The organism is Varibaculum timonense (assembly GCF_027694345.1).
In the GTDB taxonomy this organism is placed as follows: domain Bacteria; phylum Actinomycetota; class Actinomycetes; order Actinomycetales; family Actinomycetaceae; genus Varibaculum; species Varibaculum timonense_A.
Window position 1 is genome coordinate 1 of record NZ_JAQEVU010000006.1, and the last position, 57,671, is coordinate 57,671.

35 protein-coding genes and 2 tRNA genes (1 of these 37 running past the window's edge) are annotated in these 57,671 nt (G+C 50.5%); 25 read left to right on the forward strand and 12 right to left on the reverse strand.

Annotated features, from left to right (window positions below):
- Positions 1–152: 152 nt before the first annotated feature.
- From PG728_RS06000 to PG728_RS06010, 3 genes are all read right to left on the reverse strand, one after another.
- Positions 153–536, reverse strand: coding sequence for a hypothetical protein (locus tag PG728_RS06000; RefSeq protein ID WP_072510422.1), 384 nt, complete (start codon positions 534–536; stop codon positions 153–155).
- Entirely contained in the window at positions 533–730 is a 198-nt protein-coding gene (locus tag PG728_RS06005; protein ID WP_072510802.1) for a hypothetical protein, read from the reverse strand. The genes PG728_RS06000 and PG728_RS06005 overlap by 4 nt, the downstream gene beginning before the upstream one ends.
- A 353-nt stretch (positions 731–1,083) precedes the next feature.
- Complete coding sequence (locus PG728_RS06010) at positions 1,084–5,247, reverse strand: alpha-L-fucosidase (RefSeq protein ID WP_270626373.1); 4,164 nt, start codon at positions 5,245–5,247, stop codon at positions 1,084–1,086.
- Between the two features lie 390 nt (positions 5,248–5,637).
- On the opposite strand from PG728_RS06010, the gene PG728_RS06015 reads away from it, so the two are divergent.
- The 22 genes from PG728_RS06015 (at position 5,638) to PG728_RS06120 (ending at position 38,738) form a co-directional block, all read left to right on the forward strand.
- The gene (locus PG728_RS06015; protein WP_270626394.1) at positions 5,638–7,140 is read left to right on the forward strand and encodes an ABC transporter substrate-binding protein; all 1,503 of its coding nucleotides are present in this window, start codon (positions 5,638–5,640) and stop codon (positions 7,138–7,140) included.
- A 1-nt stretch (position 7,141) separates the two neighbouring features.
- Entirely contained in the window at positions 7,142–8,101 is a 960-nt protein-coding gene (locus tag PG728_RS06020) for an ABC transporter permease (RefSeq protein WP_270626395.1), read from the forward strand.
- Entirely contained in the window at positions 8,101–8,934 is an 834-nt protein-coding gene (locus PG728_RS06025) for an ABC transporter permease (RefSeq protein WP_270626397.1), read from the forward strand. The genes PG728_RS06020 and PG728_RS06025 overlap by 1 nt, the downstream gene beginning before the upstream one ends.
- Positions 8,931–9,761: an ABC transporter ATP-binding protein gene (locus PG728_RS06030; RefSeq protein WP_270626399.1), complete on the forward strand. Its 831-nt coding sequence runs from the start codon at positions 8,931–8,933 to the stop codon at positions 9,759–9,761. The genes PG728_RS06025 and PG728_RS06030 overlap by 4 nt, the downstream gene beginning before the upstream one ends.
- A 7-nt stretch (positions 9,762–9,768) precedes the next feature.
- Positions 9,769–10,563: an ABC transporter ATP-binding protein gene (locus tag PG728_RS06035; protein WP_270626401.1), complete on the forward strand. Its 795-nt coding sequence runs from the start codon at positions 9,769–9,771 to the stop codon at positions 10,561–10,563.
- A gap of 215 nt (positions 10,564–10,778) precedes the next feature.
- Entirely contained in the window at positions 10,779–11,912 is a 1,134-nt protein-coding gene (gene dnaN, locus PG728_RS06040) for a DNA polymerase III subunit beta (protein WP_270626403.1), read from the forward strand.
- A 25-nt stretch (positions 11,913–11,937) separates the two neighbouring features.
- Entirely contained in the window at positions 11,938–13,251 is a 1,314-nt protein-coding gene (gene recF, locus PG728_RS06045; RefSeq protein ID WP_270626405.1) for a DNA replication/repair protein RecF, read from the forward strand.
- The gene (locus PG728_RS06050; RefSeq protein WP_079985936.1) at positions 13,251–13,922 is read left to right on the forward strand and encodes a DUF721 domain-containing protein; all 672 of its coding nucleotides are present in this window, start codon (positions 13,251–13,253) and stop codon (positions 13,920–13,922) included. The genes recF and PG728_RS06050 overlap by 1 nt, the downstream gene beginning before the upstream one ends.
- A complete protein-coding gene (locus PG728_RS06055; RefSeq protein ID WP_270626408.1) occupies positions 13,915–14,703 on the forward strand; it encodes a class I SAM-dependent methyltransferase in 789 nt (262 codons plus the stop codon). Before PG728_RS06050 ends, PG728_RS06055 begins: the two co-directional genes overlap by 8 nt.
- 190 nt (positions 14,704–14,893) lie before the next feature.
- Entirely contained in the window at positions 14,894–18,559 is a 3,666-nt protein-coding gene (locus tag PG728_RS06060; RefSeq protein WP_270626409.1) for a beta-N-acetylglucosaminidase domain-containing protein, read from the forward strand.
- A gap of 227 nt (positions 18,560–18,786) precedes the next feature.
- Positions 18,787–26,280 carry a glycosyl hydrolase family 95 catalytic domain-containing protein gene (locus PG728_RS06065; protein ID WP_270626410.1) on the forward strand — a complete coding sequence of 2,498 codons (7,494 nt, stop codon included), beginning with the start codon at positions 18,787–18,789 and terminating at the stop codon, positions 26,278–26,280.
- A 223-nt stretch (positions 26,281–26,503) separates the two neighbouring features.
- Positions 26,504–27,604 carry a phosphate ABC transporter substrate-binding protein PstS gene (gene pstS, locus PG728_RS06070; protein ID WP_270626412.1) on the forward strand — a complete coding sequence of 367 codons (1,101 nt, stop codon included), beginning with the start codon at positions 26,504–26,506 and terminating at the stop codon, positions 27,602–27,604.
- Between the two features lie 77 nt (positions 27,605–27,681).
- A complete protein-coding gene (pstC, locus tag PG728_RS06075) occupies positions 27,682–28,653 on the forward strand; it encodes a phosphate ABC transporter permease subunit PstC (RefSeq protein ID WP_270626413.1) in 972 nt (323 codons plus the stop codon).
- Positions 28,654–29,793 carry a phosphate ABC transporter permease PstA gene (gene pstA, locus PG728_RS06080; RefSeq protein ID WP_270626415.1) on the forward strand — a complete coding sequence of 380 codons (1,140 nt, stop codon included), beginning with the start codon at positions 28,654–28,656 and terminating at the stop codon, positions 29,791–29,793.
- Between the two features lie 58 nt (positions 29,794–29,851).
- A complete protein-coding gene (pstB, locus tag PG728_RS06085; protein ID WP_270626416.1) occupies positions 29,852–30,631 on the forward strand; it encodes a phosphate ABC transporter ATP-binding protein PstB in 780 nt (259 codons plus the stop codon).
- A gap of 135 nt (positions 30,632–30,766) precedes the next feature.
- The gene (locus tag PG728_RS06090) at positions 30,767–31,852 is read left to right on the forward strand and encodes a sensor histidine kinase (protein WP_270626417.1); all 1,086 of its coding nucleotides are present in this window, start codon (positions 30,767–30,769) and stop codon (positions 31,850–31,852) included.
- A complete protein-coding gene (locus PG728_RS06095; protein ID WP_270626418.1) occupies positions 31,852–32,538 on the forward strand; it encodes a response regulator transcription factor in 687 nt (228 codons plus the stop codon). The genes PG728_RS06090 and PG728_RS06095 overlap by 1 nt, the downstream gene beginning before the upstream one ends.
- A 264-nt stretch (positions 32,539–32,802) precedes the next feature.
- Positions 32,803–34,827, forward strand: coding sequence for a DNA topoisomerase (ATP-hydrolyzing) subunit B (gene gyrB, locus PG728_RS06100; RefSeq protein ID WP_072510412.1), 2,025 nt, complete (start codon positions 32,803–32,805; stop codon positions 34,825–34,827).
- Between the two features lie 15 nt (positions 34,828–34,842).
- Positions 34,843–37,509 carry a DNA gyrase subunit A gene (gene gyrA / locus PG728_RS06105; RefSeq protein WP_270626419.1) on the forward strand — a complete coding sequence of 889 codons (2,667 nt, stop codon included), beginning with the start codon at positions 34,843–34,845 and terminating at the stop codon, positions 37,507–37,509.
- A 14-nt stretch (positions 37,510–37,523) separates the two neighbouring features.
- The gene (locus PG728_RS09320) at positions 37,524–38,285 is read left to right on the forward strand and encodes a DUF3566 domain-containing protein (RefSeq protein WP_333558167.1); all 762 of its coding nucleotides are present in this window, start codon (positions 37,524–37,526) and stop codon (positions 38,283–38,285) included.
- Positions 38,286–38,420: 135 nt separating this feature from the next.
- Positions 38,421–38,494, forward strand: a tRNA-Ile gene (locus PG728_RS06115).
- 171 nt (positions 38,495–38,665) lie between these two features.
- Positions 38,666–38,738, forward strand: a tRNA-Ala gene (locus tag PG728_RS06120).
- Between the two features lie 190 nt (positions 38,739–38,928).
- Here PG728_RS06120 and PG728_RS06125 read toward each other — a convergent pair.
- The 6 genes from PG728_RS06125 to PG728_RS06150 all read right to left on the reverse strand — a co-directional run bounded on the left by PG728_RS06125 (position 38,929) and on the right by PG728_RS06150 (position 49,838).
- Complete coding sequence (locus PG728_RS06125) at positions 38,929–42,423, reverse strand: bifunctional proline dehydrogenase/L-glutamate gamma-semialdehyde dehydrogenase (RefSeq protein ID WP_270626420.1); 3,495 nt, start codon at positions 42,421–42,423, stop codon at positions 38,929–38,931.
- Positions 42,424–42,597: 174 nt separating this feature from the next.
- Entirely contained in the window at positions 42,598–44,289 is a 1,692-nt protein-coding gene (gene putP / locus PG728_RS06130; RefSeq protein WP_270626422.1) for a sodium/proline symporter PutP, read from the reverse strand.
- A 336-nt stretch (positions 44,290–44,625) separates the two neighbouring features.
- Positions 44,626–45,249 carry a 2-C-methyl-D-erythritol 2,4-cyclodiphosphate synthase gene (gene ispF, locus PG728_RS06135; protein ID WP_270626424.1) on the reverse strand — a complete coding sequence of 208 codons (624 nt, stop codon included), beginning with the start codon at positions 45,247–45,249 and terminating at the stop codon, positions 44,626–44,628.
- Positions 45,250–45,301: 52 nt separating this feature from the next.
- Positions 45,302–46,330 (reverse strand): NUDIX hydrolase, encoded by a 1,029-nt coding sequence (locus tag PG728_RS06140; RefSeq protein WP_270626426.1) that lies wholly within the window; start codon positions 46,328–46,330, stop codon positions 45,302–45,304.
- 121 nt (positions 46,331–46,451) lie between these two features.
- Positions 46,452–49,157 carry an RNA degradosome polyphosphate kinase gene (locus PG728_RS06145; RefSeq protein WP_408648210.1) on the reverse strand — a complete coding sequence of 902 codons (2,706 nt, stop codon included), beginning with the start codon at positions 49,155–49,157 and terminating at the stop codon, positions 46,452–46,454.
- 57 nt (positions 49,158–49,214) lie between these two features.
- Positions 49,215–49,838, reverse strand: coding sequence for a hypothetical protein (locus PG728_RS06150; protein WP_072510402.1), 624 nt, complete (start codon positions 49,836–49,838; stop codon positions 49,215–49,217).
- Between the two features lie 279 nt (positions 49,839–50,117).
- Between PG728_RS06150 and PG728_RS06155 the strand changes: the two genes are divergently transcribed.
- The 3 genes from PG728_RS06155 to PG728_RS06165 all read left to right on the forward strand — a co-directional run bounded on the left by PG728_RS06155 (position 50,118) and on the right by PG728_RS06165 (position 53,535).
- On the forward strand, positions 50,118–51,554 hold the full coding sequence (locus PG728_RS06155) for an FAD-dependent oxidoreductase (RefSeq protein WP_072510401.1): 1,437 nt from the start codon (positions 50,118–50,120) through the stop codon (positions 51,552–51,554).
- 109 nt (positions 51,555–51,663) lie between these two features.
- A complete protein-coding gene (gene htpX, locus PG728_RS06160) occupies positions 51,664–52,548 on the forward strand; it encodes a zinc metalloprotease HtpX (protein ID WP_072510400.1) in 885 nt (294 codons plus the stop codon).
- Between the two features lie 45 nt (positions 52,549–52,593).
- A complete protein-coding gene (locus PG728_RS06165; protein ID WP_270626431.1) occupies positions 52,594–53,535 on the forward strand; it encodes a D-hexose-6-phosphate mutarotase in 942 nt (313 codons plus the stop codon).
- A gap of 142 nt (positions 53,536–53,677) precedes the next feature.
- Here the strand turns inward: PG728_RS06165 and PG728_RS06170 are convergent, their stop codons facing one another.
- The 3 genes from PG728_RS06170 to PG728_RS06180 form a co-directional block, all read right to left on the reverse strand.
- The gene (locus tag PG728_RS06170) at positions 53,678–56,494 is read right to left on the reverse strand and encodes an ABC transporter permease (RefSeq protein ID WP_270626432.1); all 2,817 of its coding nucleotides are present in this window, start codon (positions 56,492–56,494) and stop codon (positions 53,678–53,680) included.
- Entirely contained in the window at positions 56,495–57,244 is a 750-nt protein-coding gene (locus tag PG728_RS06175; RefSeq protein ID WP_270626623.1) for an ABC transporter ATP-binding protein, read from the reverse strand. It abuts the gene before it with no gap.
- Positions 57,245–57,310: 66 nt separating this feature from the next.
- Positions 57,311–57,671, reverse strand: the end of a protein-coding gene (locus PG728_RS06180) for a hypothetical protein (RefSeq protein WP_270626433.1). It continues 1,073 nt past the right edge of the window; 361 of the gene's 1,434 nt are visible here — the last part of the coding sequence; its start codon lies off the right edge, out of view; the stop codon is at positions 57,311–57,313.

Sequence of the window (57,671 nt, forward strand, 5' to 3'; positions counted from 1 at the left end):
CAACCCCAAGAAAAACGGACACATCTCCTGAAACCACACACTGTCACCCCGACGAACGAGCACAAGAGGGAGAGAAACGAAAGTTTTTCTCCCTCTTAGTGTGAGTGAGGATGGGGTCGTAGGCGAGTGGCCGAATACCCCAAAGTTAGTCACTACTGTTTGGCGATTTGGCTAACCCTGCCTTTACTGATTCCAAGTAGCTGGGCAATATCAACCATTTTGATACCTTGAGCCCTCATGGTATCTACCAAACTCTTTTGAGCTTGCTTTAGTTTTTTCTGAATCTTATCTACTTCTGAACGCTGGCTTTGATACTGCTCGACTTGGGCAGCATATTCGATTTGAGGGCAGATATTGGCGCTAAGGGAGATTGGCGTGGGTAAATCTTGATCTTCGGCGCACATCTTTAGAATATCTTCCGCCATAAAACGGGCTTCCTTAAGGTCGCGGCCTTGAGTATAAAAGGTTCGATCACCTACAGGGACTTCTACTGCCCACCATTTTCCAGAGCGCGTAGCCTTGCAGTCAATGTTCATTGTCTTTGTCCTTTCTGCGCGTCTTTAAGGATACCTTTTGCCGTGTTTTCGTTTATTTCACGGTGACGCGGGACGATTAGGGTGTGGTCGGCGATTTTTACTTTGGTGTGATTCCCACCCTCTTTTATTTGCAGAGCCGCGTTTTGCGCTTTCGCAATTTTTCGGAGCTCTTTGATTAGTTTATCCCGCCTCACGCTATAAGTATAGTTCACTAAACTAGATAAAAAAAGAGACTAAACAAAAACCTGTTCCTAAGTAGCTTTCCCGCAGCTAGCAAGGAAGGTAGTTTAACGCAAACAGCGTATTTTGGGGATTAATCTATTGTGTTGAGTGAGGATGGGGGTCGTAAAAGCGGGGTTAATATCCCAAAGTTAGTTACTACTGTTTGGCGATTTGGCTAACCCTGCCTTTACTGATTCCAAGTAGCTGGGCAATATCAACCATGCCCCGTGGGTCATTCCGATAAAGCTTTGCCCCGCCCCTCAGGCTAGAGCCAGAGGGGCGGGGCGCACTTACTTAGATTGCGTGGGAAATGAACTTCCTAGCGCTATCCTTTTCGGCGCTTGGTTAAAACTAGAACTCCTCCCGCGCTAATCAGTCCTAATGAGGTTAGGAAGATTATGGTGACGCCTGCACCGGTCTTTTCTAGCTGGTTATTACGGCTTTGTTTACGCGGCTTAGCTTTATTGTTTTGCGTTGTGCCGGGATTTGCCACCTGGTTTCCAGTTCCAGGTTTGCTAGAAGTGCCCGGCTTTTCGGAAGTTCCCGGATTTTGAGGTTTATCAGAATCTCCCGGTTTTTCCGGATTGCTTGGTTGCTCCGGCTCAGTCGGGTCGGTGGGATCTGTAGGCTCGGTCGGGTCAATCACAGTGTCGGGAACTTTCGGTGCAACCGCTTCTCGTTCAACATTGAGTTCAGATGCCGAACCGAAACCTTGACCAGAATAATCCGAATCAATCTGGAACTTAATAAAGCGACCAGAAGCCCTCTGAGATTCGCCCTCTCCCTGCTCGGAAGAATTAACCAAAGAAATCCGTTGAGTGTAGGGCAGATTCTTTAAAGTACCAGTCAAAGGAGGATTACTGAAATCATCGGCGGAATCAGAAACCCACACCTTGTATTCCTTCGCAACCCCATTAGTGCCTTTTTGACGGGGAAGATAATCCAAATACTTCAAGTCGTCGTATTTCTTACCCAAATCAAGCACCACCCAATGAGGTCCTTTCGCGGTAGTGGGACTCCATTGTGAATGCCAAATCGTGTCAAAGCTGCCATCAAGCAGATTAGAAACTTCCCCGTCTCCGCTGTTTTGGGAAGACTGCTTAACTACCCGCATCTCTTCTTGCGGTACATAGCTGCGTAAAGACGGAACTTTATCGACCGTAGGCTGGAAAACCCAACCGGCTTTATCTTTTCCAAGTTCCGTAAGCGCTCCTGCCAGCGTAGTGGCTTTTACGTCCTTAAAAGCAACGCTAGGAGCAGAACCTTTACCGTAAGTAGTAACCGTAATCGGATTATCTACATTTCCGTATCCAAAGACGGCAAAATCACCGGTCAATTTAGTTCCATTTTTCACCAAAATTACTGAACCGGGAACCAGGGATACATCATGCAGCTGCTCAATTGAGGTCATAGGCGAATCAGCGCTTAATCCGTCACCAGCTTTAGGGGCGCTAGGATCAATAAAATAGGCGCGTGCATCAGGCTGAATCTCTGATTCCACATGATAAACCTCAAGGCGGGTCAGGCGTACCGGACCACGAGAGCGGTCTACTACTACCCGAATCTCGCTAACGGTAGTCTCGGCAAACCGCAGATTACGCTGCTGTCCAATCGTGGTACCGGAGGTGAGATCTCGCCACGCGCCCTCACCGCTACGTCCCTGCACCTTAAAGTGCTCAACCTGTTGACCTGCCGAACGTGCGTCCTCGCCCAAAACCACGGCATCAACCTTGGTGTCTTTCCCTAGATTAACCGTGTAGATAGGGGTATTACCGGCGTTTTCGTCCGAAGAAATCTTTGATCCGTCCGTCAGTAGAGGAGCAGGTTTAGCGGCAGAGCTGCTAGAGGAAGCTACGGTAGCTGCCTTACCTAAAGCAAGGTCGTTGCCGTAACGCCTTAACAGTTCCTCACGGTATCCACGCATAATTTCTACATCAGCCTGTGGCATTTTCCCATCGGTGAAAGGAGGCATATTCAGTAGGAACTGCGAGTTACGCCCAGTGGACTGCTCATAGAACTTTACAAGCTCACTGACCGGTTTCGGGGTATTAGGACCTTTCTTACCCGAGTTGTTGAACCATTCCCGTCCGTTCCGGGCATCAACTTCGCCTGGATACCAATGAAGCTGGGTAGCTGAACCTTTACGAATACCCTCAATCACCGAGTCTGTTGAACCCAGTACCCCATCGCGGGCAGTTTGTGCCGGATAGAGAGTAATTCTTCCATGCTGATCGAAGCCGACGGCCTGGGGGTTCCATTCAGTGGTGCGGGCCCAACCATCTTCGTTGCCAATCCAACGAGCATCTGGAGCTGCGTTAGCTTGAATCGCATTCGGCTGTAGCTTTCCAATCAGGTCATAGAATGCGTTGTAGTCATAGAATTCGGTAGAAGAAGTGTTTCCTTGAGCTCCGTCAAACCAGACTTCATCAATAGTTCCATAGTCAGTTAGCAGCTCATATAGTTGGTTAAGCATATATTCGCCGTATTGGGTAGCTTCATACTTGTAAGTTGGAAGTTTTCCGGAAGCAACCCGTTCAGCACGGTCATCATTGGCAACCAGAGTCGGAATAGTGCGTTCGGTTTTAGCGGAACCATTACCCCACACGCCTTTCTTTTCCATATAGGAATCGGCAGGAGAATAGTAAACGCCAACCTTGAGTCCATGTTTACGCGCTGACTTAACAATCTCAGCGAATAAATCTTTAGGGCCCCCATTTTTAGCGGTAGTGGTACTTGGCCAGTCATGTTCGCTGTTATAGCGAGAATCGAATAGCTCGAAACCATCATGATGTTTGACGGTAACCATTATCATTTTGAAACCGGCATCGGCAAAGGTTTTTGCCCACTGGTCAGTGTCTATGTTCTTGGCGTTGATGAGCGCTGGAGCTTCATCCCCATGTCCCCAGCTGTTACCGGTAAAGGTGTTAATGCCGAAGTGAACAAAACCAATCTGCCCCCAGTCTAAATAGTCTGCCTGCTTTTCTGTGGGGCGCAGGGCAGAAAGCTTTGCCTTTATTGAATCTGCACATTCGTTAGCGGCAACATCTAGGCTGTTAGCTGGTTTTATGTTTGAGGTATCGCAGTGCTCTGCCACATAGGTGAGCCGGAAATCTTTCGGGGTAAAACTGGTATCTGCCTTTGCAAACCGGATTTCATCGAAAGAGCCTTTATAACCACGATTAGTTGCTTTCGGGTGTACATCCCCGGCGAAACCAACCTTATTTGCGATTGAATTCTCTAGCGCGGCTAATCCGTTAACCGTTACTTTTTCTAAATCTTGACCATCTAGGCGCATATAGAGGGCGGATTTGTTGCCTTGAGGAATATAGGCGACCGAGACCACGTGGGTTTGTCCCTTAGGGGCGCTAACGGTGATTTTCTTGTCCGTCCAGTTACCATTTTCTTGATAAGAGACCCCAAACTCTAGCTGACCAGCTTCGTTGTATCGTAAAAAGATGTTTCCACCAGCGCTAAACAAAGTTTGCATTCCTCCAGTTTCGCTGGGGTTGAAACGAACCTCTGCCACTAAACCGGTGGTCACCTTGTCAGAGCCTAAGGAAAAATCGGTTGGCATGAAATCCAGTCCCGAAGTGTTACCACTGAATGTGGCGTTGGAATCTTTGATTTGAGGAGCTGGGGTACGAGCTGACAATGTTCCTTGCAAATCTTCGCCGTTGGCAGCCCCATAGTTAGCTCCATTTAGACTGCCCAGAAAATCAAGATGCAATAACTGGGACAGGTTCAAGAACTTCCAGGGTGCGGATGGTTGCGCGATCCGGGCACGATAGAAATTCCCGACAAAACTGCGGGTAGTTTGGGCACCTGGATTGATTTCATAACCGATACCGAAAGATTTTTCTTTCCCGGTCGAAACTGCTGCCTTTTCCCCATTGGCTGCCCGGGCTACAGGACCTTTTACCCCATCAACCCAGATACTCAAAGTAGCTGCCGGTTCTGCCTCGTATTTAAGTTGAACAATATGTTTGCTGTTAGTCTTGGGCAGATTAACGCTCTGCTTATAGTCTTTCCAGGTTCCATTAGCGGTTTTAACTGATAAACCATAGACTAGCTTGCCTTTTTCAACCCGAACCGAAATGTTTCCCATAGCTGAGAAAAGGGTGTCGAGTTCTTTAGGGGCAGCGTTATTGAGATATTCGAGCTCGGCAAGGAAACCTTTATCGACACTGGTAGTTCCAAAACTATCTTTCGCCCTGTAAGTAATGCCCGAGCCGTTGCCGTTAAGCTTTACCCCGCCGCCCTCGATTTTGCTGGGTTCATTATCGCCCTGCCAGGTAATACTACCTCCACTGACGATTTCCTCCCCGCCGGTGGTGTAGCCCTTTTGAGGGGTGAACGTACCTCCAAAAGAAACATTTAAGTATTCGTTATCGGCAGCCATTGCGGGCTGCGGGATAGCCAGCAGGGAAATAAAAGCGAGACTAAAAGTTAAAATAGAACAAATCCAGCGTGAGCGTATCAGCTTTGTCACAGTGTCCGTCCTTGATAGGTAGCGTTATTCAGTCCAATAACGGGTTTCGCGAGCATTAATCAGTTGTATTTGTCTAGATTTCCAACCGGCGGTATTTTGCGAGTCGTTATCTATTTTTACTGTCTTGTCCCGCTGGTCTTACGCGTCCTTACGCCAGACCCTCAGGGGAGAAAACAGCGGTTAGACCAGACTAGCATAAGCGCTGGGCGTAAAACTAGCAGCTATCGAAAAAGAAAGCGCTCAATCCGGCCCTGCTGGTATGCCAAAGCTAAGACTCAAGGCGAGTTTAGGAGTCAAATTGATGGAGAGATATGAATACCGGATTAGTCACTGGCAGCTAAGCGACTATGATTGAAGCGATTATGACCATGACCGACAAAGGGGAGATCCTTGCGTAAGCGTCTTTTGGCTTGTCTAGCGGCGGCCGGTCTGGTGCTAACCGGATGTGCTGGCACCAATTCTGCAACCAATAATTCAGAGCGGGTACTAACTATCGGGGTTCATGCCACGCCCTCTACCCTAGATCCTTCCCATAATGATGCGGCGGCGATTACCTATGCGCTGCTCTATAACGTATATGAAACGTTGCTGCGGGTGGATGGTAAGGGCGAGCTGGTGCCGCTGTTAGCGAAGAGCTACGAGGTTTCACCGGACCGAAAGACCTATACGTTTACTTTGAAGGACGCCAAGTTTGCTTCCGGTGCTCCCGTCAATGGGGCAGCGGTCGCGAAAACTTTCAATTATCTCCTTAACGATAAAACTGTCAGCCCCACCCGCAAGCAAGAGATGGAAGCCCTGAAAGCGGTTAAAGATTTGGGGGGAAATAAAGTCCAGTTTGAGCTTTCCCACCCCTCGAATGCCTGGCTGTACTATTTAAGTTCGACTGCCGGGATTATTTATGACCCGCAGGCTCTTGATAAGGGAGAGTTGGCAACTAAACCGGCTGGATCTGGTCCTTACACCCTGAAAGAATGGCGACAGGGGGAAGAAATCCAATTAGCCACTAACCAAAAGTATTGGGGAGAAAAACCCAAGGTTAAAGGCGCTACTTTCCGCTATTATTCTGACCCTAACGCTATGAATACCGCGATGTTGTCTGGTTCGCTCGATATTATTTCTAACTTGGCTGCCCCCCAGGCTCTCGATAAATTCACTGGTGACTCGCGGTTTAAAGTGCTAGAGGGAAACACTAACGGTGAAGTAGTGATGGGCATGAACCAACAGCGGGCTGCCCTCAAAGATAAACGGGTACGCCAAGCCATAAACTACGCGCTTGACCGCAAAGCGGTACGGGACGCGGTATGGGCAGGAAAAGGTCTACTGATTGGCTCAATGGTTCCCCCCACCGACCCTTGGTACGAAGACCTTTCCGCTGCATATGCCCTCGATTTAGAAAAAGCGAAGAAACTGCTGGCAGAGGCGGGGTATGGCCAGGGGCTAACCCTAAAAATGCGGATTCCTACCTTGCCTTATGCTTCGGGTGCTGCCACTCATATCAAGAGTCAGCTGTCCAAAGTGGGGATTACCCTAGAGATTGAGCAGCTAGAGTTCCCGGCGCGTTGGATTGATGAAGTGATGGTCAAATCTAACTATGACCTGACCATTGTTTCTCACCTGGAACCGCGCGATATTTCCCGCTTTACCAACACCGAATATTACTGGCATTACGATTCCGCCGCTTTCCGCGAGCTTTATCAAAAGGCCGATCAAGGATCCTCCGAAGAACAGGTCAAATATATGAAACAGGCAGCGAAGATGCTTTCTGATGACGCTGCCGCTTCATTCTTGTGGCTGCTGCCAAACCTGATTGTGACCAAGGCAGATATTTCCGGTTTGGCTGCGAACGTTACGGGGTTGTCTTTCGATTTATCCTCCATCAGCTACCAGAGCTGAGATGAACGCAACAGCAAGAAATATCCTCAGAAAGCTAGCGACCTTATTAGTTAGTCTAATAGTCGCTTCTTTAGTGGTGTTCTTGCTGATAAATCTGCTGCCCGGCGACGTTACCGGCGTGATTTTAGGGGCAAATGCTGACCCCGGTTCGGTAGCGCAACTGCGGGCAGCTATGGGCTTAGATCAGCCACTAATTATGCGTTATTTCAGCTGGTTATCCGGGATGATACATCTAGATTTCGGTACCTCTATTTTTACTGGGCAAGCAATTTCTGAGCAACTTCCCCACCGCCTAGAAGCCACCTTTTCTTTAGTGTTCACCGGGATGATTCTCGCCCTCTTGCTCGCTATTCCCCTGGGAATGATTGGAGCCCTACGCAGAGGACGTAAATCAGGAATTATGGTTTCGGTGTTAAGCCAGCTGGGAATGGCAGTCCCCGCTTTTCTGGCAGGAATGGTGCTAACCATTGTGTTTGCGGTCAAACTTCAGGTTTTTCCGGCGAACGGTTATGTTCCTTTTCGCGATAATCCCGTGCAATGGGCTCACTACCTGGTCTTACCGGTACTATCGATAGCGATTGTGCAGGGAGCGGTACTAACCCGCTACACCCGTTCGGCTTTTATCGAAGTATTAAAGCAGGACTATTTCCGCACGGCGAGGGCGATTGGTTGGCGTTACTGGGCGGCGCTGATGCGTCATGGGCTGCGAAATGCATCGTTACAGGTAATCACGGTTCTGGGATTACAACTATCCACCCTACTGGTAGGGGCGATAGTGGTGGAGCAGGTGTTCGCGATTCCCGGTTTAGGTACCTACCTGATTTCGGCAGTTTCCCAGAGGGATTTAACCGTCGTACAAGCGGTAGTGATGATACTGGTATCTGCGGTACTGGTGATTAATGCGCTGGTAGATGTGATTTATCGTCTGCTTGACCCGAGAATCCGACAGGGGGTGGAGTAGTGAGTAAATCTAAAATGCTTCTTCGTCACCCCAGCTTATTGATAGGGATAGTTTTAGTAACCCTGATAGTGCTGATGGGGATAGTCTCGTTCCTTTACCTGCCCTTCGATCCTACGGAAGTTAGTGAGCAGCGTTTAAGTGCGCCCTCGTCCTCCCATATTTTCGGAACCGACGACTTTGGTCGGGACGTGTTTTCGAGAATCCTCTCCGGGGCTGGAATCTGCCTACTGGTGGGGATAGTTTCCGTCAGTATAGGAGCCTTTATCGGGGTTCCTTTGGGGATTTATGCTGCTCAACGCGGAGGATGGCCAGAGAAAATAATCGGGCGCGCCCTCGATATTCTTTACGCTTTCCCCGCCCTGCTGCTGGCGATTTTACTGGCGGCGGCGCGCGGATCCGGGTCTACCTGGACCGCAATGGTGGCGATTGGGATTGCCTCAATTCCCGCTTTTGCCCGTAACGTGCGGGCAGCTACCTTGGCGGTAATGTCGCAGGACTATATAGTGGCGGCTAGGGCATCGGGTACCCCCCGGTATCGCTCGACCTTCACCCATGTGCTTCCCAATATCATGCCGACGATAATAGTGCAGGCATCGGTGAGTTTCGCGCTCGCGATTTTGGCAGAGGCCGCCCTATCCTATCTGGGATTAGGAACCCGCCCAGATACTCCCACCTGGGGCTTAATGCTGTTTGAGGCGCAAAAATCACTGTTGGTTACCCCGCAGTTAGCGCTATTTCCAGCGCTTTGTATCGCCCTGACGGTTTTAGGATTCAACCTTTTAGGTGATGGGCTGCGTGAAGTGCTAGATCCGCGGCTAAGGGAGCGACAATGACGGGACAAAAAAGGGGATTAAAAGTAGACAACCTGCAGGTTTCTTTTCGCAACCGCCAGGTAGTTAAAGGAATCAGTTTTGAAATCCTCCCTGGGGCGCGGGTGGGGCTGATTGGAGAATCCGGTTCGGGCAAATCGGTGACCGCACTAGCACTAATGGGTTTACTCGGTGAGGACGCGAAAGTTACCGGTTCTATTTCCCTGGCTGGACAAGAGCTATTATCGCTGACAGATAGGGAAATGTCACAGTTGAGAGGGTCGGAAATCGGGATGGTTTTCCAAGAGCCGATGAGCGCCCTTGACCCCACGATGCGAGTCGGTAAACAGGTAGCAGAGGTTTTGACCCTGCATCAACGCGACCAGCAGGGAAAACGTGAAAAAGTGATAAAAATGCTGGAGCGGGTAGGTTTACCAGAGCCAGCTAACAGTGCCAACGCTTTCCCTCACCAGCTGTCTGGAGGGCAGCGCCAACGCGTAATGCTAGCAATGTCGCTAATAAATGCCCCTCAACTGCTGATTTGTGATGAACCCACTACCGCTCTAGATGTGACTGTACAGGCGAAAGTGCTGCGACTATTAGATAAAGAACTGTCTCGTACCGGCTCTGCCTGTCTGTTTATCAGCCATGACCTGGCGGTAGTTAGCCAAATTTGTGAGCAGCTATTGGTCATGTATCAAGGGGAAATTGTTGAACGCGGCTCCCGGCGTGAGGTGCTAGAACACCCTAAACACCCCTATACTCGCGGTCTAATGGCTACCGCCAATATCGGCTCGGTTCGCCCCGGGCAACCGCTACCGGTATTAACTGATTTTTTTGAGGGGGAGTAGGGGCTAAATGAGTGAAGAACCGATTTACCGCGCTCGGGATTTAGTGAAAATTTATCCGCGCTCTGGCGCTCAGGTGCGTGCAGTCGATGGCGTAAATCTAGAGATTAACGCGGGAGAACGCCTGGGAATCGTGGGGGAATCTGGGAGTGGGAAATCTACTTTAATCAGGATGCTGTGCGCCCTATCTCGTCCTAGTAGTGGTCAAATCTGGTTCGGTGGGCAAAAGATTACGGGATTAAAGGAAAAGCAGCTAGGTAACTTGCGTTCCCGGGTACAAATCGTGTTCCAAGATCCGCTCAGCTCTTTAGACCCCAGGATGCAGGTGGGCAAAATTATTACCGAACCGCTGCGTTCTCCCTGGGTGCGCGGGCGGGAAGGAGTACCCAGCGATATTCACTCTCGTTTAGAGGAAGTGCTCGCGGAAGTAGGTTTAAGTAGCGAGGACGCGCGTAAATATCCCCATCAGTTTTCGGGAGGACAGCGCCAACGGATAGCTTTAGCGCGCGCCCTATCTGCCCGTCCGGAAGTGTTAATGGCGGATGAAGCGGTTTCGGCCTTAGATGTGTCGGTTCGTGCCCAAATTTTGAACCTGATTATGCAGGTGGCAGCGCGAGATAACCTCACTTTGCTGTTTGTCAGTCATGACCTGGCGGTAGTGAGACATATTTGCCAGCGGGTAATAGTGATGCGTCAGGGCAAAATCATTGAAGAGGGCGCAGTCGAGCAGGTTCTTTCCGCTCCCCGTCATGATTACACCCGCGAACTGATTGCTTCCACCCCCAGGTTGAAACTAGGAGGCTAAACCTTGCCGATAAGCCGGTAACTAGAGTTATAAAAAGCCCGGTCCGAGGGGAAAATCGGCGAGTTATCCCCAGTTTTAAGTACTTTAGTGCTAATCGAGTAGCAAAACCCTATAATGGGAGACTGAAACAAAATGATTCAGCTCGGTTATCACCGGCTGGGTTGTGCAGATTTTGCGCCATAAACCATGGTAAAGAGGATAAAAGGGGCAGCGCAGTGAAGTTCGTAGCCGAGCGTGATGTTTTCGAGGACGCTATCAGTTGGACCGCGCGTACTTTGCCGGCACGTCCGGCAGTGGCAGTACTCGGCGGGGTGTGGATGAGCGCCAAGGCCGGTATCGTAACTCTTTCCAGTTTCGACTATGAGGTTTCTTCCCGTAACCAGTTTGAAGCCGATGTGGAGTCCGAGGGCGAAGTCCTGGTTTCCGGCAAAATGGTGGCTAACATTTGTAAACAGTTACCGAAGAAGCCGGTAACCGTAGAGATGGAGGGGGGCAAAGTCAATATTTCCTGTGGAGCTTCCAGCTTCCAACTGGCAGTAATGCCCCTCGATGATTATCCGGCACTGCCACAAATTCCCGAGGCGATTGGCGAAATTGATTCCATAGAGTTTGCCCGAGCGGTGGGTCAGGTTTCTCGCGCCGCCTCCTCTGATGAATCCCTGCCGTTGCTGGCAACCGTGCGGATGGAGCTTTCTAAAACTCAGCTAACTTTGATGGCCACTGACCGTTACCGCCTGGCCGTGCGGGTCATGGATTGGCAGCCAAATCAGACTGATTTCTCTTCAGATGCGCTGGTCAAGTCGCGGATTCTTTCCGAAATGGCCAAGGCGCTTTCCGGCGCGGGAAATATCCATTTAGGTTTAGAGAACTCTGCCGAGGGCGGGGCTATCGTGGCTTTAGAGGCGGGAGGACGCAAAATTACTTCCCAGCTTACCGAGGGTGATTACCCGCCGGTTGCCAGTCTTTTCCCCGAAGAAGCTCCAATTAAAGCAGTTATTCGCCGTTATGAACTTGAACAGGCGATTAAGCGCGTGTCCTTGGTCACTGATCGCAGCGCCCAGATTCGTATGAATTTTGCGGACGGTACTCTCACTTTAGAGGCTGGTCAGGGCAATGATGCGCAGGCTCATGAAGAAATGACCTGCACTTTTATTGCTGATGAGCCGATGATGATTGTGTTTGACTCCCAGTATTTACTGGACGGCTTAGGGGCTTTGGGAACGGAATATGTGCGTATGTCATTTACCCACCCCACTAAACCAGCGGTTATTACTGGGCAAGAAGAACTTGATGGGGACGATTCTTCGGACTTCCGTTACCTGTTAATGCCGATTCGCTATTCTGCCTAAATCGCTCGCTCGGCATTGCACGGTCATGTATATTACCGATATTGCCTTAGATGATTACCGTAGTTTTCATCATTGTGTAGCCCGGTTATCGCCGGGGGTAAATATACTGCTTGGTCCTAACGGTCAAGGTAAAACGAATTTCGTGGAGGCCGTGGGGTATTTGACCAACTTCCATTCCCACCGCATTAGTGCCGATAGTGCCTTAGTGCGCTTTGCGCCGCAATCAGCGGCGTTACTGAGTCGAGAAAACGGGCAATCCCAACCTAGCCCGGAGGAAACCAGTGCGCCCTCTAGCGCAGTTATTCGCGTGAAAGCCCATTTAGGGGAGCGGGAAACCCAAGTAGATTTAGAGATTGTTTCCGGAAGAGCTAATCGGGGGCGTTTGGCGCGAACTCCAGTGCCGTTAAAAGATATTCGCGGTTTGATTGCTACTACCCTGTTTTCTCCCGAAGATTTAGATATTTTACAAGGTGACCCCGCAGTTCGCCGTCGATTTCTAGATGATTTACTGGTGCAAATGTGGCCGGTAGAAGCCGGTACTATCGCTCAGCATCAAAAGATTTTACGGCAGAGGGGAGCCCTCTTAAAACAGGCGGCTAAAAAGAAGCGGCGCGGCGCAGACCTTTCTCTAGAGCTTTCCACTCTTGAGGTTTGGAATAATCAGTTATCGCAGGTTGCTGGGCGTTTAATTGCTGGTAGGGTGCGGGTTCTCAATGCGTTATCCCCACACGCTGCCCAGGCATATTTGCTGGTTTTGGGAAATACCCATCGCGCACACTCTTCCCAAACTTTGGGGTTATCTTATGTTCCCTCCTTTGAGCCTCCCAGTGATTTGACCAATCCACAGGCAGTTGCGGGCGCGCTGCAAGAGACTTTCGCAGCGCGCCGCGAAGAAGAACTTAGTCGAGGGGTGAATCTGGCGGGTGCGCATCGTGACGATTTGGCGGTGATGTTAGATACTCTGCCGGTGAAAGGGTTTGCTTCTCACGGAGAGACTTGGAGCGCTGCCCTGGCTTTACGTCTGGGACAGTTTGAGCTGCTGCGTCAAGGTGGCAAAACCCCGATTTTGATTCTCGATGATGTGTTTGCAGAACTAGATCCGGCTCGCCGATCTGCGCTGCTGGATTTTATGAACCGCGCTGACCAGGTATTGATTACTGCCACTAACCGTAAGGATTTACCCAGTGAAATTGAGGGGAAATTTTTCCAGGTTTTGCGGGGAGGTCAGGGCAGCGTCATCACTGCGATGGACAACTCTGAGATGAGTCACTCCAATACGGATTCGAGGCTGACCAGGGTTGATTCTACTGACCTGACCGGCACAGTTGAGGATAGCTGATGAGCACAAATCAGCCTGAACCAGCGCTCACCTATACCCAACAGGCTATTCGCGCCGCCCAGGAACATGCTTTTTCTAAAGGGCTAGTGAGAATGTCCAGCGAGGAGCTGCGCCGTTTGCGGGGACGGCGTAACTGGGATGGGATAGCTTCTCAATCTGTGGGCAAGGATGAAGCGTTGCCAGTTTCCGCAGAAATCTCTCTAGGGCAGGTTAAAGGGGTAAACGATAGCTATGCCCGCGATAAAGTCCCCGGTCTAGCCGGTTTACAGCCCTCTCCAGGGCTTGCGGAGGGAGGTCACGGAGGGCGCTGGTCGCGGCGAGATCCGCGCCCTTTGGGAATGGTTTGGAAAAAATATGTGCGCCAGTTCGGGTTAAACGCTCAGCTAGATGCGGGGAAGCTGAAAGCTGATTGGGCGAAAATAGTTGGCGTTCAGGTCGCGCAACACGCACATATTGAATCCATTAAAGACGGGGACGTAGTGTTGCGCTGCGACTCTACCCGCTGGGCATCGGAGCTTAGGAATCTAATTCCGCAGCTGATGGGATTAATTGAGGATTATTCCGGTTCGGTGGTGATTAAACGTTTGATTATCTTAGGACCAAAAGCGCCCTCTTGGAAGCATGGCCCACGTTCGGTGAAAGGGCGCGGTCCGCGCGATACCTATGGTTAAGTTTGGTCCGTCTCCCGGTTCGATTACCGATAAAAATAGGGTGGGTGGCGCTGCTGGGGGAGGAAATCCTTACACCCTGGCTGGTGATGAATATGAACGTTACCGACCTAACTATCCGCTTCCAGCTGTTCAGGCGGCTGTAGCGGGACTAAAAAACCCGCAAGTTCTAGATGTAGGTGCTGGTAGCGGTAAGTTTACGCGGCTACTTTTGGCGCAGGGGGTAGCGGTTAGCGCCCTAGAGCCGGCAGCGGGAATGCGGGAAATGTTTCAGCGCGTCCTCCCGCAAGTTCCCTTATATGCCGGGAAAGCCGAGGACGTGGCCGAATTATTTGCACCCGGAACCTTTGATGCGCTGTGCTTTGCGCAATGTTGGCACTGGGTTGATAAGGAGGCGGCTTGCGCGACAGCAGCTAAAGTACTTAAACCCGGTGGGCGGCTAGTGATTGTATATAACCAAATGAATGTGTCGTTTCCCTGGGTAAAGCGGCTTTCTAGGGTGATGCGTTCAGGAGATGTTCATCACCCCGATAAGCTTCCCCAACTGGGAAAACAGTTTAGCCGACCCGAACTTAGTCTTTTTCAATGGGGAATCTCGCTGCCAGTTTCCGCGCTTTTCGCCCTCGCTAAAACCCGTTCTTCCTATTTGCGAGCTAGTTGGAGCGGCAAAGCCCATATGCAAGCCAATCTGCGCTCTTATTTATTCGATGATTTAGCTTTAAACCCTGAGCAAAGCGTGACTTTGCCTTATTACACCCTGGTGTGGCGGGCAAATCTGCTCTAAAGCCAAATTTAACTGGGGAACCGGACAGCTATCGCCCTGGTTAGGGAAAAAGTTTTAATCGTTTAACGCCTTGGAGATGCTAAACTAATGAGCATACTTTCGGCTGCTTGATTATGTGAGGAAGCATGATTTTAACAGCGCGAACCCCCGCCCATTCTCTGATATGAATGCCGTTTTGAAAGGACATTTAATGAGTTATTTCCGACTTCGAGAGCTAAAAATAGGCAAATTGTTGGTAGTGTCCGTGCTTTCAATTGCTCTGATGTTGGTTTGGGCGATACCTGCTCATGCAGAACCTGCTAATAGTGAAGAGGGTCAGGCGCAGGCAGGCGGCAGCTATCAGATTTATCCCACCCCGCATAAAGTCGCATATCAAACCGGAAAGCTTTCCCTATCTGGAGTGGCAGACCTGGTAGTTGAGGACGGTATAGATTCTGACACCGCGCGGCGCTTAGACGATGCGCTGGCCTTGCAAAAGATTGTGGGATTGCCTAAGGAACAGCTATCTACGAAAGCTAACCTGGCTGTGCTGGTTGGAATCAAAGGCTCTGGCGGAGTAGTTGATAAACAGGTGGCAGCCTTAAAAGCTGCGGGAAAACTAGATTATGATCCGGCGGTTTTTGAAAAAACTGATTCTTATCTATTAGCTGCAATCCCCGGAACTGAGGGGAATCCGCCGCAAATTTTAGTTTTAGGGCGCGATACGGATTCGGCGTATTACGGTTTAACTACTCTTTATCAAATACTTCAGCAAATACCGTCTGATAATGGGAAAACCTCTCTAAACGCCCTCACCGTAACCGATTGGGCGGATGTGCCCACGCGCGGTTTCATTGAAGGCTATTACGGTAATCCCTGGAGCACCCAAAACCGTATTGACCTCATGGAATGGGGAGGCTACTACAAGCTTAATGCCTATATTTATGCCCCCAAGGACGATCCGAAACACAACGCGAAATGGCGGGAGCTTTACAGCAGTGAAGAGCTGAATAATAAAATCGCGCCTTTAGCTAAAGCGGGTAATGAATCTAAGACCCGGTTTGTTTACGCCCTGCACCCCTTTATGTATAACCCGATTACCAGCGGAAACTATGATCAAGGTTTGAAAATAGCGAAGGCTAAATATCGGCAAGTAATTGATGCGGGGGTACGTCAGATTTCAGTTCTGGCAGATGATGCCAAAAATCAGGGCAACGATTTATATATCAGATTGCTTAAAGACCTCACTGATTGGGTTAAACAGCTGCAAAAAGAAAAGACTGCTAACGGTGAGCTTAAATATCCCGGTCTAAAAGAGGTAATCATTTTCTGTCCGGTTAATTACGGGGGAGCAGGGGAAGCTTGGTACAACCAGCTTCCGGAAACTGTGAAAGTAATTAATACAGGAGGACGAGTTTGGGGTAAAGCTGATGGCGATTTCCTCGGTAGATTTAAGAATAATTCCGGTGGTAGAGCCACATTTATGTGGATGAATTTCCCCTGTTCCGATAACGATAAAGATGCTCTCCATATGGGAAATTACGAAAATTTCCTTGGTCTGAATGTTCAACCTGGTCAATTAGAGGGCTTGGTTATGAATCCGATGCAGCAGTCAGAACCCAGCAAACAGGGAATTTTCATGAATGCTGATTTTTCTTGGAATCTATGGCGCAGCCTAGATCACGCTGATAAGACTTGGCTGGATTCCTTTAGTTACCTGGATAATAACTCTCCGCTAGCTAGTGATGCAGCAAATGCTTTGCGCGACCTTTCGCAGCATCTGCGGCGAATGTATGGTGGGGGAGCTACTTGGGAAGGACGAGAATCTGCGGAGGTTAAAGATACTCTGGTTTCATTCCAACGTGCTCTGGAGAATAATCAGGTCACGAAAGAACAAATCACAAAGGTGCGCAAGGTTTATACCGACATTAAACCGGCGGTAGATACCTATCGCAGTAAAGCCAAGAATGTGGCTATGCGCTCGCAAATGGAACCTTGGCTAGGGGCGTTCGTTGATTTAGTAAAGACTGCCGAACTGTATCTTGATGCCTATTCCGCTCATTTAGATAATGATAAAGATGGGCTGGTAAACAAGTATTTAGCCGGGAATGCCCAGCTAAGTGCCTATAATCAGCATGGTTTTAACTACGTGAACGAAACAAAATATGCCAAAGTTGGTAAAGCCTATTTAACTCCAACTGTTGCCGCTATGGCGCGCAGCCTAAAATCTAAGGTTGCTCGCGCCTTGGATCCCGATGCGGTGATTTATCAGTATGTAACCAGTCGCAGTGATACCCCCGAGGGGAATATAGCCTCGGTAATGGATGGTAACGATGGAACTGGGGTGACCTACAAAAATCCGAACAAGATTACTGCCGGAACTTTTGCCGGAATCACCAGCGACAAGCCTTTCGATGCTGACCGTTTAACTTTTGTGTTAGGAGGCGGTAAAGATTTCTTCGATCGGGCTAAACTGCAAACTTTTGATGGCACCAATTGGAATGATGTTCCCGGGAAAACTGGTTTGACCGGAACCGTTGTAGATTTGAAGAACTTGAATCTGAAACAGATTCGAGGTGCACGTTTGATTGCTACCGCAGATAATGCCCGTGATGCCTGGTTTGTGGTTAAAGAAATCGAGGTTAATCGAACCGATAAAGTTTCTCCTACAGTTACCTTGACCAGTATGCAAAAGCATTCTGGGGAGCTATCGAATGTGACTGACGGAAACCCAGCCGGAACCCCGTTATGGTTGAAACGTGACCCTTATGAAGGTGAAGGTAGGGACAAAACTCCGGTGGGAGCTGCGGTAACCGTTGATTACGGGAAAGTTTTGAATCTTAAGCAAGTTACTTTTGCGCAAGGCCCGGGAAATGACACTATCGACAGTGGGATTTTGGAATATAGCGCTGATGGCACTAACTGGGAAAAGCTGGCTGATGTTAATGGGGACAAGGTGCAAACAACTACCTTGAAAACTCCGGTGCAAGCAAAAGCTATCCGGGTTCGTAATCTGCAAGAAACTAATAAATGGTGGCAGGTAAACGAACTTTCTGGGGTTGATGCTAGCGATATGCCAGATAAAACCGCATTAAATACCCAGATTTCCCAAGCAGAGCAGCTTAAAGAAGCCGACTATACGGTCTTTACCTGGCAAGTTTTGACCGGGGCGTTACAGGCAGCCAAAGGGGTGCAAGCCAATCCGACTGCTCGCCAAGATGAGATTGATCAGAGCGCTAACGCTTTGGAAATGGCTATTAAGGGTTTGAAGAAATCAGGTGGCGAAGTAGAGCCGGCTGATCCTACCCCTGAGATTCCCACCGAGAAACCGGTGGATAAAGTTCTGCTTGATAACACGATTCAGGCTGCTGGGGCGCTTGCTGAGAAGGATTACAGTGAAGAAACCTGGAAACAGCTGGCACAGAATCTGCAAAAAGCTAAAGACGTAAATTCTGATAAGAATGCTAAGCAAACCGATGTGGACAAGGCGTTAAATGATTTGCGTTCGGCAATCAAAGCGTTAAAAGCGGCAGATGCACCGATTACCCCAGATAAGCCAGACACTCCTGAAAAGCCGGACACTCCGGGAACGCCGGATAATCCGCAGCAGCCAGATAAGCCTGATAATCCCGAAAAACCGGATAACCCAGGGACTAATCCTGCCGGTCCTGGTGGCAGCTCCGCTACCCCTGGGAATAAAGAGGGTAGTACTACTGGTAAAGATAAAACCGGTAATCAAAGTGCAGCTAATCAGGGTAAGAGGAAAGTGCGAGTTGAATCTGGGATTGCTTCTACTGGAAGCACTGCCGGACTGCTTGCTGCTTTATCGCTGAGCGCTGTCGGTATTGGGTTGGCGTTGCGCAGACGGGCACGCTAAACCCTAACCCTGAGTTAGGCTGTCTGCCTGGAAGTGAAAATCTTCCAGGCAGACAGCCTTTTGTTTTTACAGTTTTTGATTCCTGAAACCATACCGGGGCTGTGCACTACCTCATTTGTCTTTACTATCTGGCAGGCTGTATTCTGAACGAGCAGGTGTTGAATCAATGCTGATTGCAATAAGCTGCAAACCCCCACTTCCGTTTACTATCTTCTGGGACGTTATCAATGATGAAAACCTACTTTAGAGCGCTATCAGTATTAATGGCTTTGCCTCTCGCTCTAACTTTTAGCGTACTTCCGATAGTCAGCCCTCTTCCCGATGCTCAGGCGGCGCCCTCCCTATCCCAGCCGACCAAAAATCCGGTAACTTTCCCCGGAACTCTGCCGGGCACGGCAACAGCTAGCGTAAATGGGAAAGTGGCTAATATTGCAAACAATGCCATCTCGGTGGATTTCGATTTCACTTCCGGGGTTGCAATTAAAAAAGTAGAAAATAAGCTAACTAACTCGCAAGTTCCCTTTAATTCAAAATCTGCGTTTAGTTTTACCTACCAAGGGAAAGAAATCAGTTTAGAAAGTTTCTCAGCTACCTCACAACCACAGGTAGTCTCCCTTACCCCCAAGCAGAACACTGGTTCATTCGCTGACGCTTACCCAGGGAAAGCAATAGTTCAAGTATTCCAAGGCGGACAAAACATTCCAGATGAGCTTAAAAAACTGAAACTGGTGTATCGGGCAGAGCTCCTAGAAGACTCAAATTATGTTCGGCAAGTGCTGGAAATAGAAAATCCAGGTAACCAGCCCGTTGATATTACTAACGTGACTATGGTTGATGCAAAGGTTACTGGACGAGTCGAAGGTAAAGATGACGGCTCCCCAATCCTGTTAGGACAAGATAAAAAAGAAACCGCCTGGGTGGGAGGTGAGAGTCCGCTAGCAAAGGTCAGTGTTTCCTCTGGAAAAGCTCTTGTGAAACTACCCCGCGTCCACGACCTCCTGCCGGGTAAACCTTGGGAAATAGCCACCACTATCGGGGTAGTACCCCAAGATCAGATGAGGCGAGCTTTCAGCTACTATATAGAGCGCGAACGCTGTCGCTCCCGGCGTACTTTCTTGCATTTCCAAAGTTGGTTTGATTTAAAACCGACCGGCTCTGCCCGTCTGATGATTAACCATCAGGAAATGCTGGCAGCAGAAAAAATGTTTTTTGATGAAATGAACAAGCGAGATGCTGCTGTCGATTCTTATTGGGTAGACGATGGTTGGGATTATTTGCGAGACCCCAAGCAGAATGATGAAAGCAAACTAAATGTGTGGGATTTCGACCCCACCGAATTCTCAAATGGGTTTAGCGAAGACCTCAAGGTCATGGAAAGCCAGGGCGCAAAGCTATCAGTGTGGATGTCTCCTTTTGGAGGATACGGAACTTCAGCTCAACGTAGAGCGCAGCTAGGTAATAGTAAACTTCAAGATCAGAACAAGCGTCCTTGGGAAAAATCTAATAAAGTTATGCGCTTATCTGACCCAATCTATTTTAAGTACTTCCGTGACAAAGTGTTTTACATGATGGATAACGGGGTGCAGGGATTCAAATTTGATGGCATTGCCCAAGGAGATTTGTATATAACCGGAGCTAAAAATGAACTAATCGGCGATTATGAAAAACTGTTTGAACTCATGCAAGATATGCGGGGTAAAAACAAAGATGTGTGGATTAATGCCACCGTTGGAACCTGGGGATCACCCTACTGGTTCTGGTATGCAGATTCTATCTATCGTGATGGAAATGATGCCGGTCAAACCGGACAAGGAAATTCGCAAGAAAAATATGTAAACTATCGTGACCAGCAAGTATATCAGAATATGATTGTCGAGAATCCGCTGGTTCCGATAAATTCGGTTATGAATCATGGCGTGATTTTTTCTGACAGAACTGATGGGCAAGTACCAAATCAGCCACATGATTTTTCCAATAAATCGGTGAGAACCGCTTTCTCTAACGATTTGAAGAATTTCTTCTCTATGGGGATTGGGTTGCAAGAGCTTTATCTTCGTAATACCCTTTTTAACGCTAAAAATATAGGAGCAGATAACGCTAAATTTGCATGGGACGAAATAGCCAAAAATGCGAAATGGGCTCGGCAAAATGTTGATTTACTTACCGATACGCACTGGATAGGCGGTTCTCCAGGAAAAGGGGAAGTATACGGGACAGCTGCCTGGCATAATCCAGGAACTAGCGCGGATGATGCCAGAGCAATGATTTCGGTTCGAAATCCGAGCAACCAGCCAAAGTATATAGCTATTACTGCTGTTTCAGATTTGCAGATACCTGGTGGTCAAGCTACTCGATTTAAGTTTACCGAGCGGGATGATAAAACGAACTCTTGGGTTATAGACAATAAACCTTATTACATTCAATTGAAACCATTTGAGGTGTTGTTATTTGAGGGTAGACCTACCAATGAAGAGCCTACTCAATCTGAAAAACCAAAGGTAGACCCCTGCTATCAGCAAATATCGCAAAGCGATTGGGAAATAACAGTCGATTCTGAACAAGCTACTGGAAACGAGAAAGACCTCGGTCGATACGCAATCGACAATAATCCTAATACGATTTGGCATACCGCTTGGGATCCTGCCATTGCGCAGTATCCTCACAGCGCAACAGTTGATATGGGGCGGTTAAATCAAGTTTGTCGTTTGACCTACTTGCCTCGCCAAAGCGGAGGTAATAACGGCGATATCAAGACGTATGATTTAGCTGTTTCAAAAGATGGAAATAACTGGCAAACTGTCGTAACCGACGGAACTTTCGCAAATGATAAAGAAGAAAAAGCTATAGAAATACCGAAAGACAAACAAGAGTTCCGATATTTCAAATTAACGGCTAAAAGTGCACAAAACGGGCAGGCATTTGCCGGAGCGGCCGAGCTTAGAGCTTGGGGTACAGCTGGCAAGAGTGAGTGGTTAGACCAAGAAAACTGGAAATGTTCCGCCTCTGACTATGAAGCCACGGGCGAAAACAATGGTAACAGTGGTTGGCCAAAACATGCCTGCGACAACAATCTGGATACCCAGTGGCATTCTGCCTATAGTGGTGGAGTAAAACCTATGCCGCACTGGTTACAAATAGATTTAGGGAAAATAGCAGATGTTTCTGCATTGAAGTACACTCCCCGCCAAGATGCTTATCCCGCTAACGGGATAGTCAAAGAATATCGGGTCGAGTATTCTTTGGATTCCAATAAATGGAACCCAGCAGCGCAGGGCACTTTAACCGACGGAAAGCCGGCAACTATCAATTTTGATGCCACTCATAGAGCTAAATACATAAGATTTACTGCTATTTCGGCTCAAAATAGCCAAGCATTTGCTGGAGCTGCCGAACTTGATGTTAAGGGAAGCTACGTCACTGCCACTCCTGAGGCTCCAACCTTCACCGATAAAGATGGCTCCGATAACGACACCTATACTATTCCCAAAATTGAGGGTGTTCGATACCTGATTAATGGCAATGAAGTTGCGCCCGGGGTTCACAAAGTAACCAACGGAACTACTACCGTACAAATCACTGCAACAGCAGCCCCCGGTTGGGAATTGGCTCCAGGTGACTGGAGCTGGGAAGGCAAGTTTACAAATACTTCCACCGAACCTAGCCAGCCGAAGCCAGCTACGGTTACCAACTCGGTTTACACCAGTGCTGATACAACCTTGCAGTCATGGCAGAACGAAAAAGTAACTTCTATGGCGGCCAAACCCTATATTGGGGCTTTGCGTCCCGGCACTAATTACGGTGTTTTTGGGGAAAAGTTTGTTTCAAGTGACGTTAGTGACGGTACTGACGCGAAAATGGGGTTATTGTCCTTTGATTTAACTAAATACGAGGAAGCGCCGCAAAAGGCGGTTTTGAAGCTAACCTACGTGGGCTTTAGAGGCTCTCCGCGGGCAACCGATACGACTTCGATTAGCGTCATGGCAGTTGATACCCAAAAATGCACGAATCAGGCCAGCAGTTGTCCCCCGAGCAGTGCTACTTGGGCAACTCGTCCTAGTTTTAGCAGTGATAACGCAAAGATTGCGACCTCTGGCGCTTTCGAGTTCGGTAACACCACCTATACGGGCGACGCCATAAAAATAGTGACCGCTAACACTAAAGAAGTAACCGTAGATGTTACTGAAATTGTGGCTTCCCAGATTAAGGCCGGACATAAGAGCATTACCTTCGCCCTACAAGAGAATAAAGGTAACGAGATTCGCTTTGCTTCTTACGAGGGCGCGAACGGGGCTTTGCAGGGGGCTAACCAGGAGATGGCTCCCCAGCTGTTGATGACAGTTGAGCAACCTCCTTTCACTATTGAGGTAACCAAGAATCCTAAAATCCGTTACCAAGTTGGGCAGAGCTTTGATGCCAGCGGTATCGAAGTAACTAAAACTGAAACCGCTACCGGAACGAAAACCGTATTAACTGCGGATAAATATGTTTTAGATTCGTCCGCGTTTGATGGCAAGAACGTTGGCAGTTACCCGATTAAAGTCACGCTTAAAGAAAACCCCAAGGTTGCAACCACTTTCCATGTTTACGTTGGCAAAGATAGCGTTGATACCCCCGGTGATAACCGAGGAAGTGACGTTCTTTGGTACGGCCAGCCCGCCTCGCAAACCGCAGATGGAAATATCGCTGACGGAACAGTTAAAGGAGATGACGACAAATGGCAGCGCCACACCCTACCTATTGGAAACGGTAAAGTTGGAGGCACTGTTTGGGGAGAAATCGCCAAAGAACGAATCACCTTTAACGAAGAAACTCTATGGACAGGTGGCCCTGGTACCAGCGCGTCCTATAAAGGCGGCAATAACGACTCTAAAGGCAGAAATGGCGCCACTTTACGTGAGCTTAACAAGAAGCTAGAACAAGGTGCACAAACTGTTAATCCCTCCAATCTGACCGGGGGTGAAAATGCTGCCGAACAGGGCTCATACCAAAACTGGGGCAATATCTATATTGATTACGGTTTAGGTACACAACCGGCAGAAAACTATGAGCGCAGCCTGAATCTATCTGAGGGGAAAGCAAATGTTAGTTTCCGTTCCGGTCAAGTAGATTACAAACGAGAATTCTTGGTTTCCAACCCGGATAACGTTATGGTGGTTCGTTTGACTGCCAGCCAAGCCAAAGCCTTGAACCTTAAAGTCACTTTCCCAACTAACAGCGGGTTCACTAAGAAAGGGGAAACCACCACGGTCACCGGGGATACCTTGACAGTTAAGGGCGCTTTGGGTAACAACGGTTTGCTCTATAACGCGAAGATAAAGGCAGTTGTAGAGGGCGCTGAGGGAAGCGTTAGCTCTGATGACGGAAAAGCATTAAAGATTTCAGATGCTGGTGCCGTGACGTTGTATATCGCTGCGGGAACCAATTATCAAAACACTTACCCCAGCTATCGAAACGGGGAGGACGCGAAAGCGCTAGATACCCGCTTGGCTGCAAACGTGCAAAAAGCAGCTAATAAAGGATATGCGCAGGTCAAGAAGGATCATATCGCAGATCATCAAAGCATCTACAACCGGGTAAAACTTGATTTAGGACAAGACCCCACCTACGGAGACGGTGCGTTAGCTACCGACAAACTATTGCAAGCCTATAAAGCTGGAAGCGCCGATGAAAAGCAAAAACGGGCTTTAGAGGTGTTGGTCTATAACTATGGACGCTACCTAACTATCGGCTCCTCGCGCGAAAACAGTCAGCTGCCCTCGAACCTGCAAGGAATCTGGTCGAGCACCGCTGACGATAATGCTCACGGTAAAACTCCGTGGGGAGCAGATTTCCATATGAACGTGAATCTGCAAATGAACTATTGGCCGACCTATTCGGCGAATATGGCAGAGCTAGCAACCCCCATGATTAGCTATGCGAAATCTTTAGTGAAACCCGGCAGGGTGACAGCTAAAACCTATGCTGGTGCTTCCTCCAAACCGGATGCCCCCATCGGGCAGGGAGCAGGGTATATGGCGCATACCGAGAACACCGCCTACGGTTGGACCGCCCCCGGTAAGGACTTTTCTTGGGGCTGGAGCCCGGCTGCAATGCCTTGGCTGTTGCAAAACGTGTACGAGGCATACGAGTTTAGTGGCGATAAACAACTCTTAGAGGACACTATCTATCCGTTACTGAAAGAAGAAGCACAGTTCTATGTGAACTATATGTTGCACAAAGGCAGCCAGAAAGCTGCTGACGGCAGCGAACGCTTAACTACCGGGGTGGCTTATTCACCCGAGCACGGTCCGCAGGGAACTGATGGCAATGCCTATGAGTCTACGCTGGTCTGGCAACTGTTAAATGATGCTATCGAAGCTGCCCAAGTCCTAGGTAAAGACCAAAACTTGGTTAAAGGTAGTGGGGAATGTAAAGCCGATAACTGGAATAAAGATGATGCTGGTAATTTTGTGTCTACGCAGTCTAACCGGTCATTTGAATGCGCTATCTCTTTGCTTAAACCGATAGAGGTAGGTGACAGTGGTCAAATAAAGGAATGGTTCTTTGAGGGACAATTAGGTAAAAAAGCAGATGGGACTAATATTCCCAGCTATCAGAAGAATCATCGTCATATGTCCCATTTATTAGGGTTATTCCCCGGTGACTTGATTACCGTTGATAACGCGAAATATATGGAAGCAGCCAAATACAGTATGCGTCAGCGCGGTGATGATGCAACCGGGTGGGGAGTAGGACAACGCATTAACTCCTGGGCACGAACCGGGGACGGAAATCATGCCTACCAATTGGTGGAAAAACAGCTTAAACAAGCTATGTACCCCAACCTGTTTGATGCCCATCCCCCATTCCAGATTGACGGAAACTTCGGTAACACCTCTGGTATTAATGAAATGCTTTTGCAGTCCAACTCCACCTATACGAAAGATGGAACGAAATACCACAATTACATGAATCTGTTACCGGCTCTACCCGATGCCTGGAGCGGGAAAGGCAGCGTGAGTGGTCTAGTAGCTCGTGGCAACTTTGAGGTTGCGATGCAATGGCAGTCCGGCAAAATCAATGTTTTGCAGATTAAATCGAATCAAGGAAAAGATGCGGTACTGCGTTTTACTGATGCCGGAAAACAAAAAATCCTAGACCAAACCACCAATAAACTGGTTGATTTAACGGTTCTGGATAATGAACATATTCAGTTTAAAACCCAAGCTGGACATGTTTATGTCCTGTCTGACGCAAAAACCGTCACTCCCTTGGCTCCCAGTCTCCAAAGTGCTGACCAGGTGAAATGTGGGGAAAAGGCTCAGGTAGTATTACCGAAACTGCTAGAGGGCGTAGCCGAATATCAACAGGTAACTAACGGTAATAGTGTGCAGGTAAAAGCAGTTTTGCAGCCCGGATACCTGCTAGCTCCCGGAGCTGAGCAAACTTGGGAATTCACTATTCCCGCAATCGTTCCTTGTTCTCAGCCCACTCCAGGAGACAATCCTCCGGCTCCCAAGCCTACGGATAAACCAGAACAACCCCTCCCCACCGATAAACCGGATACTGGTAAACAGAGCCAAAAACCGGTTCCACCTAAAGGGAGTAGTCAAAAAGGTACCCAGGGTTCTCAAGACCTTTCCCGCAGCGGAGCCTCGCCAACTAGCCTACTGCTAGCGGTAATGTTCACCCTGACCGGGGCAGCTATTTATCTGCAACGACGTAAAACCTCTAAGCAGTAGATAAAGGGTGGTATTCCAGCGGAAGAATCCCAGATGAAATAAGTTTGGGCTACTGCCCATAAGTTCTTGGGCAATGTTTTGGGCCGGCAGGAAATCCTGCCGGCCCAAAATCTTTGGGAACTGAAAAATTAACCAAGAATTAACCTTGCGGTCAGAGCGGCGTTAACTTTTTGACTTACCTTGCAAGTGTCAATGAAAGATCAAAAAGAATCGAAGGAAAGAAATGCGCAAGAGCATTAAATCTTTAGCTGTTATCGCTGGTATAGCCCTTTCAGCAACCAGCCTATCCGCCTGCGGCTCTGATAACGCCACCGGAACGTCTGAAGCTTCAAATAAAACCCAGACCTTAAGTATTTCCGGAAAACTAGCAGGAGCTGGTGCGTCCTCCCAAAAAAGCGCCGTTGAAGCCTGGAAAGCCGGATTCTCGCAAGTAGCCAATAATGTGGAAGTAACCTATGACCCGACTGGTTCCGGGGCGGGGGTCACGACCTTCCTACAGGGAGGCGTAGCCTTCGCGGGGACTGATGAGGCGCTTTCCACTGAAGAAATCGATAAATCCGCTGCGGTTTGCAAAGATTCCAAGGCCATTAACCTGCCGGTTTACGTATCTCCAGTGGCTGTTGCCTTCAACCTAGATGGCATCAAGACTCTGAACCTGAAACCGGAAACCATCGCTAAAATTTTCCGGGGAGAAATCAGCAAATGGAACGACCCCGCGATTGCCGCTGATAACGCCGATGTGAAACTGCCTGATAGCAAAATCGTGGCCATTCACCGCGCCGACCAGTCGGGAACCACCGAGAACTTTACCGATTACCTGCACGCGGCAGCTCCTAGCGCCTGGCCGGATAAGCCCTCAAAGGACTGGCCGGTAGCAGGGGGCGAATCTGGAGATAAAACCGCAGGGGTAGTAGATAACCTGAAGAAAACTGTCGGCACAATCGGTTATATCGATGCCTCGCAAGCCGGTGATTTTGGAACTGCCGCGCTCAAGGCCGGTGACAGCTTCGTGGAATACTCAGCCGCGGCAGCCGCCAAACTGGTTGAAAACGCTGAAGTTGAGGAGGGACGGGCAGAAAATGACCTTGCTCTGAAACTAAACCGCACCCCGGATGATCCTGAGGCCTACCCGTTGGTACTGGTCTCCTACTACGCGGTTTGCCCGCAGTACAAAGACGCTAACACCGCGAAACTGGTGAAAGCCTGGGTGAACTATGTGGTCTCTGCTGAGGGGCAGCAGAAAGCAGCAGAGGCAGCCGGATCTGCGCCCCTAGGCACGGAAATCACCAAAAGAATTAGTGCCGCGGTAAATGCCATCAAGTAAGAACTCAAAATAGGTCATGGCGACCAGGGGCAGCAAAATAATGCCGGTTCCCCTGGTCTTAACCACCTGGAGGAAACGTGAGTACCAAAACCCTCCCCGAAAAACAAGAATCTAAAGCAGCTTCCTCTCGAAAGGGAATTTTCAACTGGGATGGACTGTTTTATCTCGCTACTAAAGGTTCAGCGGTAGTTATTGCCGCCGTGCTAGCCCTGGTAGCAATGTTCCTAACTATGCAAGCCTGGCCGGCAATCTCCAACCCGGATTTACGCCTGCGAATGCGTGGACGCACCGAAATGGTGAGCATCTGGGAATATGTTGCGCCCCAGCTATTTGGAACAGTGCTGGCAGCGGCGATTGCTTTGGCGATAGCGTTGCCACTTTCAATCGCGCTAGCAATCTTCATAAACTTTTATGCTCCCCAGAAAATCTCGGCAATCATCGCGGGATTGATTGACGTAATGGTGGCGATACCCTCCGTGGTGTACGGTCTGTGGGGCGGACTGGTTTTGCTGCCAATCTTGCAGCCGATTATGGAATTTCTCGCCACCTATTTCGGCTGGTTTCCGCTGTTTTCCGGACCGGTATCCCCGATAGGACGGGTAATTTTCTCGGCCTCCGTAGTGCTGGCGATTATGGTGATTCCGATTATTACCGCCCTGTGCCGCGAGGTTTATGCTCGCGCCCCTAGCTTGGAAATGGAGGCAGCTTTGGCACTGGGAGCTACCAAATGGGAAATGATAAAAACTGTGGTTTTGCCCTTTGGGCGTTCGGGTACAGTCTCGGCAGCCATGATTGGGTTAGGGCGAGCCCTAGGAGAAACTATGGCAGTGGCGATGGTGCTTTCTCCTGGCGCCTCCTACGTGTGGTCGCTGTTTCGGGCGGGAGCGCACTCTACGATTGCCTCCAATATCGCCCTCCAGTTCCCAGAGGCTGATTCCAATATGGCGGCAGCGCTAATCTTCACCGGTCTAGTGCTGTTCATGCTGACATTACTGGTCAATTCGGGTGCCCGTTGGTTGGTAGCCCGTAAAGAAAGTGCGGGGAAATAAATGAGTGAAGAAAATCAGAATCAGGGCGACCTGAAGTTAAAACAACAATCTATAGGCATCGGCAAAGATTCCGCCGGTACTCGAGCAGTTAGTCAAGGTAAAAGTGATAAGCTTGCGGCTTTATCTTCCTCGGATAATACTTCCGCTCTTCAGGCGGTAATCCTAGAGAGAAAGCTGAAATATCAGGAAAAACCCGAAAATACCGAGCCCAAAACGAAGCTACAGCCCGCCCGGCTGGGCGGAGAAAAAGCGCTCAGTTTTCGCCGCCGGTTCACTAATAAGGCGATTGCCGCTTCTATGTGGCTGTGCGGCCTGTTGGTGCTCGCGATATTGGTTTCGATCGGATATGAACTGATTAGCCGAGGCATCGGGATTATTTCCCCCTACTTCCTGAGCGTATCTATGAAAGGCGTGTACGGGGGGATGGAAGCTGGCGGTATCTATCACGCACTAATTGGAACCTTACTTATTACCCTGGTAGCAGCGGTTATTTCTGTTCCCCTGGGGCTGTTGGTAGCCATCTACCTGACCGAATATGCGGGTAACACCAAGTTCGCCAAACTCACTACCACCCTGGTAGATGTGATGACCGGTATTCCTTCTATCGTTGCCGGCCTGTTCGCGGCGGCTTTATTCACCATAGTGATTGGCCCGGCGTACCGCTCCGGTCTCATGGGGGCAGTTGCCCTCTCGGTACTAATGATTCCCCTGGTAGTGCGCTCATCTGCCGAAATGTTACGGCTGGTACCTAACGACTTGCGAGAAGCTTCCTACGCCTTGGGGGTTCCCAAATGGCGCACCGTGATATCGATTGTGCTGCGTACCTCCGCAGCCGGTTTGGTGACTTCAGTGGTGGTGGCAATCGCCCGCGTTGTGGGGGAGACGGCTCCTTTGCTGATTACCGCCGGAATGTTTGACGCGATTAACAACAATGTGTTTTCCGGTCGCATGGAAACCTTGCCGGTCTATATCTACCAGCAATACACCTCCACAGTTTCGTGTGCCGCCCACGCGGTCAATTGCAACCCCACTATCAATGTGGAGCGTGCCTGGGGCGCGGCTTTAGTACTGGTATTCGCGGTATTGGTTTTGAATCTGGCTGCCCGTTTTATGGCGAAGAAACTCTCGATTGGAAAATAGCTGGCTCGTCCTCGCTGGGGGGCAGGGCTGCAAGAAGTAAAAGCAGACAGGAAAGAAAATGGCGATTTGTTTAGAAACTAAACATTTAGACGTCTACTACGGTGATTTCAAAGCCGTAGAGGATGTAAATATGACGATAGAAACCCAAACGGTAACTTCCCTGATTGGGCCGTCTGGGTGTGGTAAATCCACGGTACTGCGCACTTTGAATCGGATGCATGAAGTTACTCCCGGAGGGCGCATCGAGGGCGAAGTGCTCCTGAATGGCGATAACCTCTATGGCAAGGACGTAGACCCGGTAGAGGTACGGCGGATGATCGGGATGGTGTTCCAGCGTCCGAATCCCTTCCCCACTATGTCGATTAAGAACAACGTGCTCGCCGGATTGCACCTGAATCGGGTGAAAATCAGTAAAGACGAGGGCGAGCAGATAGTAGAAGAATCCCTAAAAGGCGCGAACCTGTGGGAAGAAGTCAAAGATCGCCTAGATAAGCCCGGCGCTTCCCTCTCTGGGGGTCAGCAGCAACGCCTGTGTATTGCGCGGGCGATTGCGGTTAAACCCGAAGTGCTGTTGATGGATGAGCCTTGCTCGGCGCTCGACCCCATCTCTACTTTGGCAATCGAGGACTTGATTGCGCAGCTAAAAGCAACTTATACGATTGTGATTGTCACCCACAATATGCAGCAGGCGGCGCGAATCTCTGACCAGACCGCGTTCTTCAACATTTCCGGGCCGCGCCAACCCGGAAAACTGGTCGAAATAGGGCCCACCGAATCCGTCTTCCTCACCCCTCACGAAAAAGTTACCGAAAACTATATTGCGGGGCGTTTCGGATAGGACGAGCCCTGGGGTTTACGCATCGAAGTAACTATTGGATTGAGCAAAAAGATGAGCGCTATCCACGGTAAACAGTACTTTAACTAAGAAAAGAAAATTAGATTGTCAGATAAAGAGAGCCCTAAAATAAAAAGCATGGAGAGCGCAAACGCCCAGGCAGGTTGGGATGATTCCGGTTGGCGCGTAGAGGATTTATCTTCAATCCTTGATGCTTTACCGGAAGCCTCAGTGGTGCTGGAACCAGATAACTCCTTTGCGTACGTATCCCAACTGGCGCGCCTTATCCCCCTATTTCACAATGGGGTTATCGAATATGCGCAGCTACTAGCGCAGATAGAAGAGGCGCGCCAGAGCGGAAGAATCGTTGAACAAGACTACGATTTGGTACATCCCGATGCGGCCGTCCCCTGGTCGGTCAGGGTGCGAGTGGCTCCCATATCTTCGCGGCACACCCTAGTTTTGCTAGAGGACCGCACCCGCGTCCTCCAAGCTGATGCTACCCGTCGCGAATTCGTAGTTAATGCTTCCCATGAACTAAAAACCCCGGTGGGAGCGATTTCCTTGCTGGCAGAAACCATTCACGATAACGCCGACGATGTGCAGGCAGTCGAGACTTTTTCCACCCAGCTAGTTAAAGAATCACGGCGACTAACCAAACTGGTTTACGAAATTATTTCCTTAGCGCGCCTGCAAGATGGGCGCTTGCCAGCTAAACCACGTTCAATGTTGGCAATCGAAGCTATAAACGATGCTCTCGACCAGGTGCGTACCGCAGCCGAGGACTCAAATATCGCTTTGAACACCCATTTTCCGCAAGGAGAAGACATTCTAGTTCATGCCGACTTAGAGCTACTGACTTCTGCCCTGCAGAACCTGTTGGAAAACGCGATTCGCTATTCCAATCCCGGCGGACAGGTAGATGTCACCCTGCGCGAAAACGACAATGTGGTTATCGAAGTCGCTGATAACGGGATAGGGATATCTGAAGAAGACCAAAAACGAATTTTTGAACGCTTCTACCGGGTAGACCCAGCCCGTTCCCGCTCGACTGGCGGAACCGGCTTAGGGCTGTCAATCGTAAAACACGTAGTTTCGGATTTGAACGGCTCTATTCACGTGAATTCGAAACCGGGGGAGGGCGCAACTTTCGTTATCACCTTGCCTCGCCACACCCCCAAGGACACGCAAGTTAATCAGATAGCGCTCACAAAGGAAGAGTAATGACCACGATACTAGTAGTTGAGGACGAGGAAGCCTACCGCAGCCCTCTCGAATACTCCCTCAAACGTGAGGGTTACGAGGTAATCGGGGTAGCCGATGGCGACCAGGCACTATCGGCGGTAAAAACCAACCATATCGACCTGATTCTATTGGATTTGATGCTCCCAGGGATTCCTGGAACCGAGGTTTGCCGCCAGGTGCGTGAAAACTACGACACCCCCATCATTATGGTTACCGCTAAAGATGACGTGGTTGATGTGGTTATCGGTTTGGAACTGGGCGCAGATGATTACGTGACTAAGCCCTATCGTTTCCGCGAACTCCTGGCGCGAATCACCGCAGTTTTACGCCGCACTCAAGATGTTCCCGAAATCGGAAACATATTAGAGGTTGGCCCCATCACCATGGATGTTGATCGCCACGAAGTGCGGGTACATGGGGAACTAAAAGAGCTACCACTACGCGAGTTTGAACTGTTGGAGTATTTTTTGCGTAACCCTGAACGAGTGCTCACTCGCGGACAGGTCATGGACAGGGTGTGGGGTGAAAACTGGTTCGGTGACCCCAAAACCCTGGATGTGCACGTTAAGAGGTTACGCTCCAAGATTGAGGACGACCCGCACTCGCCCAAGATTATCGTGACGGTGCGCGGGCTCGGCTACCGGATTGTAAATCCAAATAAATAGTCCTACCTCAAGGTCTTTGCGCGCGCTTTCCTAAAACCCCATGCACGTCCTCCTGAATTTTGCGTTAGGCGCGCCGAAAGTAAAAAAGTGACTTTCCCCCGAAAACTGGGTTGAAGCCGTAAAATGTGGGTTTTTGAGGCTTTCACGGTAGAATAGGGTCAGTGAGCGCCAGATTTTCGGCGTGAATGCCCTGGGGTGAACAGCGCCCACTGGTCGGGAATAACCGGCTCGGGGCCAGCGAACTAGGTCAAGGAGATTCAGCAGGTGGCTGATCTGGGTGAGCAGCAAGTCCAGCACGAATACGGCGCGGACGACATCACAGTATTAGAGGGACTAGAGGCAGTACGCAAACGTCCCGGTATGTATATCGGTTCAACCGGGGAGCGCGGTCTGCACCACCTGGTATACGAGGTGGTAGACAACTCCGTTGATGAAGCCTTGGCCGGCTATTGCAACCATATCGAGGTCGCCCTCCAGGCAGACGGCGGGGTGCGGGTCAGCGACAACGGTCGCGGAATCCCGGTGGATATCCATCCCACCGAAAAACGCCCCACGGTCGAAGTAGTAATGACTATTCTGCACGCCGGTGGAAAATTTGGCTCCGGAGGCTACGCAGTCTCCGGTGGTCTACACGGGGTAGGCGTGTCGGTAGTAAACGCCCTTTCAACCCGGATGGATACCGTGGTGAAACGGCAAGGCTACGCCTGGCGACAATCCTTCGGCAATGGCGGGCATCCCCTCACCGAACTAGAACGCGGGGAAGAAACCGACCAAACCGGAACGCAGCAAACTTTCTATCCGGACCCGGAAATCTTTGAAACCACTACTTTCAGTTTCGAGATTTTGCGGCAACGCTTCCAGCAGATGGCCTTCCTGAACAAGGGGCTGCGCATCACCCTCACCGATGAACGCCCCGAAGCAACCGATGCCGGCGATCTGGTTACTGGCGATGCCCAAGGCACCGCGGATGATCCAGTTCCCGGATTCCGGCGAGTATCATTCATGTACGAAAACGGTTTACGCGACTATGTAGAGTTCATCAACCACTCCAAAAAAGCTGAGGTAATCAACCCTGACATCATTGATTTTGAGGCAGTAAACGAAGATTCCTCCATCAGCCTAGAAATCTCGCTGCAATGGACCACCGCCTATTCCGAGTCCGTACACACCTACGCGAACACTATTAACACCACCGAGGGCGGAACCCACGAAGAAGGTTTCCGCTCCGCCCTCACCAGCTTGATGAATAAATATGCCCGCGATAAAGGCATCCTCAAAGACAAAGATCAAAACCTAACCGGTGACGATATCCGCGAAGGTTTAACCGCCGTAATCTCGGTGAAACTAACCGAGCCCCAGTTCGAGGGGCAAACCAAAACCAAACTGGGAAACACCGAGGCGCGAACCTTCGTCCAACAGCAGGTTTATTCCAAACTGGGGGACTGGCTAGACGCCCACCCCATGGACGCGAAAGCAATCCTGGTAAAAGCACAGCAAGCGGCGACCGCGAGGGTAGCAGCGCGCAAAGCCCGGGAAGCAACCCGGCGCAAATCCGCCCTCGAATCCGTCTCTATGCCCGGTAAACTGCGGGATTGCTCCTCCCGTGATGCCTCCGAATGCGAAATCTACATCGTAGAGGGCGACTCCGCAGGAGGCTCGGCCGTGCAAGGGCGCGACCCGGCTCACCAGGCAATCCTGCCGATTCGAGGAAAAATTCTAAACGTAGAAAAAGCGCGCCTAGACCGCGCCCTCTCCAGTCAAGAAATCCAGTCCCTAATCACCGCGTTCGGTACCGGAATCGGGGAAGATTTCGACATCTCCAAGCTGCGCTATAACGCGATAGTGATTATGGCGGACGCCGATGTGGACGGCCAGCATATCGCCACTTTGCTGCTGACATTGCTGTTCCGCTATATGCGTCCTCTAATTGAAAAAGGGCACGTATTTATCGCTTGCCCCCCGCTTTACCGGCTAAAATGGTCGAACGCACCGCACCAATTCGTGTTCTCCGATCGCCAACGTGACCAATATCTAGAAAGCGGCAAAACCGATGGCAAGCGCCTCCCGAAAGAGGGCGGGGTGCAACGCTATAAAGGGCTCGGAGAAATGAATCCCCAAGAACTGTGGGAAACCACTATGAACCCCGAAGATAGGATGCTCAAACAGGTAACCTTATCCGAGGCCGCCAGTGCCGATGAGGTTTTCTCGATGCTAATGGGCGAGGACGTGGAATCACGGCGAGCTTTCATTCAACGTAACGCCACTGACGTGCGCTTCTTGGATATTTAAGGGACAGGCAAGAAAATGAGCGAAATAGACAATCAAGAAAACCAGCAAGCAGACTCCTCCGAAAAGGCGCAGCACACCGGCGCAGCATTCGGGGCAGGAGATACCCCCGTGGCAGAAAACCACGAAAACAATGCCTCCGGTCTCTTCCAAGCCAAAGGTCACATCAACCAGGTTGATTTAGAGACCGAAATGCAACGCTCCTACCTCGACTATGCAATGAGCGTAATCGTAGGGCGCGCCCTTCCCGAGGTACGTGACGGTCTAAAACCGGTACACCGGCGGATTCTCTACGCCATGTATGACGGTGGCTACCGTCCCAACTCTGGATTCTCTAAATGTATGCGCGTAGTCGGTGACGTGATGGGGCATTTCCACCCCCACGGTGATGCCGCGGTTTATGATGCGCTAGCTCGCCTAGTACAACCCTGGGCTATGCGTTACCCGATGGTTTCTGGGCAAGGAAACTTTGGTTCCCCAGGAAATCTAGGACCGGCAGCTCCGCGCTATACGGAATGTAAAATGGCGCCCCTAGCGATGGAAATGGTGCGGGACATCGATGAAGACACCGTCGATTTTACAGACAACTATGATGGGCGCACCCAAGAACCCACAGTTCTACCGGCACGCCTACCCTACCTGCTGTTAAACGGCTCCGAGGGTATTGCAGTGGGGATGGCAACCCGGATTCCTCCCCACAATATGCGCGAAGTTGCCGACGGGGTACAGTGGGCACTTGACCATCCGGACGCTTCCCGCGAAGAACTGCTAGAAGCCCTGATAGAACGGATTAAAGGCCCTGATTTCCCCACCGGCGCCACTATTTTGGGGCGGAAAGGGATAGAACAGGCATACCGCACCGGTCGCGGCTCCATCGTGCAGCGGGCAATCGTAAACGTAGAAGAAATCAACTCCCGGGTTTGCCTGGTGGTTACCGAACTTCCCTACCAGGTAAATCCAGATAATCTGGCGGCAAAAATCGCCGGACTGGTGAAGGATGGGCAGATTGAGGGCATCGCGGATATTCGTGATGAATCCTCAGATCGCTCCGGGCAGCGCCTAGTGATTGTGCTCAAACGGGACGCGGTACCCAAGGTAGTTTTGAACAATCTGTACAAGCGTACCCAGTTACAGGATTCCTTCCCCGCAAATATGTTGGCGCTGGTAGATGGGGTTCCGCGTACTCTATCTATTGATGGATTTATTTCCAATTGGGTTAAACACCAGTTAGAAGTAATCGTGCGGCGCACGAACTTCCGCCTGAAGAGGGCGCAGGAGCGGCTACATATTTTACAGGGCTACCTGATGGCTCTAGATGCTCTAGACGCGGTAATCGCTACTATCCGCCAATCACCAACAGTTGATGAGGCACGTAGCGCCCTGATGGAGCTGCTGGGGGTAGATGAAGTCCAAGCAGATGCAATCTTGGCTTTGCAACTGCGCCGCCTGGCCGCCCTAGAGCGGCAAAAAATCCTAGATGAACACACCGAACTAGAGGAGCGGGTCAAAGATTTAGAAGATATCTTGGCTCGCCCGGAGCGGCAACGGGGAATTATTTCCACCGAATTGGGCGAGATTGTCGATAAATATGGCGACGAGCGGCGCACCAAGATTGTGCCGTTCGCTGGGGAAATGTCGATTGAGGATTTAATCGAAGAACAGGACGTGGTGGTCACTATTACCCATTCCGGGTATGTGAAACGTACCCGCCTTGACCAGTATCGTAGCCAAAAACGTGGCGGTAAAGGGATTAAAGGGGCGCAGCTACGTGAAGATGACGTGGTAGATCACTTCTTTACTACTACCACGCATCACTGGCTAGCATTCTTTACTAATAAGGGTCGGGTTTACCGGGCGAAAGCCTATGAACTACCCGAGGGGGGACGCGACTCTAAAGGCCAACACGTAGCTAACCTTTTAGCGTTCCAACCGGAAGAAAAAATCGCGCAGGTATTGGCCTTTAGCTCCTATGATGAGGCTGAGTATTTAGCGCTAGCTACCCGCTCGGGGCTAGTGAAAAAGACCCGGTTTACCGAGTACGATTCCAACCGTACCGGAGGTTTGATTGCGATTAACCTGCGGGAAATGGAAGATGGTGCCCCTGACGAGGTAGTTTCTGCCGAACTGGTTAATGGTGACGATGAACTGCTGCTGGTTTCGCATAGGGGACAATCGCTGCGGTTCTTAGCTAGTGATGAGGCTTTGCGTCCTACTGGTCGCGCCACCTCCGGGGTGCGAGGTATGAAGTTCCGTGAGGGCGACCATCTGTTAGCAATGACCGTTACTCGCCCCGACAGTGACCTTTTGGTGGTAACCGAGGGTGGATACGCGAAACGGACCTCGGTAGATGAGTACCGTGTCCAGGGTCGTGGCGGTTTGGGAATAAAAGTTGCGAACCTGGTGGCTGAGCGGGGTGACCTGGTGGGAGCCTTGATTGTTAATGACGATGATGAAGTCATGGTGATTATGCAGTCCGGCAAGGTTCAGCGTTCTCGGGTGGATGAGGTTCCGCGTACCGGTCGCAACACCCAGGGGGTAATTTTCACTCGTCCCGCGAAAGGGGATGCGGTCTTGGCTGTGGCGTTAAATAATGAGAAGACAGACGATAGTGAATCTGATGAGGCGCAGTCTGAGGAACTGAATCAGGCAGTGTCCGCACTGGAAACCGAAACCAGCGAGCTTTAGCGAGAGGCTAATCAATGACAACAGATAATAAAGATCAAGATAAGACTCGCCTAGAGCAGAGCGAGGGAAATCTCTACCCGGACGTGGAATCATCGCAGGTTGATTCGGATTCTACTGATGGGAAAACCGATGATAGCAAACCCCTAACCGACCAGGCGGAGTTAGCTGAGCTAGATAATGGTGAGGGCGAACGCTCCGAAATAGGTGCGACTATCGGGGAATCTTCGGAGCTAGAGGAAGAAGAATCCTTGAAACCGGCGGTTAAGAAACCCAATAAACCTGGAAAAGATACAGGGGTACGGTCCTCGATTCCGCAGGCTAATAAGGGCGTGTCGAGTGCTGATACTGCCACCACTGTCCAGGGGGGAGAGCCGATCCAGGATGAGGCGTCCTCGTCTAAAGTTGGAGAATATCAACCACGTCAAATCTCACTGGTAGTTTCCCGCATTGACCCGTGGACGGTGATGAAAGTTTCGTTTTTGCTGTCAGTAGCTTTGGGGATTGCCATGGTGTTGGCGGGTCTGCTGGTGTGGCTGCTGCTGAATTCGATGAATGTGTTTAGCTCGGTGGAGAACTTTATTAACGATATTGATCCCACCGGTTCGATTGCCTCCATGATTGATTATCTGCGTCTGCCGCGGGTTATGGCAATGAGCACCATTATCGCAGTGTCCAACGTAATTTTGGTTACCGCGTTCTGTACCGTGGGGGCTTTGATTTATAACTTGGCGACTTCGCTGGTTGGCGGAGTTAAATTGTCGCTGACGGACGAGTAGTTTTACTGGCATTCCTAACGTTTTTCGGGGTGGATGAGGGTCTAGGAAAGGGCGTGACAAAACGCACCTATGCCGGGTTTGAAAGCCGGGTTAGGAATGTTGTAATCTGCAATGGTGTTCACGGATGGACATCATGGGCCTATAGCTCAGTTGGTTAGAGCGCAGTCCTGATAAGACTGAGGTCGCTGGTTCGAGCCCAGCTAGGCCCACTGCGAAAGGTATTTGTTTCGGCAATCAACCAGGTAGGTAGATTTTGAAAAGAATCGTGAAACTGCTGTTAATAGTGGTGGTTTTAGCCTGGGGGATTAATGCGGCAAATGACTTACGCACCGATGCTGGAGTTTGGAAATACCTGTAAGCGGGATTTCTGGCTTCCCTAAGGGGCTATGGCGCAGCTGGTAGCGCATCTGCTTTGCAAGCAGAGGGTCGCGGGTTCGAGCCCCGCTAGCTCCACGATGAGGAGTCCGAACGGTGAAAAGCCGTTTGGGCTTTTTTATTAGTGAGGACGACGAAATCGGGGTTAATACCTAAAAGGGGTTGCGGACGGAATGCTGGAAAGCGTTTTATGAAAGCTTTTGTGGGGGTTGGGAAATACTTCCCAACCCCCACAAAGTATTTATTTAGTTATAGACCTAGCGAGCCGCTAGATTTTCACCTGCTCTGACAGGGGAGTATGGTTACCGAAACGGTGGTTAGTGAAGGCTACTGCCTGTTCACGTACAAATGGAATCATTTCTACGCGTCCGCAAGCAGTAACCGGGTGCGACCAGACCGCCACATTCACATTGCCACTAACCGCCTCATTTACGGCTTTAACATCTCCACCAATCAGGCGAATCCGTGCGTCCAGACCGGCACCGGCAGCCCAAGCGGGTAAACGGTCACGGAAAGACTGGTCAGACTCGACCTCGTAATCAATATGCTGTACTCGCAGGTACTGGAGCAGCGCTGAATCTGGTTCCTGCGGCATTGATACCGCCACTTGAGAACCAACGGCGCGACCCGCAGCCGCCAGCATTAACACTTGAGAAGCGTCCTCGCCCTCGGATAGACGAATCAAGACCGGCAGCGCACAGTAACGCAGCACGTTACGCTCTACCCGCAAATCTGAAGGGTCATGTCCGATAGCGAACTCGCTGTCTAGAGCCTGTTGTGAAGAGCGCAGCGAAGCCATCACAAACTCTTTATTAGAGTCGAGGGAGCGCGCCACTTTCGCGCCCTCAACCAGGGCGCGGTTACGTAGCTCCACGCCCTCGTTTTCCGGGATACCGTCGGCTTCCCACTCGCCCAAACCATACAGATAGGACGGACCGCCAGCTTTCGTACCTGCCCCAATCGCGGAGTTCTTCCACCCTCCGAAAGGCTGACGGCGCACGATAGCACCGGTAATACCGCGATTGACATAGACGTTACCGGCCTGTACGCGATCTAGCCACAGGTTGATTTCGTCGGCATCTAAAGAATGTAACCCGGCGGTCAAACCGTAATCGGTGGCGTTTTGAATCTCGATAGCTTCTTCCAGGGTGTCGCAGCGGATAATCCCCAGAATCGGGCCGAAATACTCGGTGAGGTGGTATTCGCTGCCCGGCTGTACCCCTGCGCGAATTCCCGGAGTCCACAGTTTCCCGGAATCATCTAGCTGCTTGGGTTTTAACGCCCAATGCTCGCCCGGTCCCAAAGTGGTTAGACCGCGCAGCAGCTTTCCGGTTGCCGGGGTGCATAGGGAGCCGGTCTGGCTGGCAGGATTGGTGGGATAGTCCACCACCAGCGAGCGTACGCCGTCAAGTAGCTGGCGATGTACCCGCTCGGAATAACCTACTGAACCGACCAAAATAGCCAGCGAAGAAGCCGAGCATTTTTGCCCACAGTGGCTAAACGCTGAGTTAATAATATCTTTGACCGCCAAATCCAAATCCGCTGAGGGAGTAACAATAATTGCGTTCTTGCCGGAGGTTTCCGCCAGCAGACCCATATTGTTATCCCAGGAACGGAACATCTTGGCAGTGTCAATAGAACCAGTCAAAATAACTCGATCTACCCGTTTATCAGCCATTAGATTCTTGCCGAGGTCACGGTTACCTAGTTGGACAAAGTGCAGAACCTCTCGCGGAACCCCAGCTTCCCACATTATCTTGGCAAGCAGCGCGCCGGTACGAGCAGCTTCTTTAGCCGGTTTGAAGATTACCGATGAACCTGCTGCCAACGCCGAAACAGTGGAACCAGTCGGAATAGCAATCGGGAAGTTCCAGGGCGGGGTAGAAACCGTTACCCGTGCCGGCTGGAACTTGGCTCCTGCTTGCTGTTCTAGCTCTAGGCACTGCTGAGCGTAGTAATGGCAGAAGTCCACGGCCTCCGATACCTCGATATCGCCGCCATCTAGGGCTTTACCACATTCAGCGGCCGCGATTTCCATCAGCTGGGCACGATTTTCGCTGAGCCCTATGCCCACGCGGTGAATAATCTCGGACCTTTCCTTGGCGGGACGCGCCGCCCAGACTTTCGCGGCTGCCTCTGCCCCAGCCAGCATTTGATCGAGCACCTTAGCGTCGGAAACGGTGGCTTCCTCGACCTCTTTAATCCCAATCTGACAATCGGGGATAGCTTTAATAATTTGGCGTGCCCACTCGATATTTGCAGGTAGCGAAGGGTCAGAATCCGGGGTGTTTTCAAAAGTCCACTCCCCGTCCTTTTGTACGAAAGATTTAATATCTTCGGTACTCTCGCTGCACCTGTCTTGGTGGCGAACTGGACCGACTTCCACTTCGTGCACCCTATCTAGGGCGCGGCGGAAACGCTGTTCTTCCTTGTGTAAAACGTCAGCATCGTCCAAATCGAAAATATCGGACATGAAGTTTTGTTCCAAGGAGTTTTCTTCTAGCCGCCGCACCAGGTAGGCGATTGCCACATCGTATTCTTCCGGATTAACTACCGGCACATAGAACAGGAGGTGACCGGTATCTTCGGCAACTGCCTTGGATTGGGGGGAAGCCATTCCGGAAAGCATTTCGAACTCTACCCCGCCAGAGTCCAATACCCCGCGTTCTTTAGCCAGTTCATAGGCAAAACCCACGGTGAACAGGTTCATTCCTGCTACCCCGATTTTGATGTTGCGGGTGTGTTCTTTAGTTAGTGCATAGTCGAGCACTTTCATGTAGTTAGAGTCGGTATCTTGCTTGCTCTTTTGGGTGGTGAGTTTCCAGCCACGTTCACGTGACTCTACCGTCTCCATCGACAGGTTTGCGCCCTTTACAACGCGAACCTTAATCCGCCCGCCCCCGCTAGCTACGCGCCGAGCTGCCCACTTTTGTAGGTGTTTCATAGCGGGCAGAGCGTCAGGCAAATATGCCTGCAAGACGATGCCAGCCTCTAGCTTTTCAAGCCCGGGGGTTTCCAGAATCTTCTTGAATACATCAATGGTCATATGGAGGTCTTTGTATTCCTCCATGTCCAGGTTGATGAATTTCTTCTGGTCATAGGAGTTAGCGCGCCGATATAGCGGCAAGAGGGCGTTTACCGCTCTGTCTACCACATGGTCGTAAGCCCAGGGGTTGTGCGGACCGGTAACTGCCGATACTTTTAGGGATACGTAATCTACATCTGGGCGCTCTAACAGCGCCATAGTGTCAGTTAGCCGTTTTTCAGCTTCTTCATCACCGAGAATCGCCTCTCCTAGCAGGTTCATATTCAGCCTGGCGCCACCGTGTTTTAGCCGTTCGATTGCCGGACCAAGTTTGGCATCGGAAACGTCGAGCACCAAATCCCCGACCAGTTTCGCGAACACGCTGCGAGTAATGGGGATAACCAGATTGGGTAGCAGCGGTGCCATTGCCCCACCTATCTTGAAGGGTAGGCGCAGATACCAGGGTAAGAACCCTATGGAAGAGGACGCGAGGCGGTTAAGCTCCTCGGCGGCAACCTTAATATCTTCAGGGCGAATTACCCCATCTACAAAGGCAACTGTAAAGTCCAAACCAGTCTGGTCTTCAAGTACCTGGGAGAGGAGTTTTGCTGCCCGATCTTCTGGGTATTTCTCGGATTCCCGCACCCATTTTTGGGCGCGAGCAACCGCCAGATCTGCAAGGTGACGGCAGTCGCCGGTTTCCCCGCCAGCTTTGGGGGGAGCCACGCTTTCTGACATTTGTTTTAGTCCTTTCTTAGGAAAGAGTTTTTACTAGGTATCAATCGCACCTAAGGCGTAGCGGCTCGAGCTTGCTGGTTGCTCGACCCGCTACGCACTTATATGTTCAAGGTAACACTAGATGCGAGGAAGTGTACCCCGATTTTAGGGACTTCTTTCCTATGTCCCTATTTTTTATTTAGTTGTATTTTTTGTTCTAATCTGCACGTCGCCCTCTACCTCAGCGAATGGCATAGTGGTCACGGGGGTGACAGTTTTTCCTTCGAGGGCAGAGTTAATTTCATCTTGATTAGCGTGTGCAAGTTTAACCGCAAGATTGAATTCTTCGTCTATTTCTTGATTCGGTTTATAGGTTGCTAGCGATATCAGCCAGGAAACTAGCAGATTCAGTAAGAATCCAGGCAGAATCTCGTAGACCTGGAAGAACATCGGTACGTTATCCGGTAGGTTACCCCAGATAGCTACGGTAATTGCGCCGACTGCCATTCCGGCTGCGGCTCCTTGCCAGGTGTATTTGCGCCAGTAGAGGCTGAGTATGATTACCGGTCCAAATGCCGCTCCAAAACCTGCCCAGGCGAAAGCTACTAGCCCTAGAATCGAGTCGGTACGGAACCAGGCGAAGAAAGCGGCGATTACGGAAATCGCTAACACTACCATCCGTCCGGCGTTGATACCCTTGGCTCCCAGCAGTCGGCGTTTCTTAATGCCCCGGTAAATGTCTTCTACTACTGCCGAGGAGGTCACCAATAGCTGGGAAGAAACGGTGGACATGACGGCAGCTAAAATAGCGGCCAGCATAAAACCGGCAAGTATGGCGGGGAAGAGTTTTTCTCCCATTACCAGATAAATGCTTTCCTGGGGGTTGATTTTTACCTTATCTAGGGCGTCTTTGATTCCGGCGAGACCGTTTTCGGTGAGGGCGCGCCCGATTAGAGCGGTCATGGTTGCGCCCAGTACACACAGGAACATCCAGCCGATGCCTAGGCGGCGAGCCGAAGTTGCTTCTTTCGGGGAGCGTAGTGCCATGTAGCGCACGATTACATGCGGCATTCCCACATAGCCTAGCCCCCAGGCTAGCCCGTTTAGAATCGAGAGTTTTCCGGCTGCACCGTCACCAATCATGGAGAACATATGACCTCCTAAGCCGTTTAGAGTATCGGTCATTACTCCGAAGCCACCCAGGGCAACCACCCCGAAGATTGGCACTAGGAGTAGGGCGATTAGCATCATAATGCCCTGTACCATGTCGGTCCATGATACCGCCAGGAATCCGCCCACCAGGGTGTAAAGAATAACTACTCCGGCTACGATTACCATGCCTACGTGGTAGTTCACATGGAAGATGGATTCAAAGAACACTCCGCCGGAAACCATGCCGCTAGCAACGTAGATGGTGAAGAAGAAAAGAATAATAACTCCGGCTACCAGTTGCAGAATGTATTTGTCGTCTTTAAGGCGAGCTGACATGAATGAGGGAACGGTAATTGAGTCCCCGGCAACTTGTGAATAGGAGCGTAATCGCGGCGCTACCCATTTCCAGGCGCACCAAGAACCAATCAGCAGCCCGATGGCTATCCAGGATTCCACCAGACCGGTAAGGTAAAGAGCGCCGGGTAATCCCATCATTAGCCAACCGGACATATCTGCGGCTCCCGCCGAGAGGGCGGCGACTAGGGGCGGTAGGGAGCGCCCGCCAACCATGAAGTCATCCATGGTTTGGGTGCGGGTGTAACCGTAGATGCCAATCAGAATCATGGCTACGAAGTAGATAACCATTGCAATGGCGATTCCGCTGGTGTTTCCACTGCTAATAAAATCTGCTGCACCAACAGTGGGTCTCACTAATGTTGAGAATGTGTTTATCATTTGCTCTCCATTGGGGTTTGTGCCGACAGTTCTGATTGCAAATATAATATCTTGATGTCAAGCTAATCACAATATACCCCGGGACTTTAGATATATGAGACAGTGTAATCCTTTTTTCACGGTATGGGGTAAAATCCCAGAAAAATAAAGGTTTAGATAGAGTTTAAGGTCTGAATAGAAATCATAAATTAATCTGGGACTAAAGCCCTGTATTGTATGGTGTAATGCACACTAAATACTGCTGACCAAGATATTTTTACTACTTAAAACCTATCCTTAGTAACTGAGCTGCTGACCCTTACCAAAATTTAGCTATCTACGTCCTAGAACTTTTGGCTAGTTACGCCCCAAAGGGTAAACCAAAGCGGTAGCAACCGCCGCTGCGCCCTCGCCTCGCCCAGTAAAGCCTAGATAATCCGAGGTAGTAGCAGAAACAGACACCGGAGCCCCCACTGCCTCTTCTAAAATCGCGCGAGCCTGGTCATAACGCTGCCTCATCCGTGGGCGGTTTGCAATCACCTGAACTGCGGCGTTACCCAGTTCCCACCCTGCCTGGTGAATAATCTCCATAGTGGCTTCCAGTAGCTGCTTACCAGAAGCACCCTGCCACTCGGGGCGATTGGTGCCAAAATGAGTACCCAAATCGCCTTGACCGGCAGCCGACAAAATAGCGTCACAAAGGGCATGAGCAGCCACATCTGCATCCGAATGACCCTTAAGGGGTGGTTCGCCCGGCCAAGAAAGCCCCGCAACCATACAAGGACGTGCAGCATTATCGGCAGCACTAGAATCAGCAAAAGCATGCACATCAGTACCTATTCCCACTCGAGGAAGAATAGCCGGTACTAAATGGTCACCGTTACCGACCGGCGAGGACGCACTCTCACCATCAGCCTCACCCGGCATAACAGCGGAAGTAGAAGGGCAATCATGGCTGGGCACGCTAAAGGAATCGCTCATATCTCCAGTCTAACTACTTGCTAAAAAATGCTGGCAAATATGGTTAAATCGCCTAATCCAGGCTGAATTCTTCGAGGCTCACCACTCGTGGCTGAGGATAGTCTGCCAAATGAACAATTAGCATACGCGCAGATTTCAAATAGGGATCACGTTGGGGCAGCAATCTACCTAAATGATTAGGGGTAAGCGGCGCTAGCTCTCCGATAATCCCCGGAATAGTGGGGCGATGAACACACAAAGCCACTGGGCTTTGCGGTTGTTGCGGTTGTTCTTGAAGCAGTTCTCGCACCATTGAGCGCATATTTGCGCAGTCATCACGGTAGGCATCCTCGGTGAATGAAGCCTCAGTTTTTAAGGGTATGCCCGACAAAGTGGCATAAGGAGCGACCGTGGCAACGCAACGCCGCCAAGGAGAAGTAATAATCCGGTTAATGCCCAGCGCCGAAAGTACCGGGATTAACCGCAAAACTTGAGATGAGCCCCGCCTAGATAGAGGCCTGGTCATTTCGCCACCCTCCCAACAGGCTCGTTTAGTGGCTTTTGCATGACGCAAAATAGCTAAAGTGCGGGTTTGTAGGGTCTTATCAGCTAGGCGGGTTAAAAGTTCCTCTAAAAGGCGCCGATCGCCTCGCCGCGTAAGCAGCTTCATGGCTTTACGCGAACCCACCCACTCGCACTTATCAATCTCGCTGGAAGATGCAAGAGGAGCTAGCGGGCGTGCCCGCAAAGTTTCCGCTGACACATCAGGAAAACCTACCCAATAGTGAACTTCCTTCGTAACTCCCGCGCCTAAACGATACCTCTGCATCGTAAGCGGGGCTCCCAGGCGAATCGGGACACCGGTTTCCTCTTCTACTTCCCGTACCGCTGTTGCCGGGATAGCTTCCCCAGGTTCGCGTTTACCCTTTGGCCATGACCAGTCATCGTAGCGAGGGCGATGCACTATCAAAACCTCTATATCTTGACGCTCGCGGGGGATGGAAGTGCCAGGAATTGGGCTGGCTCCCTCTCGCAGACGCCACACTAATGCGCCCGCGGAGCGTACTATCCGCATATGCGGTGGCTTAGGTCGAGCCGTCATTATAGCCACTTGCCTTTCTCGTAATCTGTTCCCATTGTCTAACAAATTACGTATAAGGTCATTACCCCAGGTTACAGAGGTAAAACTGTTTAACGTGAGAAGTTAGGTGAACACCTAGCCTCTAGCGTCCTTTCATCCGCGAATTAGCTTTATTGATTAGATATTCTTGGATATCCATCAGCGCCGAGCCATCCTTGGCTTCAATATGGCGTCGCCAAGTTCCGTCCCTACGTAAATGCCAAGACGAAACCTGCGGTGAAGCCTCAAGTTTAACTAAATCCATAAGTTCCGCGGTCATATCGGGATCTTTAATCCTAATCAAAGCCTCTACCCGACGATCTAGATTGCGGTGCATCAGGTCAGCAGACCCAATCCAAACTTCCGGCTGCCCCCCATTTTCAAAAGCATAAATACGCGAATGCTCCAGGAAGCGACCCAAAATAGAACGCACCCGGATATTCTCCGATAGCCCCCGCACCCCGGAGCGAATCGTGCAAATCCCGCGCACCACAATATCTATTGGTACGCCCGCCTGGCTGGCACGGTAAAGCGCATCAGTAACCGCTTCGTCTACCAGGGAATTTACCTTGATTCCGATATAGGCAGGCAGACCTTTACGATGGTTTTCAACTTCCCGTTCAATCCGTTCAATAACTCCCGGACGAATAGAGCGGGGAGCTACCAGCAAATGATGGAAAGAAGTACGCGGTGCATACCCAGACAGTTGATTAAACAGTCGAGTTAAATCCTGTGCGACCTCTTTATCACAGGTTAAAAGCCCCAAATCCTCGTATCCGCGAGCCGTCTTGGGGTGATAGTTGCCAGTGCCCACATGGCAGTAACGGCGCAGACCATCGGCTTCTTCGCGAACCACCATCGACAGTTTGCAGTGGGTCTTCAAGCCCACCATGCCATACACCACGTGTACCCCGGCGCGCTCTAATTTACGCGCCCAGGAAATGTTGGCGTCCTCGTCAAAACGGGCTTTTATCTCTACAATCGCCAACACCTGTTTCCCGTTTTGTGCCGCCTCTATCAGGGCAGACACAATCGGTGAATCCGAGGACGTGCGGTAGAGGGTCTGCTTTAAGGAACGCACTTTTGGATCCCTGGCGGCGTAGGTTACGAAATGCTGCACCGAAGTGGAGAAAGAATCATAGGGGTGATGTAAGAGCACATCGTGACTGCGAATCATCGCGAAAATATCGGTGGGGCTGGCAGATTCCACTTCCGCAAGACCTGCCGCCGTGGCCGGTACGAACTTCTTGTACTTGAGTTCCGGCAAATCCAGTTCGTGCAGTTCATTCAGGCAGCGCAGGTCAATCGGTTCGGGGAGAGAAAACACGTCCTCCATCCCAATTTCCAGTTTGGCAACCAGGAAATCGAGTACCGGTCGCGATATACCCTTCGCTACCTCAAGGCGCACTGCCGGGCCGAAACGTCGCCGCAACAGCTCTTGTTCCATTGCGGTTAGCAGATTCTCGGCGTCATCCTCTTCAACTTCCAAATCCTCGTTGCGGGTCAGGCGGAACACGTGATGTTCCAGGATTTCCATGCCGGGGAAGAGGTGATCTAGGTGGGGGCCGATAACATCCTCTAAGGTAACGAAAGTGACTTGTCCTTTAGTGTCGAGGGCGTCCTCTGGGCTTACCTGGTCAATTGCCTGTTCCACGCAGATTAGGCGGGGCAGGCTTTCCGGAATTTTCACCCGGGCAAAATGTTGCTTTCCAGTTAGCGGGTTACGCAGCACCACCGCCAAATTAACTGACAGACCAGAAATATAGGGGAAAGGGTGCGAAGGATCGACCGCCAACGGGGTCAGAATCGGGAAAATCTGGCGACGAAAATACCCGTGCAGAAAATCTTGTTGCTCCGGGGAAAGGTCATTCCAACGCCGCAGTTTAATCCCGACATTTTCCAGTTCGCCAAGCAACGTGTTTTGCACAAAATCGGCTTGCCGCGCACACAATACTTGGGCGCGCTCTGTCACCAGGTCAAGCACTTGCCGGGGGGTAAGACCGGAGGCGGCGGTGCGGGCAATTCCGGCCGCAATGCGACGTTTGAGCCCTGCCACGCGCACCATATAGAACTCATCCAAGTTAGAAGAGAAAATAGTGGTAAACCAGGCGCGCTCTAAAATAGGCAGCCGCTCGTCCTCTGCCTGCTCTAATACTCGCTGGTTGAACTGCATCCAAGATAGTTCCCTGTCTCCGAAACGTCCCTTGGGCAGGGGTTTGTCTTGACCGAGGGGACCGGCTTGCGCGAGTTTGTCCATCCCGGGAGCCTCCCGCAAAGTGGAGGGGCTGATTTGGGAAAGGTCTTCAGGGCCATCGGTTTGGGCGTGACCTGCCGCTAATGCTTCTGCATCGGAAGGCTTTTGCGCCTTAGACTCGGTTTTTACGGGGGAATCACCAGGCTTACTGGCAGCTGCCGGTTTCCCGGTCTGGGCTTCCTTTTCGCTAGCTGGTTTGCCAGCGTTATTTTCCGAGGCAGGAGGCTTACCGGATTTATCGATCTTTTGCCCCCCTATAAACGGGGATTTTTTATCGGGGAGGGCGTAGTCAGCGTCCTCATAATCGATCCCGGGAAACTGTTCGGGAGAAATCTTTGAAGAAATCAGCTCATCAGCCGTGGCAGTCTCAAAATTGGATTGTGCCGCCTGCCGGTCTACCTGTGCTACCGGTTCAGTTTGTGGATTTTCTTTATAAACCCGGGCAATATCGGCAGGTGAAGGTACCACCTGGGGGTCGCCTTGCGCGTCCTCTTTAATTTTGGCTTTACGCACTTTCGGTTCTGTTCTGTTGCCAGTTTCCTGTTTGCCGTCCATGCCAATCCCTTCTAAAAACTGGTGACTTTACCTGCGGTAGTTTGGGTAGATTTATTTCTAGTCTAGGCGATTTGCCTTGGCTATACGTGCCGATAGCTTAAGGTCGCTCGCGGTTTGTAGTAGCGCCTGGGGGCGCAAGGTTACCGGATCGGCTAGTTCGTCCCGGGCATCTTTAATCCATTCCGCGCTGACTCCACTGGCCAGTACGTGCAGGAAATCTGCAACCTTATCTAGTAGGGGTTCGAGTCCCGTTATTGAGGTTTTTGCTTCCCAAAGTGCTGCTAGCTCCTCCATAAGGGTGGACACCGTTTTATCGGATCGCTCGACAGGAGCAGCTTCCCCAATCTCTAGGGCGCTTAGGCCCTGCTGGAAGCGTTCATTTACCAGCTTAGGGTCGCGTAAATACCATTGATACACCAAGTACAGTCGCCAGAGTGTCCCCGGCAAAGTATTGGCTGGCGAGGCTGACCACAGTTCACTGACCGTATCTACCCCGCCAGATTCCAGCAGCTCCCGCAAGTGTTGAACATTCTGGTCAGTGTCTTTTTCTATCCCCAGCAGAGTTTGCGCTACCAGGTGAGCTACCTCGGAGGAGCGAGCCCCGTCCTCGGCACCGGGAATATTTTCTGCCTGCTCAGCATCTAGCATTGCTGGTCTGCGCGGAGTTCTCCGTGTAGTCATTTGTTTCCTCCTTTAATATCCCTATTGTCTCCCATGCATCATTACTTGGGGCAGCTTTGCTTTTATTGCGCGAGTTACGAGCTAGCGGCGTTCAAAATAGGGTTTGTCCGTTTCCTCGCCGTTGCTTTCTGTGCTCGCTCCTGCCAAAGATGGCTGAACCATTGTGTGAGACCGCTCAATAAAATGCGAGATAGTCGTGATTTACAGCTAGAATAATTTGAGGTTTGAGGTGCTAAAAGGTGGCGCCGCCAGATTTATTACGTAAAAGGAAGGGTTTTAGTGTCTGACCGTCCGCTTAGTGTCGCTGTAGTTGGAGCCGGCCCCGCTGGCATCTATGCTTCTGATATTTTGTCCAAATCTGGTCTTAATGTAGAGATTGACCTCTTTGAGCGTCTGCCTGCACCCTATGGATTGGTTCGGTATGGCGTAGCGCCCGATCATCCCCGGATTCGAGCCATTATTACTGCCCTTTACAAGATTTTGCAGCGCGGCGATATCCGTCTGCTGGCAAATGTGAATGTTGGCGGCGAGGACGCAGATATAACTGTCGATGACCTGCATGAACATTATGATGCGATTATTTTCGCTACCGGGTCTGATCGGGATAAACCGATTGATTTGCCCGGTCAGGATTTGCCGGAATGTTATGGGGCTGCCGATTTTGTTTCTTGGTATGACGGCAACCCGGATTATCCGCGTTTTTGGCCTTTAGAGGCGAAAGAGGTCGCGGTTATCGGGGTCGGTAATGTCGCCCTCGATATCGCGCGGGTAATGGCGAAGCACCCTGCCGATATGCTCAAAACCGAGATTCCGGAAAACGTGGCGAAAGAGCTCTATAAATCCCCAATCACAGACGTGCATGTTTTCGGGCGGCGCGGACCGGCTCAGGTGAAGTTCACCCCCTTGGAACTGCGCGAACTCGGGCAGCAGCCGGGAGTAAAAGTTATCGTTTCCGAGGAAGATTTCGAGTTCGACGAAGGCTCGGAGCAGGCGATTGCGGCTTCTAAACAAACCAAAATGGTGGTTGATACCTTAATTAATTACGCCATGGACGAGGACGATAGGGAAGCTGATCGCCGTATCCACCTGCATTTATTCTCGGCTCCGAAAGAGATTTTAGCTGACGAGGACGGGCATGTGCGCGCCCTCGTTACCGAACGTACCCAGCTGAACGGGGACGGAACGGTTTCCGGGACTGGCGAGCTGCGGGAAACCCCGGTACAGGCGGTTTATCGCGCAGTGGGATATTTCTCTTCTCCGATTGCGGGATTGCCTTTCGATGAGCGTCGCGGAGTAATCCCCAATCAGGAAGGACGGGTCACCGATTTGGAGGGAACTCCTTTGACCGGGATTTACGCTACCGGTTGGGTAAAGCGCGGCCCGGTGGGGCTGATTGGTTCTACCAAGTCTGATGCGCAGCAAACTATCGCCCACCTGGTAGAGGACGCGGAAGCTGGCAAGTTGGTGGCTACTGGGAAAGCGGTGGGACACGATGCCATGATTGAACTGCTTGAGCAGCGCGGGGTTCCTTTCTCTACCTGGCATGGTTGGGAACTATTGGACGAATATGAAAAGCAGCTGGGTGCAGACTTTGGCGAGGTCGAGGGCGGCCGTGGCGCGCGCGAACGAGTCAAGGTAGTATCCCGCAAAGCTATGAGCGCGATTTCTCGCGGGGAGGACGTGCCGGAAGATTTAATCGGTAAGGACGGCGAATAGCCAGTTCACCTGTCTTTTCATCTTTGGTGAGCTTGCAGTTCTTTGGCAGGAATTTGTCAGTATTCGTGCAGTTTCACCTGCTAGATTGCGGGGTAATCAGGAGGGATAAATGGGCAAGAAACGCTTTAGTAATAGCTTGAAAACTGGGATGCTGTTCGCTTTGATGTGGGCGTTACTGCTGCTAGTTGGCTATCTGATTGCTTACGGTACCGGCAGTTCCGCTTTTATCTGGATTTTTGCCGCTATCGGGTTGATTTCAACTTTTTATAGCTACTGGAATTCAGACAAAATCGCGATTAGATCCATGAACGCCTACCCGGTGGATCCGGGGAAATATCCGCAAATAGTGCGGATTGTTACTGAGCTTTCGCAAACTGCCGGTCAGCCGGTTCCTCGAATGTATATTGCTCCTACTTCGGCCCCTAACGCCTTTGCTACGGGACGTAATCCGCAAAATGCAGCGGTTTGCTGTACTGAGGGGATTTTACAGCTCCTTGATGAGCGTGAGCTTCGCGGGGTTTTGGCGCACGAGTTAATGCACGTCTATAACCGCGATATTTTGACTTCTTCGGTGGCCTCAGCCATTGGCGGTCTGATTACTTCGGTTGCGCAAATGTTGTTTTTCTTTGGGGGAGGACGCCGCGACAGTGACAATAACCCGCTTGGCGGGGTGGCGATGGTTCTTTTGATGTTGTTAGCCCCGATTGCCTCGATGTTTACCCAAATGGCGATTTCTCGGACGCGCGAGTTTGACGCAGATGAGACCGGCGCTGAGCTTGCGCGAGATCCTTTAGCTTTAGCCAGTGCGCTAAAGAAACTAGAGGCGGGAACGGTGGCGCGTCCTCTGCAGAGTAATCCGCAAACCGAGAAGGTTGGTTTCATGATGATTGCTAATCCTTTCCGCGGGAAGGGGTTAAAGCATCTGTTTTCTACCCATCCGCCTATGGATGAACGGATTGCCCGCCTAGAAGAAATGGCGGGATATAGCCGTTAATTTGGTTTCGGCGCTGACTAAAGGTTTTGAATATATGCTTGCCTTATGGCAAGTGATACTCAAATCCAGGTACGCAAGATTGACACTGAATACTCGCTAGCTGAAATTACTGATTTTGGGGCGCAGGTGCTTTCTTGGACTCCGCGGGGGCAAAATCCAGTTGTTTGGCTGTCTGACCAAGCTAGTTTTTCGGGGGACACTACCGTGCGAGGTGGAATCCCGATTTGTTTGCCCTGGTTCGGCAATCCCAGGTTTTCGCCGGCAGCCCCGGCAGGTGCAGCTGGTAATCATGGTTTTGCGAAAACTACTGTTTGGGAGCGGGTTGATAGCGCCTCAAGCCCAGCGGTGCAAGTTCCAGGGGGAAAAGGAATTGAATTCCCTAGGTCGCAAATGCCCGGTAATGGGGATATCCAAGCGGGCGCTGAAGCGGGCTATAAAGTGCTGACCTATCGCCTGTCACATAAAGGCGGAGAACTATTTCCCCATGCTTTTTCAGCACAGCTAACAATCGAGGTGGGTAAGACTCTACGGCTGATATTGGAGGCGGTAAATACCGATGATCACCCGTTCACATTTGAGGCGGTATTCCATACCTACCTGGGATTTAGTGATTTAAGGCAGTGTGAGCTTCACGGTCTGGAACACGCAGTTTTCTTAGATACTTTAACTGACAAGAAAGCTAGTGAAGACCAGCCGATTACTTTTAATCAGTCATTTGACCGGATTTATGATTCCGCTTCTAACCTGGAAATTTATGATTCAGCTTGGAGGAGGAAGATTTGGTTAAAGAAATCGGGGTCTAAATCCACTATCGTGTGGACACCGTGGGATCGGTTTATTAAAGATTTTAGCGATATTCCCGACCAGGAAGTTTACCGATTTGCCGGAATTGAGTTTGGAAACGCACGCGAAAATGCGCTTTTGCTGCAGCCGGGTCAAAGCCACCGGCTCGCCCTGGAGATTGGAGTAGATTCCCTACCTGATTAGGGGTAATTGGCTTCTAATCGGCACTTATTTGTCCGGAGGATTCAGCCCCAAAATACTATTTGAGCTGATGATACTTTATTGGGGGGGCGCTGCTTGGCAGCGCCCCCCAAACTGCAATCGGGCTATTGACCCATCTGCTTGTTTACTCGTCAGCACTAGCTAAAGCAGCTACCGGGCTGGCTTTAGCGGCTTGGCGACCGGGCAGCACCGAGGCTAGGAAACAGAACCCTTCAGTTACCAGGATTATTATCCCTAACCAGAGCCACGGGATTTGCAGGTGAATGTCTTTCGGACTTATGAAACCATTGAAAGGCATACATTGCATCACGAACCATGAGAACAGTATCGACATTCCAATCCCGACAATCAGCGCCCCTAATCCGATTAGCGTCCCCTCGGTCAGCAGCATGGCGCGAATCTGTTTTTGAGTAAAACCAACAGCCCGGAGTAGAGCGTTTTCGCGTTTGCGATCAACTACTGAAAGACTCAAAGTATTCGCGACCCCCACCAAGGAGACCAGGGCAGATACCCCTAATAGGGATAGCAGAATGGTCATCAGTATTTTTAGCAGCAGATTAACGGAGGCAGTAATAATTACCCCTCCAGTTTGAGCTAAAGAATCTGCCGGAGCCAAGGTTGATAGCTCCTGAATGTCCTCCAAAATCTCGGTAGGGGTTTTTTCCATATTCATTTTGAAGATTACGCCTGCCGGATTATTCCCGGTTTCACTGGGGGTAATACTGTCTAAATCAGCTCGTGACAATACTAGATAGGAGCCAAATGTAGAGCTAGGGAAGGCTTGATTTTCTTTAGGAGCCTTCGTTAAAGCTACTGTCAGCTTCTGTCCGCTAGCAAAAGTTAAGGTCACCTTTGCGGGGAGCTTGTTCTCGTCCTCGGTCATTAACCAGGCAGTACCTTTCTGAGGGGTTTTAACCTGATGACGTAATACCGCCTCGGGATTATCGGGCAAACCGACTGCTAAAACTGACCGATTTTCTGGCTTTTGCTTGCCGGAATCGGTGGCAATCGCATCCGAGGTGTTTCCGGTTTCACCCTCCCCCTTATCCGGAGCCGAGCTGGTTTCTGCTTCTTTCTCGCCCTCGTAAGCTTCTACCCTTTCGAGCGCTATGTTTAGTTGAACCGGTTTACCGTTTTCATCATGAGCCTCTTTGATAATCCGAGAGGGTAGAGAAGCAACCTTATTTACGCTCTGAAGCTTCGGTAATTTCTTGGTTATCGCCTCGGGCATCTGATGGGAGTCATTTACGGCAACTAGCGACATATCCACTGAAAAACGGCGGTTTACTTCGTCAGTGATTGTGCTTTGTAAAGATAGTGTACCTACCAAAATCGTTGCCATTAAGGTTACCCCTAACACCAGGGCAGTCCCGGTAGCCCCAGTGCGATTAGGATCGCGTTTTACATTTTCCCCCGCCAATTTTAAAGTCGCAGAACGGGCTGCAAAAGGACGAGTTAGGGCGGCAGTGAATGCCGGTAGGAAACTGCGGCAAGCTAGCAGGGTTGCCAGGAAAATAAATAGGCATCCTCCCAGGGCACAAGTGAGGGAAATAGCCATATCTGTTTCGTTGTTATTTCCTTTATTAACCCAGGCGATTATCCAAAGCCCCACCCCAGCCAGGCTAAACAGGCCCATGAATACACCGCGCACAATGTGGCGTTTCTTCTTACCCATTTTGTTTAGCTCCATGGGGTTCAAGGCGGCTACCGGCAAGATTTTCGCTAGTCCCAGGGTAGGACGCATTCCGCCAATCAAAGGCACTATTATCCCGGTTAAGAGTGATACCACTACCGGGGTAAAACCGATTATTTGCATCGCTTGGGTAAATGAGCCAATCATTCCGGTTGCTACTGCCACCACAATCGAGGCAGTCCACCCTAAGGCAGTTCCCAGAAGCGCAGCGATTACGCCCACCATAATGCATTCGGAAAATGCGGAACGCCTGATTTGAGAAACGGTAGCCCCCACGCAGCGTAGCAGGGCGGTTTCTCGCCTCCGCCTAGCTAGAACCACCTGGAAAGTTACAGAAACGATTCCAATACATACCAGCACCGCTAGCAGTGGGAAAGCTAGGGAAGCCGCTTGTAACCCGATTGTTTTCGCCACACCGCTATCGGAGGATTTTTGTAGCGCCTCTACGGTAACTACCCAGCAATCTTCGGATAGCAGTTTATTGTCATTTAGGTATTTACCGAGTTTTTGCACTACCTCTTTGGGATCTTGCTGGGTGTTTACCAGGATTTTCGAGGGTGCTTCTTTTGCGTAACTGCTTAGCTGCTTGGTTAGCTGGGCTGAGTAATACACATCCGGCAGGTTCCCGATTCTCATAGCGGCATCTTGTTTAATAGTGCCGGTAATCGTAACCGGAATGGTTTTCTCTTTCCCGGTGTATCCCCCGTTTACTAGCTCATCAACTTTAAGTTCAATCCGGTCACCGATTTTAGTTTTGCCATTTTCCAGGTAGCTTTCGCCCAAAAGTATTTCATTTTGCCCACTAGGGTAGCGTCCCTCAGCTAAGGGAGGGCGATAATAGCCTTCAGGTAATAGCCCTGTTCCGAACAAATAAACAGTTTTCTCATTGATAGTGGTGACCGTCATCGGATAGTAAAGCGGCTGTAAGTCAAGGTCTTTACCGACAGCGTTACGAATAGCGTCTTGTTTTTTCAGAATACCTTCATAGTCGTTACCGGGGATTTTGTCCCAGGCAACGATACCTTTAACGGCCTCACCGCTGTCGGTATCGTATTGTTCGCCCTCGTTAGTTATCTGTACCTGGGTATTCTGGTTGAATTGGGTTTCTCCGACCCCCATCACCCAACTCATTACGGAGGCAAAACTGCTGGCTCCGCAAATAAAAACACAGCAAATAATGATAGCGATGGCAGTTGCTACATATTGGCGGCTATGCGCTTTCAGGTTTGCTTTTGTTAAAAACAACATTTAAATCACCTGTGCCAGTTCTTCGCGGCTGGGTTGGTTAAGTTCTTGGGTTACTTGCCCGTCGCGAACCACCAGTACCCGGTCAGCTACCGAGGCGGCGCGAGCATCATGGGTTACCATCACTACGGTTTGTCCCAACTTGTTTACCGCTTCCCGCAGCAGTTTTAGCACTTCCATTGACGAGGACGAGTCCAGATTTCCCGTGGGCTCATCAGCTACCAACAGGGCTGGTTTGGCTACCAGGGCGCGAGCTACCGCTACCCGCTGCTGTTGTCCCCCTGATAGTTCTGCCGGTTTATGGGTTAGACGGTCTTGCAAATTCAAGATTTCGATAATCTGTTTTTCCCATTCAGGAGCAGTTTTCTTTCCTGATAGCAGCGCGGGCAGATGGATATTTTCTGCTGCCGTTAAAGTGGGGATTAAGTTGAATGATTGAAACACAAACCCGATATGGTCGCGGCGAAATTTGGTGAGTTTAGTGTCATCCATAGCGGCCAGGTTTTGCCCGGCAACCGTAACCAGTCCACTGGTAACCGCGTCTAGTCCCGCTAAGCAATGCAGCAAAGTTGATTTACCAGAACCGGAAGGCCCAACGATGGCAGTAAATTGACCGGAGTAAATATCCACGTTCACCCCGTTGAGGGCGCGGACTTCAACTTCTCCTTGCCGATAAATCTTGTAAACATCTTTTAAGCTCACCAAAGAACGTCTATTGGCTGGCATTTGCGGATAGTTTCCATTTTGAATCATGGCTGCTCTTTCTCTAGTTGGTCCATTCATATCTAACAAGTTATTTTCTTTGCTTCCGGTTCACCATCACTTAGGCAATGATTTTTTCTTATAGCTAGCTCTACCTGACATAGGGGATTGGGCTACACTGCCGCTCCGGTTAAGTGCCATAAACGTCCCGATCTGTACTAATACACTTACCGCTAACATGGCTGCCATCGGGGCAGTAATCTTTAGGGTTGTTTGTAGCTCTTCGCTTACCCCTAGACCGCCATTAGCTACCAGTAAGGTTAAAAATAGGATTACCCCCAGGATTAGCTGGCTGAATCCGAAAATGTAGGGCAAGATTATTTCCCACCATTTTGCTCTGCGAATAGTACGTGGCGGGCATCCTAACTGGAGCAATAGGGCTTTTTGGGTTCGGCTTTGCTCATTATCTGCAGTGGTG

What these genes read in the sequence shown, in the direction of transcription:
- PG728_RS06170 (WP_270626432.1), bottom strand. Translation starts at nt 56,494, where the DNA reads ATGTTGTTTTTAACAAAAGCAAACCTGAAAGCGCATAGCCGCCAATAT.
- ispF (WP_270626424.1), bottom strand. Translation starts at nt 45,249, where the DNA reads ATGAGCGATTCCTTTAGCGTGCCCAGCCATGATTGCCCTTCTACTTCC.
- PG728_RS06150 (WP_072510402.1), bottom strand. Translation starts at nt 49,838, where the DNA reads ATGACTACACGGAGAACTCCGCGCAGACCAGCAATGCTAGATGCTGAG.
- pstS (WP_270626412.1), top strand. Translation starts at nt 26,504, where the DNA reads ATGCGCAAGAGCATTAAATCTTTAGCTGTTATCGCTGGTATAGCCCTT.
- pstB (WP_270626416.1), top strand. Translation starts at nt 29,852, where the DNA reads ATGGCGATTTGTTTAGAAACTAAACATTTAGACGTCTACTACGGTGAT.
- pstA (WP_270626415.1), top strand. Translation starts at nt 28,654, where the DNA reads ATGAGTGAAGAAAATCAGAATCAGGGCGACCTGAAGTTAAAACAACAA.
- PG728_RS06030 (WP_270626399.1), top strand. Translation starts at nt 8,931, where the DNA reads ATGACGGGACAAAAAAGGGGATTAAAAGTAGACAACCTGCAGGTTTCT.
- PG728_RS06035 (WP_270626401.1), top strand. Translation starts at nt 9,769, where the DNA reads ATGAGTGAAGAACCGATTTACCGCGCTCGGGATTTAGTGAAAATTTAT.
- PG728_RS06000 (WP_072510422.1), bottom strand. Translation starts at nt 536, where the DNA reads ATGAACATTGACTGCAAGGCTACGCGCTCTGGAAAATGGTGGGCAGTA.
- PG728_RS06050 (WP_079985936.1), top strand. Translation starts at nt 13,251, where the DNA reads ATGAGCACAAATCAGCCTGAACCAGCGCTCACCTATACCCAACAGGCT.
- PG728_RS06140 (WP_270626426.1), bottom strand. Translation starts at nt 46,330, where the DNA reads ATGACGGCTCGACCTAAGCCACCGCATATGCGGATAGTACGCTCCGCG.
- gyrA (WP_270626419.1), top strand. Translation starts at nt 34,843, where the DNA reads ATGAGCGAAATAGACAATCAAGAAAACCAGCAAGCAGACTCCTCCGAA.
- PG728_RS06165 (WP_270626431.1), top strand. Translation starts at nt 52,594, where the DNA reads ATGGCAAGTGATACTCAAATCCAGGTACGCAAGATTGACACTGAATAC.
- PG728_RS06175 (WP_270626623.1), bottom strand. Translation starts at nt 57,244, where the DNA reads ATGATTCAAAATGGAAACTATCCGCAAATGCCAGCCAATAGACGTTCT.
- PG728_RS06095 (WP_270626418.1), top strand. Translation starts at nt 31,852, where the DNA reads ATGACCACGATACTAGTAGTTGAGGACGAGGAAGCCTACCGCAGCCCT.
- PG728_RS06055 (WP_270626408.1), top strand. Translation starts at nt 13,915, where the DNA reads ATGGTTAAGTTTGGTCCGTCTCCCGGTTCGATTACCGATAAAAATAGG.
- putP (WP_270626422.1), bottom strand. Translation starts at nt 44,289, where the DNA reads ATGATAAACACATTCTCAACATTAGTGAGACCCACTGTTGGTGCAGCA.
- PG728_RS06060 (WP_270626409.1), top strand. Translation starts at nt 14,894, where the DNA reads ATGAGTTATTTCCGACTTCGAGAGCTAAAAATAGGCAAATTGTTGGTA.
- PG728_RS06145 (WP_408648210.1), bottom strand. Translation starts at nt 49,157, where the DNA reads ATGGACGGCAAACAGGAAACTGGCAACAGAACAGAACCGAAAGTGCGT.
- PG728_RS06065 (WP_270626410.1), top strand. Translation starts at nt 18,787, where the DNA reads ATGATGAAAACCTACTTTAGAGCGCTATCAGTATTAATGGCTTTGCCT.
- PG728_RS09320 (WP_333558167.1), top strand. Translation starts at nt 37,524, where the DNA reads ATGACAACAGATAATAAAGATCAAGATAAGACTCGCCTAGAGCAGAGC.
- PG728_RS06020 (WP_270626395.1), top strand. Translation starts at nt 7,142, where the DNA reads ATGAACGCAACAGCAAGAAATATCCTCAGAAAGCTAGCGACCTTATTA.
- PG728_RS06125 (WP_270626420.1), bottom strand. Translation starts at nt 42,423, where the DNA reads ATGTCAGAAAGCGTGGCTCCCCCCAAAGCTGGCGGGGAAACCGGCGAC.
- htpX (WP_072510400.1), top strand. Translation starts at nt 51,664, where the DNA reads ATGGGCAAGAAACGCTTTAGTAATAGCTTGAAAACTGGGATGCTGTTC.
- recF (WP_270626405.1), top strand. Translation starts at nt 11,938, where the DNA reads ATGTATATTACCGATATTGCCTTAGATGATTACCGTAGTTTTCATCAT.
- PG728_RS06090 (WP_270626417.1), top strand. Translation starts at nt 30,767, where the DNA reads ATGGAGAGCGCAAACGCCCAGGCAGGTTGGGATGATTCCGGTTGGCGC.